Here is a 56,200-nt window from a genome sequence, read left to right on the forward strand (position 1 = left end):
AGTCCGGCAATAATGGCGAGAAGGTCACACCCGTTCCCATACCGAACACGGAAGTTAAGCTTCTCAGCGCCGATGGTAGTTGGGGCCTTGCCCCTGTGAGAGTAGGACGTTGCCGGGCAAAAAAAGACAACCTGTTTAGGGTTGTCTTTTTTTTTGCCAAAATAGCCAATACTCTTATCCAGAAGGATATTCCTCTAGAAACAGTTCCTCCGCTTTATCCTCTTAAAAAAGACAAATTGTTTCAATTACATTAAATCAAACGTTTCATCCCTGCGAGATTTGGAGAAAATCATAAAGTAGTGAATCGTTGCATCTGTGAAAAAAATTGGGTATAATTTATGTCAAATATAGTCAAAGTCAGATGGTGAATGGGGGTGGGAAGATGAGGAACATCTCCGATATTATCGAAAGGTACTTAAAACAAGTATTGGAAATGAGTGAAAAGGAGCTCGTTGAAATTAAACGAAGCGAAATTGCAGATAAATTTCAATGTGTCCCTTCACAAATTAATTATGTGATTAATACCAGATTTACGATCGAACGCGGTTACCTAGTGGAAAGTAAACGAGGTGGTGGCGGGTATATTCGAATTATGAAGGTACAGTCTCATGATTCGGTAGATCTTATTGATCAATTGATTGTCTTAGTGGATGACAGAGTAAGCCAATCCAGCGCTGAAGATGTTATCATCAGACTTGTTCAGGAAGAGATTATCACCAATCGTGAAGCAAAGATCATGTTAAGTGTTATTGACCGTTCTGTTCTTTACATTGATCTTCCATACCGTGATGAATTGAGAGCAAGAATGTTAAAAGCAATGTTAACTTCTTTAAAATATAAATAGTATGATGCTGGAGGGGTGAGAGTATGATTTGTCAGGAATGTAATCAAAGGCCTGCAGCACTTCATTTTACAAAAATATTAAATGGTGAAAAGACCGAAGTGCATCTTTGTGAAAAATGTGCCCAAGAAAAGGGTGGTGAAACGTTTATATTTAATGGTGAACCAGGTTTTTCATTTAATAACTTATTAGCTGGTCTATTAAATATTGACTCGTCTATTCATAAGCCAAGCCAAAATCCGTTTCCTCAGGAGGAGTTGCTTCAGTGCAATCGTTGCTCCATGACTTTTCAGCAATTTTTAAAAGTTGGACGCTTTGGTTGTACCCATTGCTATGAAACGTTTCAAGAGCAGTTAAAACCTGTATTAAGAAGGCTTCATGGAGGAAACTGGTCACATAGTGGGAAAATCCCAAAACGAATTGGCGGTGGGCTCCATATTCGTAAACAAATTGAGGAATTAAAAATTCAATTAAGAGATGCAATTGCTCAAGAAGAATTTGAAAATGCAGCAAATATTCGTGATGAAATACGCAGTTTAGAGAAAAAAATCTCTGACAGCCACGGGGGAGGGGAATGATATGTCGCTCGAACGTTTTTTTAATCAAGCGGTGAGCTCTTGGATGAGCGAGGAGGGACCTGACTCTGATATCGTTCTTAGCTCACGCATTCGTTTGGCGCGAAACCTGGAGGAATTTAATTTTCCAACAATCTTTTCACATGAAGAAGCAAAACAGGTTATTCAAATATTGGAGGAGACTCTTAAGAAATCAAACCCGCCTGGATTTAATCACATGAATTTTTTAAAGATGAATGAAATCCAGCCTCTTCAGAAACGGGTTTTGGTGGAGAAACATTTAATAAGTCCCCATTTAGCTGAGGATGCATCTTACGGGGCTGTTTTATTATCCGAAAATGAAGAAGTTAGTATAATGATTAATGAAGAGGATCATATACGGATTCAATGTTTATTTCCAGGCCTGCAATTGACAGAAGCATTGAAGGCAGCGAATGAAATAGATGATTGGCTTGAAAATAATCTTCAATTTGCCTTTGATGAAAAATACGGCTACTTGACTAGCTGCCCTACCAATGTAGGGACTGGTCTTCGGGCATCACTGATGATGCATTTGCCTGGGGTGGTGTTAACACAGCAAATTAACCGAATTATTCCTGCTATTAATCAATTAGGCTTTGTTGTTAGAGGAATATACGGGGAAGGAAGTGAAGCCCTGGGGAATATTTTTCAAATTTCCAATCAAATTACACTTGGGAAATCTGAAGAGGATATCTGTTTGGATTTGATGGGGGTTGCAAGCCAGCTAATCTCCCAGGAAAAGTCAGCACGAGAAGCATTACAAAAGACTTCAAACATACAATTAGAAGATAGAGTGTTTCGATCTTTAGGTATCTTAACAAACAGTAGAATTATTGAATCAAAAGAAGCTGCAAAATGCTTATCGGATGTTCGCCTTGGAATTGATTTAGGGTATATAACCCATTTATCAAAGAACATCCTAAATGAATTAATGATTTTAACCCAACCGGGTTTTCTTCAGCAATATGCTGGTGGTCCATTACGACCGTTTGAAAGGGATATACGACGTGCAGCATTGATTCGCGAAAGATTTAAGATGGAAACTGAAAAATAGGTGAGGAGTGAGAGGTATGATGTTCGGCCGTTTTACTGAAAGAGCGCAAAAGGTTCTAGCATTAGCACAGGAGGAAGCGATTCGTCTTGGGCACAATAATATTGGAACAGAGCATATTTTATTAGGATTAGTTCGCGAAGGTGAAGGAATTGCTGCAAAGGCACTTTACGGACTTGGATTAGGCTCAGATAAAATTCAAAAAGAAGTAGAGAATTTAATAGGCAAAGGACAAGAATCTTCTCAGATCATTCACTATACACCTAGAGCTAAAAAAGTTATTGAACTATCAATGGATGAAGCACGTAAATTAGGACATTCTTATGTCGGAACAGAGCACATTCTTCTTGGGTTAATCCGTGAGGGAGAAGGTGTTGCAGCAAGGGTATTAAATAACTTAGGAGTCAGTTTAAATAAAGCCCGCCAGCAAGTACTTCAATTATTGGGCAGTAATGAATCAGGTGGACATCAGGGAGGCAATTCAGCAAGTGCTAATACGCCAACACTCGATAGTCTTGCCAGAGATTTAACCGCCATTGCTCGTGAAGGCAGCTTGGACCCGGTCATTGGACGCAGTAAAGAAATTCAGCGTGTAATCGAAGTTTTGAGCCGAAGGACTAAAAATAATCCGGTATTAATTGGCGAGCCTGGTGTTGGTAAAACTGCCATTGCCGAGGGTCTTGCACAACAAATTGTTAATAATGAGGTTCCGGAGATTCTCCGAGATAAGAGGGTAATGACACTGGATATGGGTACGGTTGTTGCTGGTACCAAATACCGTGGTGAATTTGAAGATCGTTTAAAGAAGGTTATGGATGAAATTCGCCAAGCTGGCAACATCATACTATTTATTGATGAGCTTCATACATTAATTGGTGCAGGTGGTGCGGAAGGTGCCATTGACGCTTCCAACATTTTAAAACCTTCACTTGCTCGCGGAGAACTTCAATGTATCGGGGCCACAACCCTAGATGAATATCGTAAATATATAGAAAAAGATGCAGCATTAGAACGACGTTTTCAACCAATTCGTGTTGATGAGCCAACGCTTGATGAATCGATTCAAATTTTAGAAGGCTTACGAGATCGTTATGAGGCGCATCATCGCGTTTCAATTACTGATGAGGCCATTAAAGCAGCAGTAAAATTATCTGATCGATATATTTCAGACCGCTTCCTTCCTGATAAAGCTATCGATTTAATTGATGAGGCGGGTTCTAAGGTAAGACTGCGCTCTTATACAACGCCTCCAAATCTGAAAGAGTTGGAAGTGAAGCTTGAGGAAGTTCGCAAAGAAAAGGATGCATCTGTTCAAAGTCAAGAGTTTGAAAAGGCTGCATCACTAAGAGATTCTGAACAGCGTTTGCGCGAACAACTTGAGGAGACAAAGAAAAGCTGGAAGGAAAAGCAAGGGAAAGAAAACAACGAAGTGACCGTTGATGACATTGCTAGTGTCGTGTCCAGTTGGACTGGAATTCCTGTTTCTAAGCTAGCTGAAACTGAAACAGCCAGATTGCTTAATTTGGAAGAAATCCTTCATTCACGGGTTATTGGACAAGAGGAGGCTGTTAAGGCTGTGGCAAAAGCCGTTCGCCGTGCAAGAGCTGGCTTGAAAGATCCAAAGCGTCCTATCGGTTCTTTTGTCTTCTTAGGACCTACTGGTGTGGGGAAAACAGAATTAGCTCGTGCCCTGGCGGAAGCCATGTTTGGGGATGAGGATGCCATGATCCGCATCGATATGTCTGAATACATGGAGAAACATTCAACATCTCGTCTTGTTGGGTCACCTCCGGGATATGTAGGATATGAAGAAGGCGGACAGTTAACGGAAAAGGTTCGCAGAAAGCCTTATTCTGTTGTCTTACTCGATGAAATAGAGAAGGCCCATCCGGATGTATTTAATATTTTATTACAAGTTCTCGAGGATGGACGTCTAACAGACTCCAAGGGTAGAACAGTTGATTTCCGCAATACGGTGCTAATTATGACATCCAATGTCGGAGCTGAAGCATTAAAAAGAAATAAATATGTTGGCTTTAATATCCAGGATTCTACTCAAGATTATAAAGATATGAAGGGTAAAGTGATGGAAGAGCTGAAAAGGGCTTTCCGTCCTGAATTCCTGAACAGGATTGATGAAATCATTGTTTTCCATTCCCTAGAGAAGAAACATCTAGAAGAAATTGTCACCTTGTTGTCTGACCAGTTGATTAAACGTCTAAAAGAGCAGGATATCTCTATTGAATTAACACCGGCAGCGAAAGGGAAAATTTCCGAAGAGGGCTATGATCCTGAGTACGGGGCAAGACCGCTTCGCCGTGCCATTCAAAAACATATTGAAGACAGATTATCTGAAGAATTGTTAAAAGGAACTTTATTAACAGGACACCATGCTATTATTGATGTAGATAATGGAGAATTTGTTGTAAAAGCCGCAGAGCAAACAGGTGTAGCCCAATAATACCTGTCCCATTATCAATAAATACTCCAAACGAAGGAGTAACGGAGGTACACGTGAATAAATTAAAACCGTGTACCTCTTTTTTTACGATTTTAAGATTATCTAGAGTCGTAGCCAAGTAGCTATTGATGAGTTTCCATTATGAAAATTTGTCTTCATGTAAAGAAGGGGAAAGAACCTTATGGTTAAACGTAAAACTAAATTTATCTGTCAGGAATGCGGGTATGAATCGCCTAAATGGATGGGTAAATGCCCGGGTTGTGGGACATGGAATAAAATGGTGGAGGAAGTGGAAGTAACCGGTGGGAATCGCAGAGGTGCATTTGCCCATTCACAGGGAGGAGTGACACTATCAAAACCTACGCCCATCACTTCAATTGAAACCCAAAGTGAACCACGAATTCTAACAGATTTAAATGAACTTAATAGGGTACTCGGCGGCGGTGTGGTAAAGGGCTCATTAGTTTTAATTGGAGGAGATCCTGGCATTGGAAAGTCCACACTTCTGTTACAAGTATCGTCTCAGCTTGCCCAAAAGGGGAGTCAGGTTCTATATATTTCTGGAGAAGAATCACTACGTCAAACGAAGTTGAGAGCAGAACGATTGGGGATTTCCTCTGAAAATCTACTTGTCTATGCTGAAACAAATTTGGAGGAGATCAATCGTACGATAGAAGGGACAAATCCGAGTTTTGTCATTATCGATTCGATACAAACGGTCTTTCATCCAGAGGTTACATCCGCTCCCGGAAGTGTTTCACAGGTTCGTGAATGTACCGCGGAACTAATGAGAATTGGAAAAACGAAAGGGATTGCGATCTTTATTGTCGGGCATGTAACCAAGGAAGGTTCGATTGCCGGACCAAGGTTATTGGAGCATATGGTGGATACCGTGCTTTATTTTGAAGGAGAACGCCATCATACGTATCGAATTTTAAGAGCGGTAAAAAATCGCTTTGGCTCAACAAATGAAATGGGTATTTTTGAAATGAAGGAATTTGGTTTAGAGGAAGTTGAAAATCCTTCAGAAATTTTCCTCGAAGAACGATCACAGGGTGCGGCTGGATCGACTGTCGTTGCCTCTATGGAGGGGACTCGCCCTGTATTAGTTGAAATACAAGCTTTAATTTCGCCAACTAGTTTTGGAAATCCAAGAAGAATGGCGACCGGAATCGATCAGAATCGAGTGCCACTGCTAATGGCCGTTTTGGAGAAACGGGTAGGAATGTTATTGGCCAACCAAGATGCCTACTTAAAGGTGGCCGGAGGAGTGAAACTCGATGAACCGGCGATCGATTTGGCAGTTGCTGTCAGTATCGCGTCCAGCTTCAGGGACCAGCCGACAAGGCCAACGGATTGTATTATTGGCGAAGTGGGTCTGACAGGTGAAGTTAGACGGGTATCCAGAATTGAACAACGGGTACAGGAAGCAGCGAAATTGGGCTTTGAACGTGTTATCCTTCCTGCCAATAATTTAGGAGGCTGGAGCGGACCTAAAGGAATTGAGTTGATTGGAGTTTCTTCCGTGAGTGAAGCATTACAAGCCGCTTTAGGGAGGTAGAGAATGGAGCAAAAAAGGCCGGTAGAGCTATCAGTAAGTGATGTATTGCAATTTATTGCCCCGGGCACACCCATTCGTGAAGGAATAGATAATGTCTTGCGGGCCAATACGGGTGGCCTAATAGTCATTGGCTATAACGATAAGGTTAAAAGTATTGTGGATGGTGGTTTTGAAATCAACTGCACATTTACTCCGAGCAATTTATATGAACTTGCTAAGATGGATGGAGCGATTATTCTCAATGAAACAGGGAATAAAATTCTTTATGCCAATGCCCAGCTAGCTCCTGATGCTGATATTCCATCGTCAGAAACAGGAATGAGACACCGCACTGCAGAAAGAGTAGCGAAGCAAACGAAAGCCTTAGTGATTGCAATTTCGCAACGAAGGAATGTGATTACGCTATACCAAGGTAATTTTCGCTATGCCCTAAAGGATATTTCGGTCAATTTGACCAAAGCCAATCAAGCCATCCAAACTCTCGAAAAATATAAGACAGTATTAAAGACCAGTTTTGCCAACTTGAGTATCCTTGAGTTTGAGGATTCTGTTACATATACTGATTTTCTACTTGTCCTCCATCGTTTTGAAATGGTTCTAAAAATTAAAAATGAACTTCTTACCTTTTTATATGAACTGGGAACAGAAGGGCGTCTTATTCGTTTGCAAATGACAGAAATTTTAACAGAACTTGAAGAAGAAATCATGCTGATAATTAAGGATTATGCATTTGACAGGGAAATTAAACCAGCAGAAGTTTTAAAACGAATGCAGTCGCTAACGAATACTGGTATAATCGAGGATACCGTTTTATTAAAAATGATGGGCTACATGGGTTATGTCCATCTTGATGAAAATAAAAGTGCGCGTGGCTATAGAATGTTAAATAAAATACCAAGACTTCCGGGCATTATCATGGAAAATCTTATTAATCGTTTTGGGCATCTATCTAAAATTTTCTATGCCACGGTGGAAGAACTTGATGAGGTAGACGGGATTGGAGAAGTAAGGGCAAAAAAAATCAAAGAAGGATTTAAGTTAATTAAGGACAGATTATACACAGACCGGCATTTATAAAATATTTCAGTATAATAATCACTCTTGATAAAATTATGTATTTTCAAAAATTTGACAGTCTATTTTATCGGTGCTACCCTATTGGAGATAAAGATAAGAATTTATCTTAACAAAATTATTTCAAGATGATTACATTTTGGAAAAATAATCAGCAATTCAAGGTTTCAATTTCATGAATATGTTTATAATGAGTAGAGGAGGTGAAGGAATGTTAAAACGAATTGTGCAGGCATGCTTCCTCATTATAGGCGGTACGCTCGGAATTTTGCTGTTACCCGGATTATTTCGGATCGTTCATATAAATGACATTCCATTAATCAATAATTCTTATGTCACTGCTATTATAGGTGCTATTATCTTTTATCTTATTACCTTTTGGGCAGTAGATTATGTGATTAATTTCATTAAATGGGCTGAAGACTCATTAGTGAAGATTCCCGTAACCGATGTACTATTTGGAAGTGTTGGTCTTATTTTTGGATTATTGGTCGCTTTTCTAATCGGTTTTGCACTTAATGCTGTTCAAGTACCGATTCTAAATGAAGTGGCTCCTATATTACTAACGCTCCTATTTGGTTATCTCGGTTTCCAAGTGGGCTTCAAGAAACGTGATGAATTACTGGGTTTATTTAGCAGGGGTAGCAATAAAAAGAAACAGACTGAGGATGAATCTGAAAAGGATAGTAAAAAGGCATTAAAAATCCTCGATACCAGCGTGATTATTGATGGACGTGTGGCGGATATTTGCCAAACAGGCTTTTTAGAAGGGACCATTGTTATTCCGCGATTTGTCCTTGAAGAATTGCAGCATATTGCAGACTCCTCCGATGTTTTAAAGCGTAATCGCGGCCGCAGAGGCTTGGATATCCTAAATCGGATTCAAAAAGAGCTCTCAATTAAGGTAGAAATTTACGAGGGTGACTTTGAAGAAATCCAGGAAGTGGATTCTAAACTAGTGAAACTGGCGAAAATCACAAATGGGATGCTGGTAACAAATGATTTTAATTTGAATAAGGTTTGTGAATTACAGAATGTTTCTGTCCTGAATATTAATGATTTAGCCAATGCTGTTAAACCAGTGGTGTTGCCGGGTGAAGAGTTAACGGTTCAAGTGATTAAGGACGGAAAAGAATATCACCAGGGCGTTGCCTATTTAGACGATGGTACGATGATTGTGGTAGAAGAAGGCAGGGAGTTTATCGGAAAAAGAATTGAGGTATTGGTTACAAGTGTCCTTCAGACTTCTGCGGGAAGAATGATTTTTGCCAAACCCAAGTTATTAGAAAAAGCTTTATAGAGAGATCACGCTAGAGTGGGGTAATCATATGACTTATCAAGTCATTCTCCCAGCTGCCGGACAAGGGAAACGAATGGGAGCCGGGAAAAATAAACTATTGTTAGAGCTTAATGGAATTCCAGTACTGATTCATACGTTAAAGGTATTTGAAGAGGATGAACAGTGCAGCGGGGTTATTTTAGCCATACACCCGCAAGATGAAGAAGCATTTAAACAATTACTTTATCGATACAGCATTCAAAAAGTTGTTGGATTAGTGCCGGGTGGAAAAGAGCGGCAGCACAGCATTTTTAACGCATTAAAAACGGTAAAAGATGCCGAGTTGATCCTTGTTCATGACGCGGCGAGGCCATTTATCAAAAAGGAAATCATTCACCTTTTAGCAGAAAAGGCTATGGAAACAGGAGCGGCCATCATTGGAGTACCAGCAAAGGATACCATGAAGAAGGTATGGGATGGTACTGTTGTCGAAACGGTGGAGCGATCAAGCTTGTGGGCAGTTCAAACCCCGCAAGCTTTTCGTGTTTCCTTGCTAATGGAGGCTTATGAAAAAGCGGAACAGGAACAGTTTGTTGGAACAGATGACGCGAGTTTAGTCGAGAGGTTGAATCATACTGTTTCGATTGTGGAAGGCGATTACGATAATATTAAACTGACAACACCGGAAGATTTATATTTTGCCGAAGCCATTTTAAAAAAGAGAAAAAAGGAGTCTAAATAATGTTTCGAATTGGTCAAGGTTTTGATGTTCATCAATTAACAGAGGGACGGCCATTAATCATTGGCGGCATAAGTATACCTTATGAAAAAGGGTTACTTGGACATTCTGATGCGGACGTTCTTTTACACACCATTTCAGATGCTTGTTTAGGTGCAATCGGTGAAGGCGATATTGGAAAGCACTTCCCTGATACAGACCCTAATTTTAAAGGTGCCGATTCTGCAAAACTGCAGGCTCATGTATGGAAACTTGTGAAAGCAAAGGGCTATGAATTAGTGAATGCCGATTGTACGATTATTGCTCAAAGGCCAAAAATGGCTCCCTATATTGAACAAATGAGAACAAGGATTGCCGAGCTGCTCGAAGCCGATCCGGAACAAATCAATGTCAAAGCTACCACAACGGAAAAGTTGGGTTTTACCGGCAGAGGAGAAGGGATTGCTGCTCAAGCGGTAGTTTTATTAAAAAAGGTCAATGGGATCTCTTTATAAGTCATACTTCTAGTGGTAGAATATAAAGAATGAATTCAATTTTGGAGGCTTTATGGTTATGGGAAACGAAGTTCGTGTAAGGTATGCCCCGAGTCCAACAGGTCATTTACATATCGGGAATGCACGTACCGCATTATTTAATTATTTATTTGCGCGGAATCAAAATGGTAAGTTTATCATTCGAATTGAAGATACCGATCAAAAGCGGAATATTGAGGGCGGAGAAGAAAGTCAATTAAAATATCTCAAATGGCTTGGCATGGATTGGGATGAGGGTGTCGATGTCGGCGGAGAATACGGTCCGTACCGTCAATCTGAGAGAAACCACATCTATGAGACCTATTACAATCAAATGCTGGAAACTGGACGTGCTTATAAATGCTACTGTACGGAAGAGGAGCTTGAGGCTGAACGGGAGGCACAAATCGAAAGAGGAGAAACTGCCCGTTATTCTGGAAAGTGCCGCCACTTGACTGCGGAGGACCGTGATCGTTTGGAGAAAGAAGGACGCCAGCCAAGCATTCGGATTGCTATTCCCCAAGGAAAAATCTATGCTTTTAATGATATGGTAAAAGGGGAAGTATCCTTCGAATCTGATGGATTCGGTGACTGGGTTATGGTGAAAAAAGATGGAACACCGACCTATAATTTTGCAGTAGCTATCGATGATCATCTAATGGAAATTTCTCATGTTCTGCGTGGGGATGACCACATTTCTAATACACCCAAGCAGTTAATGGTATATGATGCGTTAGGTTGGGAAGCACCAATTTTTGGACATATGACCTTAATCGTCAATGAAAGCCGCAGAAAGTTGAGCAAGCGGGATGAAACGATTATTCAGTTCATTGAACAATACGAGGAATTAGGGTACCTTCCAGAGGCATTATTTAATTTTATCACCTTACTAGGCTGGTCACCTTCAGGGGAAGAGGAGCTATACTCAAAAGAGGAGTTTATCAAGTTATTTGACTCAAGCCGTCTGTCAAAATCTCCGGCATTATTTGATAAACAAAAGCTTGCCTGGATGAACAACCAGTATATGAAAAAAGTTGAACTTGATCGGGTTGTAGAGCTTGCTTTACCACATCTGATCAAAGCAGGGCACATTGATAAAAACCTATCTGAAGAAGATCAACAATGGGTGCGCAGCTTGGTTGCGCTTCTGCAGGAAAAAATGAGCTTTGGTGCAGAGATTGTTGAACTTTCCGAGTTATTCTTTAAAGATGAAGTTGCTTATGAGGAAGAAGCAAAGGAAGTGTTAGCGGGAGAGCAGGTTCCAGAGGTTTTAAAGGCTTTCTCATTAGAGCTTGATCAACTGGAAACTTTCCAAGCTGAAGGAATCAAAGCGGCTATGAAGGCAGTGCAAAAATCAACAGGCCAAAAAGGTAAAAACCTATTCATGCCGATTCGTGCCGCTGTAACAGGTCAAACACATGGACCGGATCTTCCACAAAGTATTGAACTATTAGGAAGAACCAAGGTTCAACAAAGAATTCAGCAAATTATTAGTTAACATTAGAGCAAAAATGTAATATAGTAATAAGAAAGATTATATACGAGCTAAAGCGTGGAAGAGGAAAAGTAGAAAAATGATGCTTTTTAGAGAGAACCATCACCGGCTGAAAGTGGTTTAAGCCGCTCATTTTTTGAAATGCACCTCTGAGCCTCATTTCGAAAGGTACCTAAACCCGACTAGATTTGAGCGGAACTTTCCGTTAACAAGTGAGAGTGGGATGGGAATCATGCACGATGCATGTGATCTCGTCTAATCAGAGTGGAACCACGCCAAAAGCGTCTCTGTCAATATGACAGGGGCGCTTTTTTTTTTAGGGGAGCAAACGGAGGGAGGAATTTACGATGTTTAAAAGGTTAAAAGAAGATGTAGAAGTAGTGTTTGAGCAAGACCCTGCTGCCAGAACGTATCTTGAGGTCATTTTAACGTATTCAGGTTTACATGCCATTTGGGCACATCGATTTGCCCATGCCTTGTATAAACGTAAATTCTTTTTCCTGGCAAGGGTCATTTCACAGGCAAGTCGCTTTTTTACCGGAATTGAAATCCATCCCGGAGCAAAAATCGGCAGGAGATTTTTTATCGACCATGGCATGGGTATTGTTATAGGGGAAACATGCGAAATAGGTGATAATGTTACTGTGTTTCAGGGGGTAACCTTAGGTGGAACGGGTAAAGAAAAAGGAAAGAGGCATCCTACGATTAAGGATAATGTTCTGATCTCCACCGGTGCAAAAGTGCTTGGATCGATTACGATTGGGGAAAATTCTAAGATTGGCGGAGGATCAGTCGTGTTAAAAGAGGTTCCGCCAAACTCGACGGTCGTAGGGATTCCAGGTAGAGTCGTCATTCAGGATGGTAAACGGGTGAAAGATTTAAATCACTGTGATTTGCCCGATCCGGTTGCTGATCGTTTCAAAGAACTGCAAACTGAACTTGACCGCTTAAAACGAGAACTGACAGAAATAAAAGATGAAAGGATAAAAGTCAATGACCATAAAGCTATATAATACACTAACCCGCAAAAAAGAAACCTTTATTCCTCTGGAAGAAGGGAAAGTAAAAATGTATGTTTGCGGTCCGACAGTCTATAATTATATTCACATTGGGAATGCTCGACCTGCCATTGTTTTTGATACCGTCCGCCGCTATTTTGAATACCGCGGGTATGATGTTAAATATGTTTCTAATTTCACAGACGTGGATGACAAATTAATTCGGGCTTCCATTCAACTGGGTGAGGATGTTCCAACTCTTGCGGATCGCTTTATTCACGCGTATTTTGAAGACGTAACCGCGTTAGGGTGCAAAAAAGCAGATATGCATCCTCGTGTTATGGAAAATATGGATATTATTATTGATTTTATTGCTAAACTGATTGAAAAGGGTTATGCCTATGAATCAGAGGGCGATGTTTATTTCCGCACACGCTCCTTTGATGAATATGGCAAGCTGTCACACCAATCTATTGACGAATTGCGGGTTGGAGCACGGATTGAAGTAGGCGTCAAAAAACAGGATGACTTGGATTTTGCCTTATGGAAAGCAGCCAAGGAAGGTGAGATCTATTGGGAAAGTCCTTGGGGTTTGGGAAGACCGGGCTGGCATATCGAATGCTCAGCTATGGCGAAAAAATATCTTGGTGATACGATTGATATCCATGCCGGGGGTCAGGACTTAACCTTCCCACATCATGAAAATGAAATTGCCCAATCAGAAGCATTGAACGGTAAAACGTTCGCCAACTATTGGATGCATAATGGATATATCAATATTGATAATGAAAAAATGTCTAAATCGTTGGGGAATTTTGTGTTAGTACATGACATTATTAAACAGCACAATCCCCAAGTATTGAGGTTCTTTATGCTTTCCGTTCATTACCGGAATCCAATCAATTACAGTGAGGAATTATTAGAAAGCACTAAAGCTGCTTTTGAAAGAATCACTACTGCCTATCAAAACTTGAAACATCGTCGGGAAGCAAGTGCAAATTTAACTCATGATAATGAAGAGTGGACGGGGAAAATTGTCAATCAAAGAGAGCTATTTATTGAAGCAATGGACGATGATTTTAATACAGCTAAAGCTATTTCCGTATTATTTGATCTGGCCAAATTGGCAAATTACTATTTATTAGAGAATAATACAGCAGTGGAAGTCATTGATGCTTTTATGAAGGAATTTGAGGAATTGTTCCATGTATTAGGTTTGACAATTGACCAAGAAGAAATGCTCGATGCTGAAATCGATGCCTTGATTGAAAAAAGAATTCAAGCCCGCAAGGATCGTAACTTCCAGTTATCTGACCAAATTCGGGATCAGCTGAAAGCAATGAACATTATTCTAGAGGATACTCCGCAAGGCACCCGATGGAAAAGAGGCTAATGCATGCTAGATTATGAAAATAATGTCGATGCCACCCAATTAAATAGTCTTGCGCTTGCCTATATGGGAGATGCTGTCTTTGAAGCCTATGTAAGGCGACATCTCCTATACAGCGGGCAGGTTAGGCCGAATCAGCTTCATCGGGCAGGAACTAGATACGTTTCAGCAAAAGCACAATGTCAAATTCTTTTTCAACTGATGGATGAGGGAATCTTGAGTCAAGACGAAATGGCCGTGGTCATGCGCGGAAGAAATGCCAAGTCAGGAACAGTGCCGAAGAATACTGACGTCCAAACTTATCGATATAGCACTGCGTTTGAAGCATTGATGGGGTATTTATTCTTAACTGGTAAAAAAAGTCGATTGGAAGAGCTTGTCAGCAAGTCGTTTAGTTATGTAGATGAAAGGAAGGGAGGATCAGTATGAGTCAGGAATATATAATCGGAAAGAATCCCGTTATGGAAGCAATCAAATCGGAACGGGACATTAATAAAATTTTGATTGCGGAAGGTTCACAGCGTGGGCAAATGCAGCAGCTGATTCATCTAGCAAAAGAGGCAAATGTATTGGTACAATTTGTGCCTAAGAAAAAACTTGACCAAATTACCGACCAAAATCATCAAGGAGTATTAGCATACATAGCCGCTTACCAATATGCGGAACTTGATGATTTATTTAAAGCGGCTGAACAGAAGAATGAACCCCCATTCTTTCTAATCTTGGATGAAATCGAGGATCCGCATAATTTGGGATCCATTATGAGAACAGCGGATTCTGTTGGGGCTCATGGAATTATAATTCCAAAACGCCGAGCCGTTGGATTAACGGCTACGGTGGCGAAGGCTTCAACAGGTGCCATTGAGTATATACCGGTGGTACGGGTTACCAACCTTGCACAGACGATTGATGAATTAAAAGACCGTGGTGTTTGGATTGCCGGGACAGATGCATCGGGAAAAGACGATTATCGCAGATTGGATGGAACGATTCCTTTGGGTCTAGTAATTGGCAGTGAAGGAAAAGGTATGGGTCGGTTAATTAGGGATAAATGTGATTTCCTTATTCATATACCAATGGCAGGAAAAGTTACTTCCCTAAATGCCTCGGTTGCAGCAGCATTGTTAATGTATGAGGTTTATCGGAAGCGTAATCCTTTAGAGGGATAGTTATGGATATACTGCTGGTAGATGGCTATAACATTATCGGTGCATGGCCCGAGTTAAGGGTCTTAAAGGATAAGGATTTACCTGCAGCCCGGGATCGCTTAATAGAAAAAATGGCTGAGTATCAAGCTTATTCCGGGTTCCGAGTGATTATTGTGTTTGACGCACACTACGTTAAAGGTACGGAAAAAAAATATCAAAATCATAAGGTTGAGGTCATTTTTACAAAAGAAAATGAGACGGCTGATGAGCGGATTGAAAAAATGGCTATCAGTCTTAATAATCGTATGACGCAAATTCACGTTGCCACATCTGATTTTACCGAGCAATGGACGATTTTTGGACAGGGAGCTTTAAGAATGTCTGCCCGGGAACTTTTAGTTGAAATGAACTCGATTGAAAAAGGTATTGAAAAAAAGGTAAAGAAAATTCAAGGGAAAAAACCCGCTACAAAAATTCCAATTAGCGACGAAATGGCAGAAATTTTTGAAAAATGGCGTCGTGGAGAGAAGTGAGTCCTCGACTTCAAAATATTTCTAATGTATAATATTAGTATCTATGCTTGTTCGGTGGAGGGGATCTATGTTGAGTGCGGACTTTGGCTCGGAGAGTAACGAGCATTTTTTCGTAATGGAAGACGAAGAAATAATCGATTTGGTACACCAGGGTGATAGTGAAGCATTGGATTACTTGATACACAAATATCGGAATTTTGTACGTGCTAAAGCAAGATCCTATTTTTTAATCGGAGCAGATAAAGAGGATATCGTCCAAGAAGGGATGATTGGCTTATACAAGGCCATTCGTGACTTCCGTGAGGACAAGCTTACTTCTTTTAAAGCATTTGCCGAACTTTGCATTACAAGACAAATTATCACAGCCATCAAAACGGCGACAAGACAAAAGCATATCCCGCTTAATTCTTATGTATCATTGGACAAGCCTATATACGATGAAGAGTCTGACCGGACCTTGATGGATGTCCTATCGGGCGCAAAGGTACTTGATCCTGAAGAATTAATTATTAGCCAAGAAGAATTTGACCATATTGAAGATAAGATGTCCGAATTATTAAGTGATCTCGAAAGAAAAGTTTTAGCTTTATACTTAGACGGACAGTCATATCAAGAAATCTCCGAAGAACTCAATCGCCATGTCAAATCGATTGACAATGCCCTCCAGCGCGTAAAGCGAAAGCTGGAGCGGTATTTGGAGATTCGTGAATTTTCTATCTGATTTTGAATACGCTCCCAAAAATATGTCGTTTATATGAATCTATTTCTGATAATTATTGACAATAATATAGTGCCATGTTACATTTTTAGGGATATATTATAGTAGGTGTTAAAGTTGAGTAAAAAGGTTATTCTTTCTTGTGTACATTGCGGCTCGCGAAATTATACTACGGTGAGCAAGGAAACACAAACAGATAGGTTAGAATTAAAGAAATTCTGCAAGACATGCGGAGTTCATACAACCCATAAAGAGACGAAATAAGGGATACAATTCTAGCAGTGCTATTTATGATAGTTGGGGGTTAAAGTAAATGCAACGCATAATGAAATTCTTCAGTGATATTGCCCGTGAGATGAGAAAGGTCAGTTGGCCAAAACGCAGTGAACTTACCCGTTCAACCATTACAGTAATATCCACCGTTGCTTTTTTTGCCATATTCTTTGCGGTTTTAGATTTAGGAATTTCAAAATTGATCCGTTTAATTCTTGAATAATTACTAATAGTTCATGGTATAATGGTGATGAATAGAGGAAATTTTAGCTAAAAGCCCGTGTCAACGGGTTTTTTAATTTGGCTCCAAAAGTGTATAACGCTTTAAAGGCTTAAACAAATGGACTCAGTCAGCATAAAGGTAGACAACCTATAAAAATACAGGGAGGGACGGACGATCTAGTCCTCTGAAATGGAAAAGAACTGGTACGTTGTTCATACCTATTCCGGGTATGAAAATAAAGTAAAGGCAAACTTGGAAAAACGTGTAGAATCGATGGGCATGTCCGATAAAATTTTTCGCGTTGTAGTTCCTGAAGAAGAAGAAACAGATATTAAAAACGGCAAGAAAAAAGTAGTTAAACGAAAAGTATTTCCTGGTTATGTACTAGTAGAAATCATCATGACAGATGATTCTTGGTATGTAGTGCGAAATACACCTGGAGTAACAGGATTTGTTGGCTCAGCAGGTTCAGGTTCTAAACCAACACCATTGCTTCCAGAAGAAGTAGCTGTCATTCTAAAACGCATGGGCGTTGAAGAAAGACGCATGGAAATCAACTATGAAATTGGCGAAACCGTCCGCGTAAAAGAAGGCCCATTTGCTAATTTTACCGGTTCCGTAGAAGAATTGGACAAAGACAAAGCCAAACTCAAAGTATTAGTAAACATGTTTGGCCGCGATACCCCGGTAGAACTCGATTACACACAGATTGAAAAATTATAAAGATATATCCAGCTGTTGAAGTGGATATGCCTGCGGCGAAGTTTTTGGAGCAGGAATCAGCTGAATATTTCAAAGAACAAAAAGAAAAATCATCATGTTTTGTAAAAAAACTTGAAATCAATGATAAAAAGTGTTAATATTTCATAGGTCAGTATGTCTCAAAAATTGAGACTAGACTTTGTCAAGTTCTTTGTACTTATATAAAGACTTCAGATGATGAGTGGGAGGGTAAAAACAAAAACCCTATTAACCACATCACGGACTTTAAGGAGGTGTGTCTCGTGGCTAAAAAAGTAATTAAAGTTGTTAAATTACAAATTCCTGCTGGTAAAGCTAACCCAGCGCCACCGGTTGGTCCTGCACTAGGTCAAGCGGGTGTTAATATCATGGGATTCTGTAAGGAGTTTAACGCACGTACAGCAGATCAAGCTGGATTAATTATTCCTGTTGAAATCACGGTTTTTGAAGACCGTTCATTTACATTTATTACGAAAACTCCTCCTGCTGCCGTTCTTTTAAAAGTAGCAGCTGGAATTCAGTCTGGTTCAGGCCAGCCTAACCGTAATAAAGTAGCAACAGTAAAGCGTGATAAAGTACGCGAGATTGCGGAACAAAAAATGCCTGACCTAAACGCAGCTAGTGTTGAAGCAGCAATGCGTATGGTTGAAGGTACTGCACGCAGCATGGGCATCGTTATCGAAGATTAATCCATGTGAAAAACTGGTGAAATGAGGGGTTGCGTAGTTGATTGTTCACTCGCAACCTTTTTCGTGGGAGTTGTCCAACGTTAAAACCACAATCTAGGAGGAAAAAACAATGGCTAAAAAAGGTAAAAAGTATGTAGAAGCGGCTAAGCTTGTAGACCGCACAAAAGCATACCCAATTGCAGAAGCAATTGAACTTGCAAAGAAAACAAACTATGCAAAATTTGATGCAACTCTTGAAGTTGCTTTCCGCTTAGGCGTTGACCCTAAGAAAGCTGACCAACAAATCCGTGGTGCAGTTGTACTTCCAAACGGAACTGGTAAAACTCAACGCGTATTAGTATTCGCGAAGGGTGAAAAAGTGAAGGAAGCAGAAGCAGCTGGAGCAGATTATGTAGGAGATTCTGAATACATCAACAAAATCCAACAAGGTTGGTTTGAATTTGATGTAATCGTAGCAACTCCTGATATGATGGGTGAGGTTGGTAAACTAGGTCGTGTATTAGGACCTAAAGGCCTAATGCCAAACCCTAAAACTGGTACTGTTACATTTGATGTAACTCGTGCAATCAACGAAATCAAAGCTGGTAAAGTTGAATACCGTGTAGATAAAGCTGGTAATATCCACGTTCCTATCGGTAAATCTTCTTTCGATAGCGAAAAGCTTGTTGAGAACTTTACAACTGTGTTCGATACAATGTTAAAAGTTAAACCATCTGCTGCAAAAGGTACTTACATGAAGAACGTAACTGTCACTTCAACAATGGGACCTGGAATCAAAGTAGATCCATCAACTGTTGCAGCTAAATAATACCAATTGACAACCTTTAATACATCTTATATAATGTATTTTGTTGTTTAATAATATAAACATTTGTACTGTAGACAGCAGGTGCCAATTGGCTTAATTCCCTGCCGAGGTAATGCGATAAACTAGGCTGTATGATCAGCTTAATTATTCTGCCTCCATGTCTGGTATGATATGGGGGCGTTTATTTGCCTGGTATAAATGTAGATAATCTACAGGAGGTGTAAAGATGAGCAGTGCAATCGAAGCAAAAAAACAGATCGTTGATGAAATCGCTGATAAATTAAAAGCTAGTGTATCAACTGTCGTTGTTGACTACCGTGGTCTTACAGTTGCTCAAGTAACTGAACTTCGTAAACAGCTTCGCGAAGCAGGCATTGAATTCAAGGTGTATAAAAACTCCATGGTTCGCCGTGCTGCAGAAGCCGCTGGTTTATCTGGTTTAAATGAAGCATTAACAGGTCCTAATGCGATCGCATTCAGTACTGAAGATGTAGTAGCACCAGCAAAAATCTTAAATGATTTCGCTAAAAAGAATGAGGCACTTGAACTTAAAGCAGGTGTAATCGAAGGTAATGTTGCAACAGTTGAAGAAGTGAAAGCTCTTGCTGAACTTCCATCACGCGAAGGTTTACTTTCTATGTTACTCAGCGTACTTCAAGCACCAATTCGCAATCTTGCTCTTGCAACAAAAGCTGTTGCAGATCAAAAAGAAGAACAAGGCGCGTAAGCTGATTTTGAACGTAATCTAATAAATTTAACCGAAAATTAAGGAGGAAACAAATCATGACTAAAGAACAAATCATTGAAGCAGTTAAAAATATGACTGTTTTAGAACTTAACGATCTAGTAAAAGCAATCGAAGAAGAATTCGGCGTAACTGCAGCTGCACCTGTAGCTGTTGTTGGTGGCGCAGGCGCTGCTGCTGCTGAAGAAAAAACAGAATTCGATGTAATCCTAGCTGGCGCTGGCGACCAAAAAATCAAGGTTATCAAAGTTGTTCGTGAAATCACTGGTCTTGGACTTAAAGAAGCAAAAGATCTTGTTGACAACACTCCAAAGCCTCTTAAAGAAGGCGTTTCTAAAGAAGAAGCTGAAGAAATCAAAGGTAAACTTGAAGAAGTTGGAGCTAACGTCGAAGTTAAGTAATTTTATGAATGAAAAGCTCGCTGCATAGCGGGCTTTTTTTCGCTTATCCTAACTAATAATAGGATCCCTCTAAAGAGTCTTCAATACAAGTTCCTCGGGAGGTAAGACTAATGTCCGAACACTACTATTCTCGTACCCAAAAGGTTGAAAGTGATCCAAAATATTGGGATTTCCAATTAAGGAACAGGCAATTCCGGTTTAAAACGGATAATGGGGTCTTTTCTAAAAGAGAGGTAGACTTTGGCTCACGTCTGCTAGTTGAATCCTTTATCCTACCAGAGGTTGATGGTCCAGTGCTTGATGTTGGTTGTGGCTATGGCCCGATTGGCTTATCGATTGCAAAAGAACATCCGCATAAGTTTGTACATATGATTGATGTGAATGAACGAGCGATTCAACTTTCAAAAGAAAATGCTGCCTTAAATGGAATTGATAATGTTCAAATATATGAAAGTGACCGTTTGAATAGAGTTACTGAGTTGAACTTTGCAGCTATTCTCACTAATCCACCGATTCGTGCCGGTAAGAAAATAGTCCATGATATATTTGTTCAAAGTCATGAGCATCTTGCGGAGAAAGGCGAGATCTGGGTTGTGATTCAAAAAAAGCAAGGTGCACCGTCTGCGTTGGAGAAATTAAATGAACTATTTTCTCAAGTAGAAACAGTCGAGAAGTCAAAGGGATATTTTATTTTTAGAGGAATAAAATAGTTGACTTCAAAATGCTGCTGTGGTAGCATTATAAAATGCCATCATAATATTTACCGAATTATTCCTAAAATGCTTATTTTTCAAGTATAAAAAAGGGATAATAAGGAAATGATGACAAAATAATAGTCAAAATGTGAAATTGTGGTTTTTGGACAAAAACCCTTTTTCTTTTTGTCTTTTAGAAAGGGCTATAGCTCCTTCTAAAAGGTGTAATATATTTGTCTAAATAACGCTTGATTTGAGGGGTGAATCAGTTGACAGGTCAACTAGTTCAGTATGGACGACACCGCCAACGTAGAAGTTACGCACGAATCAGTGAAGTGTTGGAATTACCAAATTTAATCGAAATCCAAACCTCTTCATATCAATGGTTTCTTGATGAGGGGCTGCGTGAAATGTTCCAGGATATTTCACCAATTGAGGACTTTACTGGTAACCTATCACTTGAATTTATTGATTACAGCCTTGGCGAACCAAAGTATTCTGTAGAAGAATCAAAGGAACGGGACGTTACATATTCTGCTCCATTGCGTGTAAAAGTACGTCTTGTTAACAAAGAAACCGGTGAAGTAAAGGACCAAGATGTTTTTATGGGTGATTTTCCCTTAATGACGGAAACCGGCACATTTGTAATTAATGGTGCAGAGCGTGTTATTGTATCACAGCTAGTACGCTCACCAAGTGTGTACTTCAGTGGAAAAACAGATAAAAACGGGAAGAAAGGCTTCACCGCTACTGTCATTCCGAACCGCGGCGCGTGGCTGGAATATGAAACAGATGCCAAAGACGTCGTATACGTCAGAATTGATCGTACTCGGAAACTGCCCGTTACGGTTCTTTTGCGTGCATTAGGATTTGGTTCCGATCAAGAAATTATTGAATTGATTGGTGATAACGAGTATCTTCGCAATACTTTGGAAAAAGACAATACGGAAGGTGTAGACAAGGCGTTGCTTGAAATTTATGAGCGTCTTCGTCCAGGTGAACCTCCAACCGTTGAAAACGCGAAGAACCTCTTGGTTTCACGTTTCTTTGATCCGAAGCGATATGACCTCGCTAATGTTGGACGCTATAAAATTAATAAAAAGCTTCATATAAAAAATCGCCTGTTTAATCAGCGACTAGCTGAAACCCTCGTTGACCCTGAGACAGGAGAAATTATCGCTGAAAAGGGAACTGTCCTGGACAGAAGAAACCTTGACAGAATTATACCTGCTCTTGAGAAAAATGTTAATTTCACAGGCTACAACCCGGTTGGCGGAGTAGTAGAAGATGAAATTATTTTACAAGGGATTAAAATTTATGCCCCTGGCGATGAAAATGAAAAAGAAATTAATGTATTGGGTAATGCTTATGTAGCTGAACCAATTAAAAATATTACACCTGCTGATATCATCGCATCCATTAGCTACTTCTTTGATTTGCTTCATGGAGTTGGCGATACCGATGATATTGATCACCTAGGAAACAGACGTCTTCGTTCTGTAGGTGAATTACTGCAAAATCAATTCCGGATTGGATTATCCCGTATGGAACGTGTGGTTCGCGAAAGAATGTCTATTCAAGATACAGCAACCATAACACCACAGCAGTTAATTAATATCCGTCCTGTTATTGCTTCCATAAAAGAATTCTTTGGAAGTTCCCAGTTATCTCAGTTCATGGATCAAACGAATCCACTAGCTGAATTAACACATAAACGTCGTTTATCTGCATTGGGACCTGGTGGTTTAACAAGAGAACGTGCCGGCATGGAAGTTCGTGACGTTCACTACTCTCACTACGGCCGGATGTGTCCGATTGAAACGCCGGAAGGTCCGAACATTGGTTTGATCAACTCGTTATCAAGCTACGCAAAGGTAAACCGTTTTGGATTTATCGAAACACCATACCGCCGCGTTGATCCGGATACCGGAAAAGTGACAAATCGAATTGATTATTTAACTGCCGATGAAGAGGATAATTATGTAGTTGCTCAGGCGAATGCACGCCTAGGTGATGACGGAGCTTTCCTAGACGAAGAAGTAATTGCCCGTTTCCGTGGTGAAAACACTGTCGTAAAACGTGACCGTGTTGATTATATGGATGTATCACCTAAGCAGGTTGTTTCCGCCGCAACTGCTTGTATCCCGTTCCTTGAAAACGATGACTCTAACCGTGCCTTGATGGGTGCGAACATGCAACGTCAAGCGGTGCCATTGCTTCAACCTGAAGCGCCGCGCGTTGGTACAGGAATGGAATATGTATCAGCAAAAGATTCTGGTGCAGCAGTAATTTGTAAGCATGAAGGGATTGTTGAGCACGTTGAAGCTAGGGAGATCTGGGTTCGTCGTGTTAAAGAAGTCGATGGTCAAGAAGTAAAAGGTGACCTAGACAAATATAGATTATTAAAGTTTGTTCGCTCTAACCAAGGGATGTGCTATAACCAACGTCCAATCGTAGCTGTTGGAAACCGTGTTACAAAAGGAGAAGTCCTTGGTGACGGTCCTTCAATGGAACTGGGAGAATTAGCGTTAGGCCGAAACGTACTTGTAGCATTCATGACTTGGGATGGTTATAACTATGAGGATGCCATCATCATGAGTGAACGCTTAGTTAAAGATGATGTATATACTTCTATTCATATTGAAGAATATGAATCCGAGTCACGTGATACAAAGCTAGGACCTGAAGAAATTACCCGTGATATTCCAAATGTCGGTGAGGATGCTCTTCGTAACTTGGATGAGCGTGGAATTATCCGTATTGGAGCGGAAGTAAAGGATGGGGACCTGCTTGTTGGTAAGGTTACACCAAAAGGGGTAACAGAGTTAACAGCTGAGGAACGTTTATTGCATGCCATCTTTGGTGAGAAAGCACGTGAAGTACGTGATACCTCACTTAGAGTTCCGCACGGCGGAGAAGGAATCATTCATGATGTTAAAGTATTTAATCGTGAAGACGGAGATGAGCTTCCTCCAGGAGTAAACCAACTTGTCCGTGTATACATCGTTCAAAAACGTAAGATCCACCAAGGTGATAAAATGGCGGGTCGTCACGGAAATAAAGGGGTTATCTCAAGAATCTTGCCTGAGGAAGATATGCCTTTCCTACCTGATGGTACTCCGGTTGATATCATGTTAAACCCATTAGGGGTTCCTTCACGGATGAACATCGGACAGGTGCTTGAACTTCATTTAGGTATGGCAGCAAGATACCTTGGCATTCACGTTGCAACGCCAGTATTTGACGGTGCGCGAGAAGAAGATGTCTGGTCAACTATTCAGGAAGCTGGCATGGCTCGCGATGCAAAAACCATTCTGTATGACGGACGTACTGGTGAGCCATTTGATAACCGTGTATCTGTCGGGGTCATGTATATGATTAAACTCGCACACATGGTTGATGATAAATTGCATGCCCGTTCGACTGGACCATACTCACTTGTTACGCAGCAGCCACTTGGCGGTAAAGCTCAATTTGGCGGACAGCGTTTTGGTGAGATGGAGGTTTGGGCGCTTGAAGCCTATGGTGCTGCATATACTTTGCAGGAAATTCTTACGGTTAAATCAGATGACGTGGTTGGCCGTGTGAAAACATATGAAGCCATTGTAAAAGGTGAAAATGTTCCGGAACCAGGTGTCCCTGAATCGTTTAAAGTATTAATCAAAGAACTTCAAAGTCTAGGTATGGATGTAAAAATTCTTTCTGGTGATGAAGAAGAAATCGAAATGCGGGATATGGAAGATGAAGAGGATCTGCAACAAGCAGATACGTTAAACATCGTTTCTGAAGCCCCAAGCTTTGAATCTGAAAAAGTAGGTTCAAAAGAGTAGTCCCAATCAATAATGCACATTCCATAAGCGGGAACAAGCTAGTCCTGTTCCCGGTGTGCATCTAACTTTTTACGTAATAAGGGTAAAACCTGGAGATTATAAGGGAGGTAGGCCCCTTGCTAGATGTTAATAATTTTGAGTATATGAAAATAGGTCTTGCTTCACCCGATAAAATTCGTTCATGGTCTTTCGGAGAAGTAAAAAAACCTGAAACCATCAACTATCGTACATTAAAGCCCGAAAAAGATGGTTTATTCTGTGAGAGAATTTTTGGTCCGACTAAGGATTGGGAATGTCATTGTGGTAAGTACAAGCGTGTACGCTATAAAGGAGTCGTTTGTGACCGATGCGGTGTTGAAGTAACACGTGCTAAGGTTCGTCGCGAACGAATGGGACATATTGAACTTGCTGCACCTGTATCACATATTTGGTACTTTAAAGGAATCCCTAGCCGTATGGGATTGGTTTTAGATATGTCTCCTCGTGCTTTAGAGGAAGTTATTTATTTTGCTTCTTATGTTGTTACTGAATCCGGTGACACAGCACTAGAGAAGAAACAACTCTTATCTGAAAAAGAATATCGTGCATACCGTGAAAAGTATGGAAATAAATTCCAGGCATCCATGGGTGCAGAAGCGATTAAAAAGCTTCTTTCTGATATCGATTTAGATAAAGAAGTTGATGCATTAAAAGAAGAATTAAAAACTGCTCAAGGACAAAGACGTACACGTGCAATTAAACGTCTTGAAGTGTTGGAAGCATTCCGTAACTCAGGAAATGAGCCTTCATGGATGATTCTTGATGTCCTTCCAGTAATCCCTCCTGAACTACGCCCAATGGTGCAATTAGATGGGGGAAGATTTGCGACATCTGATTTAAACGACCTTTACCGTCGTGTGATAAACAGAAATAACCGGTTAAAGCGTTTGTTAGATCTTGGAGCACCTAGCATTATCGTCCAAAACGAAAAGCGTATGCTTCAAGAGGCTGTTGATGCACTTATTGACAACGGACGTCGTGGCCGCCCTGTTACAGGTCCTGGTAACCGTCCATTAAAGTCGCTTTCACATATGCTGAAAGGTAAGCAAGGACGCTTCCGTCAGAACCTACTTGGTAAACGTGTTGACTACTCCGGTCGTTCCGTTATTGTCGTAGGACCAAATTTAAAAATGTTCCAATGTGGTCTTCCAAAAGAAATGGCATTAGAATTATTTAAGCCATTTGTTATGAAAGAATTAGTGGAAAAAGGCTTAGCTCATAATATCAAATCAGCAAAGCGCAAAATCGAGCGAGTATCCCCTGAGGTGTGGGATGTCCTTGAAGATGTTATCAAAGAACATCCGGTGTTATTAAACCGTGCCCCTACACTACACAGACTAGGGATTCAGGCTTTCGAGCCAACATTGGTGGAAGGAAGAGCCATTCGCCTTCACCCGCTTGTATGTACAGCATATAATGCCGACTTTGACGGTGACCAGATGGCCGTACACGTACCGCTTTCATCCGAAGCTCAGGCAGAAGCTCGTCTGTTAATGCTAGCAGCACAAAACATCTTGAACCCTAAAGATGGAAAACCAGTTGTTACTCCTTCTCAGGACATGGTATTAGGAAACTATTACTTGACCTTAGAGCGAGATGGTGCCGTTGGCGAGGGTATGATTTTCAATGATACAAATGAAGCAGTACTTGCCTATCAAAACGGCTATGTTCATTTGCATACCCGTATCGCTGTTTTTGCAGGTTCGTTAGGAAATGAAACATTTACAGAAGAGCAAAATAAGAAACTGTTAATCACAACAGTTGGTAAGCTTATTTTCAATGAAATTCTTCCTAAGTCATTCCCTTATATCAATGAGCCTACAAGAGATAACTTAGAGGTCAAAACACCTGAAAAGTATTTTGTTGAAAAAGGTGAAGACATCAAGGCAAAAATTGAGGCTATGCCGTTAATTGATCCATTCAAAAAGAAAATCCTTGGAAATATCATTGCTGAAGTATTCAAACGTTTCAAAATTACTGAAACCTCTAAAATGCTTGACCGCATGAAAGACCTAGGATTCAAATATTCAACAAAAGCCGGTATTACCGTTGGTGTTGCTGACATTGTCGTTTTGGGTGAAAAACAGCAAATTCTTCATGAGGCCCAGGGTAAGGTTGACAATGTTACAAAACAATTTAGACGTGGTTTAATCACTGAAGATGAGCGTTATGATCGTGTTATCTCCATTTGGAGCCAGGCGAAGGATGTTATTCAAGGAAAATTGATGAAGTCCTTGAATAAAACGAATCCAATCTTTATGATGAGTGACTCCGGTGCCCGTGGTAACGCATCGAACTTTACTCAGCTTGCCGGTATGCGTGGTTTGATGGCCAACCCGGCTGGACGGATCATCGAATTACCGATCAAGTCAAGTTTCCGTGAAGGATTAACAGTATTAGAGTACTTTATCTCTACACATGGTGCGCGTAAAGGTCTTGCCGATACAGCACTAAAAACTGCCGACTCAGGTTACTTAACTCGTCGTCTGGTAGATGTTGCCCAGGATGTAATTGTCCGTGAGGATGATTGCGGAACTGACCGCGGCTTCACGATCCAAGCATTAAAAGATGGCACAGAAATCATTGAGTCTCTTGAAGAACGTTTAATCGGACGTTATGCCCGTAAAAACATCAAACATCCTGAGACAAATGAGATTATCGTTAAAGAAAATGACTTAATCACAGAAGACCTAGCTGAAGTAATTGTTGGTGCTGGAATTGAAGAAGTAAAAATCCGTTCCGCATTTACATGTAACACTCGTCACGGTGTTTGTAAGAAATGCTACGGACGTAACCTTGCGACTGGCCAAGAGGTAGAAGTGGGAGAAGCAGTAGGTATTATTGCGGCTCAATCTATCGGTGAGCCAGGAACACAGTTAACCATGCGTACTTTCCATACTGGTGGTGTGGCAGGTAACGATATTACCCAAGGTTTACCGCGTATTCAGGAAATCTTTGAGGCGCGTAACCCTAAAGGGCAAGCCGTTATTTCCGAAGTTGAAGGTGTTGTTGTAAGCATTAATGAAGGCCGTGATCGCCAGCATGAAATCGTTGTTCAAGGTGAAGTGGAATCACGCACCTATAATGCGCCATATACTGCACGCCTGAAAGTTGCTGTCGGCAGTCAAGTTGAACGTGGTGAAGAACTTACAGAAGGTTCAATTGATCCTAAAGAATTGGTTAAAGTTAAGGACGTAACCTCCGTTCAAGAATACCTGTTACGGGAAGTACAAAAAGTTTACCGTATGCAAGGGGTTGAAATTGGCGATAAGCACGTCGAGGTTATGGTTCGTCAAATGCTTCGTAAAGTTCGGGTAATTGACGCAGGTGAAACTGATGTGTTGCCAGGTACATTATTAGACATTCATCAATTCACGGATGCAAACGAAAAAGCGTTACTTGAAGGAAAAATGCCTGCAACTGGTCGTCCAATATTGCTTGGAATCACGAAGGCATCACTTGAGACAGATTCATTCTTATCTGCTGCCTCATTCCAGGAGACAACCAGAGTTCTTACGGATGCTGCAATCAAAGGCAAGCGTGACGAACTACTTGGACTTAAAGAAAATGTTATCATTGGTAAGTTGGTGCCGGCCGGAACAGGAATGCAGCGATATCGCAAAGCAGAACCAGTTCTCCGAGATACAACATCCGAAGAGCCAATTACAATCGATTAACATATTACGGTACTTGCTAGATGTAGCAAGTACCGTATTTTTGAAAACAAGTTCTAAAGAAATTTTAAAAGTTTAGTTGACATCTTTTTGCTAAAATGATAATATATCAAAGGTGCTCCTATTCACCTGATACTTTGGAGGATATCCATCATGTCTTATGATAAAGTATTACAGGCTAATAACGTTATTATAGGAACGAAGAAAACAGTAAAGGCACTTAAAGAAGGTATAGTACTAGAGCTGATTGTTGCGAGTGATGCAGATCCAAAGATCATAAATCAGGCTGTAACAGATGCAGAAAGACTAAATATACCTATTCAATATGTGGACTCAATGAAAAAGTTGGGTAAAGCATGCGGAATTGAAGTGGGTGCCGCAGCTGTTGCGATTACTCGTTAAAAACTGTTTTTGTAGATGGAACTTCTGCAAAAACTTTGTTTTTGCCAAAAAATGAACCACCTGGATGTGTGGGCTTATAAATTGTGAAAGGAGGAAAAAACATGCCTACTATTAACCAATTAGTGCGCAAGCCTCGTCAAATGAAAGAGGACAAATCAAAATCACCTGCGCTTAACAAAGGTTATAATAGCTTTAAAAAGTCTCAAACTAACGTATCTTCACCACAAAAACGCGGGGTATGTACTCGTGTTGGTACAATGACTCCAAAGAAACCAAACTCAGCGTTACGTAAATATGCTCGTGTACGCTTGACAAATGGTATCGAGGTGACAGCATACATTCCTGGTATCGGCCACAACTTACAAGAGCACAGTGTTGTTCTTATCCGTGGCGGACGTGTAAAAGACTTACCAGGGGTACGTTATCACATTGTACGTGGTGCGTTAGATACTGCTGGTGTTAACAACCGTATGCAAGGTCGTTCTAAGTATGGTACTAAGAGACCAAAAGCAGCTAAAAAATAATCAAACGAAAATATAGAAGCTTCCTGAAAGGAGGAAAAATGAATGCCACGTAAAGGTCCTGTAGCAAAGAGAGACGTGTTACCAGATCCGCTTTACAATTCAAAATTAGTTACTCGTCTAATCAACAAAATGATGATTGACGGTAAAAGAGGTAAATCTCAAGAAATTCTTTACTCTGCATTCAATACGATCCGTGAACGTTCTGGAAAAGATCCAATGGAAGTATTTGAAGCAGCAATGAAAAACATCATGCCTGTTCTAGAAGTAAGAGCACGCCGCGTTGGTGGTGCAAACTACCAAGTTCCAGTTGAGGTGCGTCCTGACCGCCGTACAACTCTTGGACTTCGCTGGTTAGTTAACTATTCACGTCTTCGCGGTGAAAAAACCATGGAAGAGCGTTTAGCTAACGAAATCATGGATGCAGCTAACAATACTGGTGCATCTGTCAAGAAACGTGAAGATACACACAAAATGGCTGAAGCAAACAAAGCGTTTGCTCACTATCGTTGGTAATTTTACCTTCAATAAAAATACATTTAAACTAGGAAGGAGAAAGACCCAATGGCAAGAGAGTTCTCCTTAGAAAACACTCGTAATATTGGTATCATGGCCCACATCGATGCCGGTAAAACAACTACTACTGAGCGTGTACTTTATTACACTGGTAAAATCCACAAAATTGGTGAAACACACGAAGGTGCTTCCCAAATGGACTGGATGGAACAAGAGCAGGAGCGCGGAATTACAATCACTTCCGCCGCTACTACTGCTCAGTGGAAAGGTCACCGTGTTAATATCATTGACACTCCGGGACACGTAGACTTCACTGTTGAAGTAGAACGTTCACTTCGTGTATTGGACGGTGCTGTTGCAGTACTTGATGCCCAATCCGGTGTTGAACCACAAACTGAAACAGTGTGGCGCCAAGCAACAACTTATGGAGTACCACGTGTGGTATTCGTTAACAAAATGGATAAAATCGGTGCAGATTTCTTGTACTCTGTTAAAACAATACATGATCGTCTGCAAGCGAATGCTCATCCGATTCAGTTGCCAATCGGCGCTGAAGATCAGTTCGAAGCAATCATTGACCTTGTGGAAATGAATGCTGTATTCTACAGTAATGATCTTGGTACTGATATTGAAGTACGTGAGATTCCAGAAGAATACCGTGCTCAAGCAGATGAGTGGCGCGAAAAGTTAGTTGAAGCAGTAGCAGAGTTAGATGAAGAATTAATGGAAAAATACCTCGGTGGTGAAGAAATCACTAAAGAAGAGCTGAAATCAGCGATTCGTAAAGGTACTGTTAATGTAGAATTCTATCCTGTTATTTGTGGATCTGCCTTCAAAAATAAAGGTGTTCAGTTGATGCTAGATGCTGTTATTGACTATCTTCCATCACCATTAGATGTACCTGCTATTAAAGGTCATGATGTGGATGATGAGGAGGTAATCGTTGAACGTCATTCTAGCGACGAAGAACCATTCGCTGCTCTTGCGTTCAAGGTTATGACTGATCCTTATGTTGGTAAGTTAACGTTCTTCCGCGTATACTCTGGTACATTAGAGTCCGGATCGTATGTTCAAAACTCAACTAAAGGTAAACGTGAGCGTGTAGGACGTATCCTGCAAATGCATGCAAACAGCCGTCAGGAAATCTCCAAGGTTTATGCTGGTGACATTGCTGCAGCTGTAGGTTTAAAAGATACAACTACTGGTGATACTCTGTGTGATGACAAGAATCTAGTTATTCTCGAGTCTATGCAATTTCCTGAGCCAGTAATTCAACTTTCTGTTGAACCTAAATCAAAAGCAGACCAAGATAAAATGACAACAGCTCTACAAAAACTTCAAGAAGAAGATCCAACATTCCGTGCACATACTGACCAGGAAACTGGACAAGTAATCATTGCAGGTATGGGTGAACTTCACCTTGATATCCTAGTAGACCGTATGCGTCGTGAATTTAAGGTTGAAGCAAATGTAGGTGCTCCTCAGGTTGCTTACCGTGAAACATTCCGTGCTTCTGCACAAGTTGAAGGTAAGTTCGCACGTCAATCTGGTGGTCGTGGACAATATGGACATGTTTGGATTGAATTCGCACCAAACGATGAAGGCAAAGGTTTTGAATTCGTTAACGGCATTGTTGGTGGTGTAGTTCCTCGTGAATACATCCCTGCAGTTCAAGCGGGTCTTGAAGATGCACTTAACCGTGGAGTTCTTGCTGGATATCCATTAGTTGATATTAAAGCTAGATTATTTGACGGATCTTACCATGATGTTGACTCCTCTGAAATGGCGTTTAAGATTGCCGCTTCAATGGCACTTAAAAATGCTGCTTCAAAGTGTAGTCCTGTAATCCTTGAGCCAATGATGAGGGTTGAAGTTGTAATCCCTGAAGAGTATCTGGGAGATATCATGGGACAAATTACAGCTCGTCGTGGACGCGTGGAAGGTATGGAAGCACGCGGAAACGCGCAAGTTGTACGTGCAATGGTTCCACTTTCAGAAATGTTTGGTTATGCTACAGCGCTTCGTTCAAGTACTCAAGGACGTGGAGTATTCTCCATGCACTTCGATCACTACGAAGAAGTACCAAAATCAGTTTCTGAAGAAATCATCAAAAAAAATAAAGGTGAATAATTGATTTTCACCTTTATTTAAAGTATAACTACTTATGTAATAATGGAGGCTGAGAAATAGGATAACCTATTTCTGGCTTCCACTTAAAATATACTTAACCTATAATCCAAAGGAGGATTTTTTAAAATGGGAAAAGCTAAATTTGACCGTTCTAAGCCACACGTTAACATTGGTACAATCGGACACGTTGACCATGGTAAAACAACTTTAACAGCTGCAATCACTTCTGTTCTTGCTAAGCAAGGTAAAGCAGAAGCTCGTGCATATGATCAAATCGACGGTGCTCCAGAAGAAAGAGAACGTGGAATCACAATCTCTACTGCACACGTTGAGTATGAAACTGATACTCGTCACTATGCACACGTTGACTGCCCAGGACACGCTGACTATGTTAAAAACATGATCACTGGTGCTGCTCAAATGGACGGCGGTATTCTTGTAGTATCTGCTGCTGACGGCCCAATGCCACAAACTCGTGAGCACATCCTTCTTTCTCGTCAGGTAGGCGTACCTTACCTTGTTGTATTCATGAACAAGTGTGACATGGTTGACGACGAAGAATTATTAGAATTAGTAGAAATGGAAGTTCGTGACCTTCTTTCTGAATATGAATTCCCTGGCGATGATATCCCAGTTATCAAAGGTTCTGCTCTTAAAGCATTAGAAGGCGATGCTGCATGGGAAGAAAAAATCATCGAACTTATGGATGCTGTTGATAGCTATATCCCAACTCCAACTCGTGACACTGACAAGCCATTCATGATGCCGGTTGAGGACGTATTCTCAATCACTGGCCGTGGTACTGTTGCTACTGGACGTGTTGAGCGTGGTGTAGTTAAAGTTGGTGACGTAGTAGAAATCGTTGGTTTCACTGAAGAGCCAAAATCTACAACTGTAACTGGTGTAGAAATGTTCCGTAAGCTTCTTGACTTCGCTGAAGCTGGAGACAACATTGGTGCCCTTCTTCGTGGTGTAGCTCGTGAAGAAATCGAACGTGGTCAAGTATTGGCTAAGCCAAAGTCAATCACTCCACACACTAAATTTAAAGCACAAGTTTACGTATTATCAAAAGAAGAAGGTGGACGTCATACTCCATTCTTCTCAAACTATCGTCCACAATTCTATTTCCGTACTTCTGATATTACTGGAATTTGTAATCTTCCAGAAGGTACTGAAATGGTTATGCCTGGCGACCACATCGAAATGTCTGTTGAGCTTATCGCTCCAGTTGCGATCGAAGAAGGAACTAAGTTCTCAATTCGTGAAGGTGGCCGTACAGTAGGTTCAGGTTCAATCACAACAATCGCTGAATAATTTAACATTCAAAAGCAGATGGGTGTAAATCCATCTGCTTTTTTTAATGTTTAAAAACATGTTTCTTCTATTATAAAATACTTGTTTTATTTTTCTGGTAATTTCGTGAATGGGTAAGGATATTATTGGTGATTAGTTTGTAGTTGAAAAAGCTGAAGTGAGCCGATATAATAGTAAAAGTGTGCAAGACATAAAGTTTAAAATAAAATACAATAAAATGTTGCGTTTGCTTTATGTTTTATGTATAATAGACAATGTTGGTCTTTGACTGCGATGAGGTGGGAGGTTGCTGACACACCCGGCCGCTTTGCCATGGCGCTGTGTTAGGGAAATTCTCACTGAGAAATGTCTATTTTTAAAATAGGCGAATAAAGGAGGGAAAATAATGGCAAAACAAAAAATTCGTATCCGCTTAAAAGCTTATGATCACAGAATTCTTGATCAATCTGCAGAAAAAATCGTTGAAACAGCAAAACGTTCAGGTGCTGCTGTGTCAGGTCCGATTCCGCTTCCGACTGAAAAATCTATTTACACGATCTTACGTGCGGTTCATAAGTACAAAGATTCTCGTGAGCAATTTGAAATGCGGACACATAAGCGTCTAATCGACATTGTAAACCCAACTCCACAAACAGTTGATGCGTTAATGAGATTAGATTTACCATCCGGTGTAGATATCGAAATTAAATTATAATCAAACCATACATGAACAGTAAATTAGGAGGTGTGACTTAAATGACCAAAGGAATCTTAGGTAGAAAGATTGGTATGACTCAAGTATTTGCAGAAAACGGAAACTTAATTCCGGTAACTGTTGTTGAGATAGCTCCAAACGTTGTTCTTCAAAAGAAATCTGTAGAAACTGACGGATATGTTTCAACACAACTTGGTTTTGAAGATAAACGCGAAAAGTTAGCTAACAAACCTGAAAAAGGACACGTTAGCAAGGCAAATACTGCTCCTAAGCGCTTCATTCGCGAATTCCGCGGAGATGACTTAGCAGGCTATGAAGTTGGTCAAGAAGTCAAAGTTGATATTTTCGCTACAGGCGATTTTGTAGATGTAACAGGAATTTCTAAAGGTAAAGGTTTCCAAGGCTCTATCAAGCGCCACGGACAATCTCGTGGACCAATGGCTCACGGTTCTCGTTATCATCGTCGCCCTGGTTCAATGGGACCTGTTGCTCCAAACCGTGTTTTCAAAGGTAAATTATTACCAGGACGCATGGGTGGAGATCAAGTAACAGTTCAAAACTTGGAAATCGTTAAGGTTGATACAGAACGCAACTTGCTTCTAATCAAAGGTAACGTACCAGGAGCGAAAAAAGCTTTATTAAAAATTAAAAGTGCGGTTAAAGCATAATCACTTCAAGAGAAAGGAGGAACAATAGAATGCCTAAAGTAGCATTATTAAACCAAACTGGTTCTCAAGTTGGAGAAATCGAACTTAACGAAACTGTATTTGGAATTGAGCCTAACCAAAGCGTATTATTCGAAGCGATTGTTATGCAAAGAGCTTCTTTACGTCAAGGATCTCATAAAGTAAAAAATCGTTCTGAAGTGCGCGGTGGTGGTCGTAAGCCATGGCGTCAAAAAGGAACTGGTCGTGCACGTCAAGGTTCCATTCGCTCTCCACAATGGCGCGGAGGTGGTATCGTATTTGGTCCACAACCACGCAGCTACAGCTACAAATTACCTAAGAAGGTTCGTCGTTTAGCGATCAAATCAGCACTTTCTTCTAAAGTGTTAGAGGAAAGCATCTTAGTACTAGATAGCTTAGCGTTTGAAGCTCCAAAAACAAAAGAATTCAAAGCTGTTTTAAATGGTCTTTCTGTTGAGAAAAAAGCACTAATTGTTACAGCTGACCTAGATGAAAATGTTGCACTTTCTGCACGTAATATTCCTGGTGTAACAGTCGTAACTGCTGATGGAATCAACGTTTTAGATGTTGTAAATCATGATAAATTAATCATAACTAAAGCAGCGGTTGAAAAAGTAGAGGAGGTGCTTGCATAATGGATGCACGCGATATCATTAAGCGCCCCGTTATCACTGAACGTTCTACTGACCTAATGGCTGAGAAAAAATATACGTTTGAAGTTGATGTGAAAGCTAACAAAACTCAAGTTAAAGATGCAATCGAAGAAATCTTCGGCGTTGATGTTGAGAAAGTTAATATCATGAACTATAAAGGTAAATTCAAGCGCATGGGTAAATTCGGTGGTTACACAAATAAACGCCGTAAGGCAATCGTAAAATTAACAGCTGACAGCAAAGAAATTGAAATCTTTGAAGGCTAGAATTTTAACAAGAAGAGGAGGGAAATAAAATGGCGATTAAAAAGTACAAACCTACCTCCAATGGTCGTCGTGGAATGACAGTTTCTGATTTCGCTGAAATCACAACTAGCACTCCGGAAAAATCTCTTTTAGCTCCATTAAAGAGCAAAGGCGGCCGTAATAACCAAGGTAAGTTAACTGTTCGTCATCAAGGTGGCGGCCATAAGCGTCAATATCGTTTAATCGATTTTAAACGTAACAAAGATGGCATTCCAGGACGCGTTGCCACAATCGAGTACGATCCAAACCGTTCTGCAAATATTGCATTAATCAATTATGTTGATGGAGAAAAGCGTTATATCTTAGCTCCTAAAAACTTAGAAGTCGGTATGGAAGTAATGTCTGGTCCTGAAGCAGATATTAAAGTGGGTAATGCCCTTCCATTAGTAAATATCCCTGTTGGTACAGTAGTACACAACATCGAATTAAAACCAGGTAAAGGTGGACAATTAGTACGTTCTGCAGGAACTTCTGCACAAGTACTAGGTAAAGAAGGTAAATACGTTCTTGTTCGTTTAACTTCTGGTGAAGTTCGTATGATTCTTTCTGAGTGCCGTGCTTCCATTGGTCAAGTTGGTAATGAGCAACACGAACTTATCAACATCGGTAAAGCTGGTCGCTCTCGCTGGTTAGGCAAACGCCCAACAGTACGTGGTTCTGTAATGAACCCTAACGATCACCCACACGGTGGTGGTGAAGGTCGTGCTCCTATCGGACGTAAGTCTCCTATGACTCCATGGGGCAAACCAACACTTGGATACAAAACTCGTAAGAAGAAAAACAAATCAGATAAACTTATTGTTCGTCGAGCTAAAAAATAACGTGATTGAACTACGGTTCACAAATAGAACCGTAGACCAATTACGAAGGGAGGTTCATTCATGGGTCGCAGCTTAAAAAAAGGACCATTCGTTGATGATCATTTAATGGTAAAGATCGAAAAGTTAAATGAAACTGAAAAGAAGCAAGTTGTTAAAACTTGGTCTCGCCGTTCTACGATCTTCCCACAATTTATTGGCCATACGATCGCCGTTTATGATGGCCGTAAACATGTGCCTGTATATGTTACTGAAGACATGGTAGGTCACAAGCTTGGAGAATTCGCTCCAACTCGTACTTACAAAGGTCATGCTAGTGATGACAAGAAAACAAGACGTTAAGAGAGGAGGGCATCCTAATGCAAGCTAAAGCTGTTGCAAGAACAGTTCGTATTGCTCCTCGTAAAGTACGTTTAGTCGTTGATTTAATTCGAGGAAAGCAAGTTGGTGAAGCAGTAGCCATTTTAAATTTAACTCCAAAGGCCGCTTCTCCAGTAGTTGAAAAAGTATTAAAATCTGCTATGGCAAACGCTGAGCACAACTACGAAATGGACGTAAACAATCTTGTTGTTGCTCAAGCATTCGTTGATGAAGGACCAACCTTAAAACGTTTCCGTCCTCGTGCAATGGGCCGTGCAAGCCAAATCAACAAGCGCACAAGCCATATTACAATCGTTTTATCAGAGAAGAAGGAGGGGTAATCTGTGGGTCAAAAAGTTAATCCGGTCGGTTTGCGTATTGGAATCATCCGCGATTGGGAATCTAAATGGTACGCAGGCAAAGACTTTGCTGATCTTTTACACGAAGATATTAAAGTTCGTGAATATATCACGAAGCGTTTAAAAGATGCTTCTGTTTCTAAAGTAGAAATCGAACGTGCTGCAAACCGTGTGAACGTAACGATCCATACAGCTAAGCCTGGTATGGTTATCGGTAAAGGCGGTACTGAAGTTGAAGCACTTCGTAAAGCATTAAACCAATTAACTGGCAAACGAGTTCATATCAATATCCTTGAAATCAAAAAAGCTGATGTTGATGCAAAACTTGTTGCAGAAAATATTGCTCGTCAATTAGAAAACCGCGTTTCATTCCGTCGTGCACAAAAGCAAGCTATCCAACGTGCTATGCGTGCTGGTGCTAAAGGAATCAAGACAATGGTATCCGGTCGTCTTGGCGGTGCTGATATCGCTCGTTCTGAGCACTACAGCGAAGGAACAGTTCCACTTCATACACTTCGCGCTGACATCGACTATGCTACAGCTGAAGCTGACACTACTTATGGTAAGCTTGGTGTAAAAGTATGGATCTATCGTGGAGAGGTCCTTCCTACTAAGAAGAAAACTGAGGAAGGAGGCAAATAATATGTTATTGCCTAAACGCGTAAAATTCCGTCGTCAACATCGTGGTAAAATGCGTGGTAATGCAAAAGGCGGTACTGAAGTAACTTTCGGTGAATTCGGTCTTCAAGCATTAGAAGCTTCTTGGATCACAAACCGTCAAATTGAAGCAGCCCGTATTGCTATGACTCGTTATATGAAACGTGGCGGTAAAGTTTGGATCAAAATTTTCCCTCATAAGCCATATACTGCAAAGCCTCTAGAAGTTCGGATGGGTTCCGGTAAAGGTGCTCCTGAAGGATGGGTAGCAGTTGTGAAACCTGGGAAAATTATGTTTGAAATTGCTGGCGTTTCTGAGGAAATCGCTCGTGAAGCTCTTCGTCTTGCATCACACAAACTTCCAGTTAAATGTAAGTTTGTAAAACGTGAAGAAATTGGTGGTGAATCAAATGAAAGCTAATGATATTCGTGACCTTACCACTGCAGAAATTGAACAAAAAGTAAAATCTCTTAAAGAAGAGCTTTTCAACCTTCGCTTTCAATTGGCGACAGGACAACTTGAAAACACAGCTCGTATTCGTGAAGTACGTAAAGCGATTGCTCGCATGAAAACTGTTGTTCGTGAAAGAGAAATCAGCGTTAACAAGTGATCAATGAGAGGAGGTTCACGTAAATGAGTGAACGTAACCAACGCAAAGTTTACACTGGTCGCGTTGTTTCTGACAAAATGGATAAAACAATCACCGTTCTTGTAGAAACATACAAAAAGCACCCGCTTTATGGTAAACGCGTTAAGTACTCTAAAAAGTTTAAAGCTCATGATGAGCAAAATACAGCAAAAGCTGGCGATATCGTACGTATTATGGAAACTCGTCCGCTTTCAGCTACAAAGCGCTTCCGTTTAGTTGAAGTAGTAGAAAAAGCTGTTATTATTTAATTGTTCGGATACCGCAACATTTCCGAAGGGAGGTTAAACACATGATTCAACAAGAATCACGTTTAAAAGTTGCTGACAACTCTGGTGCGCGTGAAGTACTAACAATTAAAGTTCTTGGTGGTTCTGGCCGCAAGACTGCAAATATCGGCGATATTATTGTTTGTACGGTGAAACAAGCAACACCAGGTGGCGTTGTTAAAAAAGGTGACGTAGTAAAAGCAGTTGTTGTTCGTACTAAGAGTGGTGTTCGTCGTCAAGACGGTTCATATATTCGTTTCGATGAGAATGCATGTGTCATTATTAAAGAAGATAAGAGTCCTCGTGGAACTCGTATCTTTGGACCAGTTGCTCGCGAACTTCGCGATAACAACTTTATGAAAATCGTTTCTCTAGCTCCAGAAGTACTATAATGAAATTTAATTGCCTTTAAGGAGGTGCTTACGGATGCATGTTAAAAAAGGTGATAAGGTCAGAGTGATCTCTGGTAAGGATAAAGGCAAAACAGGTGTGATCCTAGCTGCTTATCCTAAAGAAAGCCGTGTACTTGTTGAGGGTGTTAACATTGTTAAAAAACACTCTAAACCTTCTCAGGTTAACCCACAAGGCGGCATTATCAACTTTGAGGCTCCAATTCATGTATCAAATGTTATGCCTATCGACCCTAAAACTGGAAACCCAACACGTGTAGGTCATACAGTGGTTGATGGCAAAAAAGTACGCGTAGCAAAATCCGGTGAAGTTTTAGATAAATAGTTTATAAAAGAAGGGAGGTACACTAAATGAACCGCCTAAAAGAAAAGTATTCAAAGGAAATTTCTCCTGCTCTTATGAGCAAGTTTAACTATAAATCAGTTATGCAAGTACCAAAAGTTGAAAAAATCGTTATCAACATGGGTGTTGGTGACGCTGTTCAAAACGCGAAAGCACTTGATAACGCAGTTGAAGAATTAACGATCATCACTGGTCAAAAGCCAGTCGTTACTCGTGCTAAAAAATCCATCGCTGGTTTCCGTCTGCGTGAAGGTATGCCGATTGGTGCAAAAGTTACTCTTCGTGGTGAACGCATGTACCAATTCCTAGATAAACTGGTTTCAGTTTCTCTTCCTCGTGTACGTGACTTCCGTGGAGTATCTAAAAAAGCCTTCGATGGTCGCGGTAACTATACATTAGGTATTAAAGAACAGTTAATCTTCCCTGAAATTGATTACGATAAAGTAAGCAAAGTTCGTGGTATGGATATCGTTATCGTAACAACTGCAAATACTGATGAAGAGTCTCGTGAACTTTTAACTCAACTTGGAATGCCATTCCAAAAGTAATCGCTAAATAAGGGAGGCGAAAACGTGGCTAAAAAGTCAATGATTGTGAAACAAAAACGCACACCTAAATTCAAAGTGCAAGAGTACACACGCTGCGAACGTTGTGGTCGTCCACACTCTGTATACCGTAAATTTAAGTTATGCCGTATTTGTTTCCGTGAATTAGCATACAAAGGACAAATTCCTGGTGTTAAAAAAGCTAGCTGGTAAAACCCAAGTCTGGGAAGGAGGTAAAAATAATGGTCATGACAGATCCAATTGCTGATATGCTTACTCGCATTCGTAATGCGAACATGGTACGTCACGAGAAATTAGAAGTGCCTGCTTCTAATATCAAAAAAGAAATTGCTGAAATTTTAAAGCGCGAAGGTTTCGTACGTGACGTTGAATATATCGATGACAACAAACAAGGTATTATCCGTATCTTCTTGAAGTACGGTACAAATAACGAACGTGTTATAACTGGATTAAAGCGCATAAGCAAGCCTGGACTTCGAGTTTACGCTAAATCTAATGAGGTACCTAAGGTACTTAATGGTCTTGGTGTAGCACTAGTATCAACTTCACAAGGTGTTGTAACGGACAAAGAAGCTCGTTCAAAACAAATTGGTGGAGAAGTACTAGCATACGTTTGGTAATCGAGTTTTCGAATGAATGGAGGTGCACTAAATGTCTCGCGTAGGTAAAAAACCTATTGAAATCCCAACAGGGGTTACAATTACTTTAAATAACAACACAGTTACTGTTAAAGGACCAAAAGGCGAGTTAACTCGTTCTTTTAATCCTGACATCAATATCGCTATTGAAGAGAATGTTGTAACAATTACTCGTCCATCTGATGCGAAGGAACACCGCGCATTGCACGGAACAACTCGTGCGATCCTTTCCAATATGGTTGAAGGTGTTTCCAAAGGTTTTGAGAAGAGATTAGAGTTAATCGGGGTTGGATACCGTGCTCAAAAGCAAGGTAGCAAACTTGTATTAAACGTTGGATATTCTCATCCAGTAGAAATTACACCTGAAGCTGGTCTTGAAATCGAAGTACCTGCAAATACAAAAATCACTATTAAAGGTACAGATAAAGAACGTGTAGGTGCATTAGCGGCTAATATTCGCCAAGTTCGTCCTCCAGAGCCTTACAAAGGCAAAGGGATTCGCTACGAAGGTGAATTTGTACGTCGTAAAGAAGGTAAAACAGGTAAGTAATGCCGCATAGGTAAACGAAAGGAGTGACGTAAATGATTACGAAGCAAGATAAAAACGCTACTCGCCGTAAAAGACATGCTCGTGTTCGTGCGAAACTTAGCGGTACTTCTGCTCGTCCACGTCTTAACGTGTTTCGTTCAAATAAGCATATTTATGCACAGTTAATCGATGACATAGCAGGTGTTACTTTAGCAAGTGCTTCTACACTTGATAAAGAATTTAACCTTGAGTCTTCAAGCAACGTTGAAGCAGCACAAAAGGTCGGAGAATTAGTTGCTAAACGTGCGGTAGAAAAAGGTATCTCTGCAGTTGTTTTTGACCGTGGAGGATACTTATACCATGGACGTATTCAAGCACTAGCTGATGCTGCTCGCGAAAACGGCTTACAATTTTAATAGACAAAGGAGGGACACAAAAAGATGCGTCGTATTGATCCAAACAAGCTTGAACTAGAAGAACGCGTAGTTACGGTTAACCGTGTTGCAAAGGTTGTTAAAGGTGGACGTCGTTTCCGTTTCTCCGCTCTTGTAGTAGTTGGAGATAAAAACGGTCATGTCGGATTCGGTACTGGTAAAGCTCAAGAGGTACCAGATGCTATTCGTAAAGCAATCGAAGATGCAAAGAAAAACTTAATCGAAGTGCCAATGGTTGGAACAACTGTTCCTCACCAAGTAATTGGACGTTTTGGCGCTGGCGAAATTCTTCTAAAGCCTGCTTCTGAAGGTACTGGAGTTATCGCTGGTGGTCCGGTTCGTGCGGTTCTTGAATTAGCTGGAGTTGGTGATATTCTTTCAAAATCACTTGGAACTAATACTCCAATTAACATGGTTCGCGCAACAATGGAAGGTTTAAAACAATTAAAACGTGCTGAGGACGTAGCAAAATTACGTGGTAAATCAGTAGAAGAACTGTTAGGATAAGGAGGGAAATCAAATGGCGAACACACTTTTAATTACCCTCACTCGCAGCGTAATTGGTCGCCCTGAGGACCAACGCGAAACAGTTAAAGCGCTAGGTTTACGTAAAATGAATCAAACAGTTGAGCATCAGGATAACGCTGCTATTCGCGGTATGATTAATAAAGTTGCTCACCTTGTATCAGTTAAAGAACAATAATTAATTGTTTTCTTTTATAAGGAGGTGCCAATATGAAACTTCATGAGTTAAAACCTGCCGAGGGTTCTCGTAAAGAGCGTAAACGTTTAGGCCGTGGTATCGGATCCGGTCAAGGGAAAACTGCGGGTAAAGGTCATAAAGGACAAAATGCCCGTTCCGGCGGCGGTGTTCGTATCGGTTTCGAGGGTGGTCAAACACCTTTATTCCGTCGTTTACCTAAACGCGGATTTACAAACGTTAACCGTAAAGAATACGCTGTTGTGAACCTTGATACGTTAAACCGCTTTGAAGACGGTACTGAAGTTACTCCAGAACTTCTTATCGAAACAGGTGTTGTAAGTAACGAAAGAGCAGGGATTAAGATTCTTGCAAAAGGGAACGTTGAGAAAAAACTTACTGTTAAAGCTCATAAATTCTCCTCTGCTGCTAAGGAAGCAATCGAAGCTGCCGGCGGAACTACTGAGGTGATCTAATGTTCCAAACTATCTCCAATTTTATGCGCGTGGGTGATATAAGACGCAAGATTATATTCACCCTTTTAATGTTAGTTGTATTTCGTATTGGAACGTTTATTCCAGTTCCAAATATAAATGCAGATGTTCTTGCAGCACAAGATAAACTAAGTGTTTTCGGTGTTTTGAATACATTTGGCGGTGGAGCATTGAAGAAATTCTCCATATTTGCTATGGGAATCATGCCTTATATCACGGCATCGATTATTATCCAACTTCTGCAAATGGATGTTGTTCCAAAGTTTACGGAATGGTCTAAGCAAGGAGAGGCTGGACGACGTAAACTTGCCCAATTCACTCGATATTTCACTGTAGTACTTGGCTTTATTCAGGCGTTAGGTATGTCCTATGGTTTTAATAACCTTGCCCAAGGACAATTAATTGAAAACCCTGGAATTACTACGTATCTTTTAATTGCTGTCGTATTAACTGCTGGTACATCTTTTTTAATGTGGCTAGGTGAGCAGATTACTTCAAAAGGCGTTGGAAATGGTATTTCCATTATCATTTTTGCGGGTATTGCTGCGGGAATTCCTACTACTATAAATCAGATCTATGTCCAACAGTTCGAAAATGCTGGTGAGCAATTATTCTTACGTATTGTAACTGTTGTATTAATTGCGCTTGCTGTCATCGCTATTGTCGTTGGCGTAATTTTCATCCAACAGGCTACTCGTAAAATTCCTATTCAATATGCTAAACGTATGGTTGCCGGACGCAACCCGGTTGGTGGTCAATCCACTCATATGCCGTTAAAGGTTAATGCAGCTGGTGTTATTCCTGTTATCTTCGCTGTTTCATTTATTGTAACACCGAGGACCATTGCATCATTTTTTCCAACAAATGATGTAACGATTTGGATTACGAAAGTATTTGATTACTCTCATCCAATTGGGATGACGTTGTATGCAGCATTAATTATTGCTTTTACCTATTTTTATGCGTTTATTCAAGTTAATCCTGAACAAGCAGCTGAAAACCTACAGAAGCAAAGCGGTTATATTCCTGGAATTCGTCCTGGTAAAAGCACACAAGAATATTTAACGCGCGTATTATACCGTTTAACCTTTGTTGGTGCCATTTTCTTATCAATTATCGCGGTATTGCCAGTAATTTTTATTAAAATTGCAAACTTACCACAAAGTGCGCAGATTGGTGGAACTAGCTTGCTAATTGTTGTCGGTGTTGCACTGGAAACTTACAAGCAGCTTGAAGCACAATTGGTTAAACGTCATTATAAAGGATTTATTAAATAATTGGTTTTGGGGACTAGATCCCTAAAACCTTATTTAAGGCACGAGGGGGAACACGTGTGAATTTAGTATTAATGGGGCTACCCGGTGCTGGAAAAGGTACCCAGGCTGAAAAAATCGTCGATAAATACGGCATCCCTCATATTTCAACAGGTGATATGTTCCGTGCAGCTATGAAAGAGGGAACGGAATTAGGGTTAAAAGCTAAATCATTCATGGATAAAGGTGAACTTGTTCCTGATGAAGTAACAATTGGCATTGTTCGTGAACGGTTAAGCAAAGATGACTGTCAAAAGGGCTTCCTTTTAGATGGATTCCCTAGAACAGTACCTCAAGCAGAAGCATTGGAAAATCTACTGGTTGATTTAAACAAAAAGATTGATTATGTCATTAATATTAATGTGGATAAAAGTATTTTAATGGAGCGTTTGACCGGTCGTCGAATCTGCAAGAATTGTGGATCTACTTATCATCTTGTATTTAACCCTCCTGCAAAAGAAGGCGTATGCGATCGTTGTGGCGGTGAGCTTTATCAACGTGCAGATGATAATGCAGAAACAGTTCAAAATAGACTTGATGTAAATATCAAACAACAAGAGCCATTATTAACTTTCTACGAGACAAAAGGATATTTACGTAATATCGATGGTCAGCAGGATATTAAAAAGGTATTAGCTGATATTGAAGAATTACTTGGGGGCCTTCATTAATGACAAATGGCATCACCCCCAGGGGAAACCTGGCGAGCGGCTCTCGAACATCTCAATTATGATCTAAAAGCATGTGGAAGCAAATGGCTTTTCTATTGTATGCAAGTATGTAGGACGTAGTGTTGGGCAAGACTTACAGTGTGAGAATAATTGTACTAACTATTTCTAATCTATAATTTTTACAAATTTTTAAGGACAAAACCTTAATAAGTATGTTAAAATTATAAGGTTGCATAAAGACGTACATTGAAAGACCCGCTTTGCATGACAGTTTTCCATAAACGCTAATAAATCAATTTCGGAGAAGGGAGACGAGACCAATGGCCAAAGATGATGTAATTGAAATTGAAGGTAAAGTAATTGAAACTTTGCCAAATGCAATGTTTAAGGTAGAATTAGAAAATGGTCATACTGTGCTGGCTCATGTATCTGGTAAGATTCGTATGCACTTCATTCGAATTCTTCCAGGAGATAAAGTGACTGTTGAGCTTTCTCCATATGACTTAACACGCGGAAGAATCACTTACCGTTTTAAATAATTGCTTGCACTCCGTACTATTAAGGAGGTTAGGATAATGAAAGTAAGACCATCTGTTAAACCGATCTGCGAAAAGTGCAAAGTTATCCGTAGACGCGGAAAAGTCATGGTTATCTGTGAAAACCCTAAGCATAAACAAAAACAAGGATAAACTCGAGGGAGGTGTGCATTTTAAATGGCACGTATTGCTGGTGTAGATGTTCCACGCGAAAAGCGTGTAGTAATCTCTTTAACTTACATTTTTGGTATTGGCAAAAAAACAGCACAAAAGATCTTAGCAGAAGCCGGTGTTTCTGAAGATACTCGTGTGCGTGATTTAACAGAAGAAGAATTAAATAAAATCCGTGACATCATCGACAAGTTAAAAGTTGAAGGTGACCTTCGCCGTGAAGTTTCTTTAAACATCAAACGTTTAATGGAAATCGGCTGCTACCGCGGATTACGCCACCGTCGTGGTTTACCTGTTCGTGGACAAAATACGAAAAACAACGCTCGTACTCGCAAAGGTCCTCGTAAGACTGTAGCGAACAAGAAGAAGTAATCGGCAAAGGAGGTTAATTTAAATGGCACGTAAAACGAATACACGTAAACGTCGTGTTAAAAAGAATATTGAAGCTGGTATTGCTCATATCCGTTCAACTTTTAACAATACGATTGTAACTATCACTGATGTTCATGGTAATGCAATTTCTTGGTCTAGTGCAGGTGCGCTTGGATTTAAAGGTTCTCGTAAATCTACTCCATTCGCCGCACAAATGGCTGCTGAAACAGCTGCTAAAACATCTATGGAACATGGTATGAAAACTTTAGAAGTAACAGTTAAAGGACCTGGTGCCGGACGTGAGGCTGCCATCCGTGCTCTTCAAGCCGCTGGTTTAGAAGTAACTGCTATTAAAGATGTAACACCTGTTCCTCATAACGGATGCCGTCCGCCAAAACGTCGTCGCGTATAATTTTTCTGTATAGAATTTGTATCATTTGTCTATAATGGGATATGATATAAATTTTTGACCATAACAGAAAGATCATTCCAGTTGTTGTGCACAAAACGGGAAAGTATACATGGGGGAATTTCGATTAGTAAACTAATCGAGGTTTCGACGTTTTGAAGGAGGGTTATTTGATGATCGAAATAGAAAAACCAAAAATCGAAACGGTTGAGATTAACGATGATGCCAAGTACGGTAAGTTCGTCGTAGAGCCGCTTGAGCGTGGATATGGTACCACTTTGGGTAACTCCTTACGTCGTATCCTATTATCTTCACTCCCAGGTGCCGCTGTTACTTCGATTCAGGTAGATGGGGTACTTCATGAGTTCTCAACAATTGAAGGCGTCGTAGAGGATGTAACATCCATTATTCTTAACATCAAAAAGATTGCACTAAAAATCTATTCTGATGAAGAAAAAACATTAGAAATTGATGTTCAAGGTGAAGGTCCTATCACTGCCGGTAATATTACCCACGATAGTGATGTCGAGATCTTAAATCCAGATCTTCATATTGCAACATTGGCGGCAAATGGACATCTTCGTATGCGTTTAACTGCAAGACGTGGTCGCGGTTATACACCTGCTGATCAAAATAAGCGTGAAGATCAACCAATTGGTGTTATTCCAATTGATTCAATTTATACGCCGGTTTCTCGTGTATCTTATCAGGTAGAAAACACTCGTGTTGGTCAGTTGACTAACTATGATAAGCTGACACTCGATGTTTGGACAGATGGTAGCACTGGGCCAAAAGAGGCGATTGCCCTTGGTTCTAAAATTTTAACTGAGCATTTGAACATCTTTGTCGGTTTAACTGATGAAGCTCAAAATGCCGAAATCATGATTGAAAAAGAAGAAGATCAAAAAGAAAAAGTCCTTGAGATGACTATTGAGGAACTTGACCTTTCTGTTCGTTCTTATAACTGTCTAAAACGTGCCGGAATTAACACTGTTCAGGAATTAGCAAATAAGACTGAAGAAGATATGATGAAAGTACGTAACTTGGGCCGTAAATCACTTGAAGAAGTGAAGGCAAAACTAGAAGAGCTTGGATTGGGCTTACGTAAAGACGATTAATAATAAGCTAATACAATCCTTTTAATGACTTCAAAAAGGAGGGAACCCTTCATGGCATACAGAAAGTTAGGACGTACAAGTGCACAGCGTAAAGCTATGCTTCGCGATTTAACAACTGATTTAATTATCAACGAGCGCATTGAAACAACAGAAACTCGCGCGAAAGAACTTCGTGTTGCTGTTGAAAAAATGATCACTTTAGGAAAACGCGGTGACCTTCATGCTCGTCGCCAAGCAGCTGCTTATGTTCGTAATGAAGTTGCAAATGCAGAAAATGGCCAAGATGCACTTCAAAAACTTTTCACTGATATCGCTACTCGTTACCAAGAGCGTCAAGGTGGATACACTCGTATTATGAAACTTGGACCTCGCCGCGGCGATGGTGCACCAATGGTTATCATCGAGTTAGTTTAATATCTTTAACAGACAACAAGGGTACTGGACAGTTTGAGTAACAAAACTTGTTCTCTGCCCTTTTTCTGTTTACAATTACTTTCATATAAAACGAACCAAGCCAAAAACGAGCGTTATGATGAGCATGACTCTTTTTCAAAGAGCTTAAGGAGAGTTTTTATAGCTTTCCCGGAAAGAAATGCTTTATAAGGATATTTCTTTTTCATGTCTCGTCTAGCTCATGCACCCCCTCCCGATTTCTTTACAGAGATCCCTAATATTGCAGTGATTACGTGCTGCCTGGGGACGGGGTGCGGGCTTTTTTTGTATCTAAATGTTTTTGCAGAGCAGAGATGAGAAGAGAAGAGATCAGCAAGGTGTCTTCTGCTTTTGGAGAGAGGAGTAACGCTGTGATGAAAAAGCCAATTGTTTCCCTAGATAGGGTTTCTTTTCAATATGATACACAAGAACGCTATGCCCTACATCAGGTATCTTTTGATATACATGAAGGGGAGTGGCTTGCCATAGTCGGTCATAATGGTTCAGGAAAATCAACAATGGCAAAGTTGCTGAATGGCCTACAGTTTCCTAAAGAGGGGGAAATTACAGTTTGTGGCATCAAGCTGGATGAGAACTCGATTTGGGATATTCGTAGAAAAATTGGTATGGTATTTCAAAACCCTGATAACCAGTTTGTTGGGACGACCGTTCAAGATGATGTGGCTTTTGGTTTAGAAAACTTTGGGGTTCCAAGAGAAGAAATGGTCCAAAGAGTTGAGGATTCATTAAAAAGAGTTAAAATGGATCAATTTCTATATCAAGAGCCCCATCATCTATCCGGCGGTCAAAAGCAACGAGTTGCGATTGCAGGTGTTCTGGCTTTAAGGCCTGAAATTATTATATTAGATGAGGCAACCTCAATGCTTGACCCTCGAGGCAGAGAAGAAGTGTTGGAAACAGTGAGGCTTTTAAAAGAAGAAAAGTTATTAACTGTTATTTCCATTACACATGACTTAGACGAAGCTGCAAAAGCTGATCGAATTATCGTTATGAATCAAGGTGAAGTCTATCGTGAAGGTACTCCGGAAGATATTTTTGTGATGGATGAGGAACTGGTTCAACTAGGGTTAGATATACCGTTCTCTGTAAAAATGAGCAAAGCATTTAGACAACATGGCATACATGTATCAAAGCATTATCTTTCCGAGGAAGAGTTGGTGACAGAGCTATGGACATCTCACTCTCGCATGTAGAATACCGCTATCAAGCCAATACTCCATTTGAAAGATTGGCGATTCAAGATGTATCGATTGATATACCCTCTGGAACATATCTTGCTTTAATCGGTCATACCGGATCTGGAAAGTCCACTGTATTGCAGCACTTAAATGCCCTTCTTGTACCAACGTCTGGCTCAGTTAAAATTGGTGATCAAGAAATCAAGGCGCGTCAAAAAAATAAAAACCTAAAACCAATCCGTCAACGTGTGGGGATTGTATTTCAGTTTCCCGAACATCAATTGTTTGAGGAGACAGTGGAAAAGGATATTATTTTTGGACCAATGAATTTCGGGGTTTCCGAAGCGCAAGCAAAGCAAAGAGCCCGGGTAGCTTTAAAACAAGTGGGTCTTGGTGAAGAGATCTTAGAAAAATCACCATTTGATCTATCGGGTGGGCAAATGCGTCGGGTTGCGATCGCAGGCGTTTTAGCAATGGAACCAGATATTATAGTGTTAGACGAACCAACAGCAGGATTGGATCCACGAGGCCGAAAAGAAATTATGGATATGTTTTACGCGCTCCATAAGGAAAGACAGCTTTCGACGATTCTCGTTACCCACAGTATGGAGGATGCTGCCAGGTATGCAGATCAAATAGTCATTATGCAGCAAGGTAAAGTTGTCAATAAAGGAACACCTGAAGAAATTTTCACCAATCCTACAGAATTAGTGAAGATGGGTCTGGATGTTCCTGAAGTGGTAAGGTTTCAGCTGAAGCTTGAAGAAAAGCTCGGTAGGCAACTAGGGAAAATTTATCTATCCATTGATGAACTATCTACGGCAGTAGCAGAGTTTTTAGCCGGAGGTGTCCGATCATGATGGAAAAAATGATCTTTGGACGATATGTTCCAGCGGATTCACTGATCCATAAAATGGACCCCCGTTCAAAGTTATTAGTCATATTTTTATTTGTTTGCATTATTTTTTTGGCCAATAATTTTATTACCTATGCACTTATTGGAATTTATACATTTTTAATGCTTGCCTTATCAAAAATTCCTGCCCGTTTTTTATTTGGAGGACTAAAGCCTGTCTTATGGTTGGTGATCTTTACTTTCGTATTGCAGTTGTTTTTTACGAAGGAAGGACATTTAGTCTATCATTGGGGAGTTATTCATATCTACGATGAAGGTATTAGGATGGGAATTCTAATATCATTAAGGTTTTTATTCTTGATTCTAATGACCTCTTTATTGACGCTAACCACTACGCCAATTGAGATTACTGATGGCATGGAAACTCTATTGCAACCGTTAAAAAAGGTGCGGTTTCCTGTTCATGAAATGGCACTCATGATGTCGATTTCCTTACGTTTCATCCCAACCCTTATGGAGGAAACCGATAAGATCATGAAGGCACAAATCGCCAGAGGTGTCGAATTTGCCAGTGGGCCGGTCAAGGAACGAATTAAAGCTGTTATTCCTTTATTGATACCGCTGTTTGTCAGCTCGTTTAAGCGGGCTGAAGAACTGGCAATTGCCATGGAAGCAAGGGGGTATCGCGGCGGTGAGGGACGTACTAAATACCGCCAGCTGAGCTGGAAAGCAGCAGATACCTTCCAATTGGTGATATTAGCGGGCTTAACGATCCTTTTGGTTTTATTTCGGACTTAATGAGGGGTAATCATGCAGAGATACAAGGCAATCATTGCATATGACGGGACCGGGTTTAACGGATATCAAGTTCAGCCAAAGGGACGGACTGTCCAGGGGGTCCTTGAGTCGGTTTTAACAAAAATGCATAAAGGGATTGAAGTGAAAGTTTCAGCCTCAGGGAGAACGGATGCAGGAGTCCATGCAAAGGGACAAGTCATTCATTTTGATTCCCCACTTTCAATTCCTGAAGAGAAATGGGTGATTGCTTTAAATTCCCTGCTTCCGGAAGAAATCTCTATTCTCTCTGTTGAAAGGGTTCTGGATTCTTTCCATGCCCGATTTGCAGCAATGGGGAAGGAATATCGCTATCAGCTGAATTTATCTTCAGAGCGTGACCCGTTTCTTCGGAATTGGGCCTATCAATATCCTTATCGTCTGAAAGTCGAAGATATGGAAAAAGCAAGCCGGTATTTTCTGGGTACCCATGATTTTACTAGCTTTTGTTCCGCAAAATCAGAGGTTGAAGATAAAATCCGTACTATTGAGTCCATTGAGTTTATACAGGATAAGAAACTTTTGACGCTCCGATTTGTCGGAAATGGCTTTTTGTACAATATGGTTCGAATTCTAGTGGGAACATTATTAGAAGTAGGCGCTGGCGATCGTAGGCCGGAGGAAATCCTGGAAATCTTAGAAAAAAAGGATCGAGGTTACGCAGGCAAGACTGCCCCAGCCCATGGATTGTACCTTTGGAAAGTTTATTATTAAAACAACCTAACCTGGTGTAACATTTTTCTTGACAATTATGGCAGGAGTATTTATTATATTATATGTGTGTGTTTTTAATCCCACGATAAAGCCCCGGAAAGTCTTAATCGTGATTGAAAATATATGATTGTAAAAAAATGAAACGCACAAATGCAGATCGGTTTATTCCCCGGAACAGGATAAACAGGATTTCGCCCATTACCGTGCGAAAAAAATATCTTTACAGATTTAATTAGGAGGTAAACTCATGCGTACAACGTTTATGGCAAATGCCAACAATATCGAGCGTAAATGGTACGTAGTTGATGCAGAAGGCAAAACTCTTGGACGTCTTGCTTCTGAAGTTGCATCAATCCTACGTGGTAAACATAAGCCAACTTACACACCACATGTGGACACTGGTGACCATGTGATCATTCTTAATGCTTCTAAGATCCAATTAACTGGTAACAAATTAAATGACAAAATCTACTACCGTCACAGCTTACACCCAGGTGGTTTAAAGCAAAGAACGGCTCTTGAAATGCGTACTAACTATGCTGAGAAAATGATTGAGCTTGCTATTAAAGGCATGCTTCCAAAGAATTCTCTTGGACGTCAAATGTTCAAAAAGTTACACGTATACGCTGGTGCAGAGCATGCGCACCAAGCACAAAAACCTGAAGTTTACGAACTTCGCGGTTAATTAAGAGGGAGGAAATTAACTTGGCACAAGTTCAATATATTGGTACTGGCCGCCGTAAGAGCTCTGTCGCACGTGTGCGCTTAGTTCCAGGCACAGGCAAAATTGTCATTAATGGTCGTGACATCGAAGAATATATCCCATTTGAAGCTTTACGTGTTGTTGTAAGACAACCATTAGTAGCTACTGAAACTGTAGGCAGCTACGATGTTCTTGTAAACGTAAGCGGCGGTGGTTACACTGGTCAAGCTGGCGCAATCCGCCACGGTATTGCTCGCGCATTACTTCAAGTTGACCCTGAATACCGTCCAACATTAAAGCGCGCTGGTTTATTAACTCGCGATGCACGTATGAAAGAACGTAAGAAATACGGTCTTAAAGGTGCTCGTCGTGCGCCTCAGTTCTCAAAGCGTTAATTTTTTGCGAACTCACAAAGACTCTCAGTCATATTTGGCTGGGGGTCTTTTTTATGTTTGAAAAGAGCTTTTGACCACATTTTGACCGCGGAATATTTTTTGACCACGATTGACCACCAATTATAGCTCAATGAACTTGTGAAACTTTGCGGCTGTTTGCTCTTCTAAGGTGTTGGTAACATAAATTGTTATTGGATGAAGAATGTGTATTTTTGATTAATCTGTCCAATATATCATTTGGAGAAGGTAATCGAGGAGGAACGGGATTGAGACGGGTACCCTAGCTGTTAATGGGATTAACCCAACTGACCGGACTGGATCCGGAATGTTCAATTTTTTAAGCACAGGATGATAAGTATACGCATATTCTTTATAAAAAATGAGAGTGTTTTTATGTAGTAAGATCAACAGGTAAATGTTCAACAAATCGATATAACAAATTCGGATGAATTATATAAATAAACGATTTTCATAAAAGGGATCTAGTGAGCTCTATTGAGGTCAAAAATGGTGGGTGATATGAAGGCCATTTCTTACAGTACTAATAAAGCAGGTTAATTAAGGACCTGGCGTAATAAAAAAAATAACTTAGGATTTAGGAAGGAGATTTAAATGAATAAGAGTACCAATAGTTCTATTTATATCTTATCAGGTCCATATGGAGTTGGTAAATCTACCCTCACAAAGGTACTTGCTGCGGATATGGAAAAAGTCTCAGTAATTGAAGGGGATATAATTAAAAACATGCTCCTAGGAAAAGAGATACCACCGTTGGAAAAAAAGCAATTAATGTGGAAAAATATCCTTTCCTTAACGCAGAATTCTATTGAAAATAATATTAATGTAATAATCGATTATGCAAATTTTGGAGAATCATTGCAGTGGTTCTACCAACAAATTTTTGAATTAAATGTAAAAATTTATTATGTTATATTAAGGGCAAACAGGGATACACTTATTAATCGATTAAATAAAAGAGGAGACGATTATTTAATAGAAGGTTCCTTATATCTACTAGACCAATTTGAAAAAGAATTAGCAAACAAAAACCATCTCTATGACACCACGAATAAACAGCCAGTTGAAATTATTAATGATTTAAAAAGTATTATGGAACAATTTGTCCTTAACTTTGCTTAACAAAAAATTAAAATGGTTTGAATGATGATAAAAGTTAACGCGTTTCAGAAAAAAGGGATGACAATGCTTGTGCTTTCTTAGTTTCCCATGTCATAGATTTAGAAGGAACGTCAAATGCTTCATTTTTAAAATATCTATGTCAGAAATTTTATTAGACCAGTATTAACTTTTTTATAACTACGTTTTGACCAAAATTCAATTCCTCTACGACCTTTATAACTTCCACTCTATCCGCTCTTTTTACCCATCTGTTACTGTAAAAGGTTTTTCATAGTAATTTAGATAAACCTCTCCTCTAATTCTTTAACACTGTCTTCTGTTTCATATAAAAAAGAAGAATGTATTTGACTTAATTTCAAGATTAAACTTCACCTGTAATTTTTAATCACATTAATAAAGTTCTTTAAAAGAGATGTTTTTTCCATTTCCTTTCAACATGTATTTATACCTGAACAATTTTAAGGTCCGTACATATGTTATTAAAGTAATTAAAAGGAGGGAAGACATGAAAGTTGTAATTTTAGCTGGAGGATTTGGAACAAGAATCAGTGAAGAAACGCACTTAATACCCAAACCTATGATAGAGATTGGTGATAAACCGATCCTATGGCACATTATGAAGTTGTACTCTAGTTATGGTTTTAACGAATTCATTATCTGTTTAGGGTATAAAAGTCATGTTATAAAAGAGTACTTTTCAAACTATACTCTCAATCATTCAGACGTAACCTTTGATTTTCAAAATGCAAATAGCTGTACTATTCATCAGAATTATACTGAACCATGGAAGGTGACTTTAGTTTATACAGGTTTAAACACATTGACAGGTGGTAGGATCAAGAGAGTCCAAAATTATATTGGTAATAACCCTTTTATGCTGACTTATGGAGATGGAGTTGGCGATATTGATATAAAAGAATTAGTTAAGTTTCATCGATCTCATGGAAAATTGGCTACAGTAACAGCCACACAGCCGAAGGGAAGGTTTGGAGCTTTGTCTTTGTCTTCGGATCAAAGAGTAGACAACTTTCAAGAAAAGCTAAAAGGTGATGGCGGTTGGATAAATGCTGGATTTTTTGTTTTGCAGCCAGAAGTATTTCAGTATTTAAACAATGGTGATCAAACAACATTTGAAAAAGAACCACTAGAGAAACTTGCTGAAGATGGCCAATTAATGGCATTTAAACATACTGGTTTTTGGCAGCCTATGGACACGTTAAAAGATAAGAAGTATTTACAAGAGATTTGGGATTCGAATAAAGCCCCTTGGAAAATATGGAATTAATAAAAATGGAGCTGTATACAATTGAAAAATGGAAAACGTACGATCTATCAGACAGACCTTCAATATATCTTCAGTAGTCTTACACAGTCCGAAAAAGAAAAATTGAAGGATGCGTCAATTTTGGTGACGGGCTGTGCTGGATTTTTAGGTTATTATTTAGTGTCTTTTTTATCTGAGTATTCGGATGAATTGGGTGTTAGAAAGATAATTGGAATTGACAATTTTAAACTAGGAAAGCCTAAATGGATTACAGATATAAACAAATCAAATCCTAAGATTGAATTATATACTTTTGATATTACTGAGTTTTCACTATTTGACACAACTAAAATTGCCGAAGTTGACTTTATTATCCACATGGCTTCTATTGCTTCACCGACCTATTATAGAAAATTCCCCTTGGAAACCGTTGATGCAAATGTTTGGGGATTAAGAGCATTGCTTGATTTTTATAAGGATAAAGACATTAAAGGATTTTTATTCTTCTCAAGCAGCGAAATTTATGGTGACCCTTATCCAGAGTATATCCCGACTTCCGAGGATTATCGAGGAAATGTGGCAATGATAGGACCACGTGCATGCTATGACGAGGCAAAAAGGTTTGGAGAAACGCTTTGCTATTTATATGCTGAAAAATTTAACATGCCAATTTCGATTGTCAGACCATTTAATAATTACGGACCTGGAATGAGATTGAATGATAAGCGGGTACCGGCCGATTTTGCAAAAGCAGTTATGGAAAATCAAAAAATAATCATGCATTCTGACGGAAATCCAACTCGAACATTTTGTTATGTGACAGATGCTATCACTGGTTATTTAAAGGCTCTCCTATATGAACCCTTTGACTACTTTAATATAGGAATTGATAAGCCCGAAATTTCAATTAAAGAATTGGCCCGCATTTATAAGGATGCAGGATCAGCTATTTTTAATTTCAATCAATCGATAGAATTTAAGGAATCGGAGGAAAAAAGTTATTTAACACATAATCCTTTAAGAAGATGCCCTAACATTGCAAAGGCCAGAAAACTTTTATTTTTTTCTCCTTCCATTTCAGTCGTAGAAGGTGTGAATCGCTTTCTAACCTTTT

At 40.0% G+C, this 56,200-nt stretch carries 69 protein-coding genes, 1 rRNA gene and 2 other annotated features (1 of these 72 cut by a window edge); all 70 genes read left to right on the forward strand.

Annotation, left to right across the window (positions count from 1 at the left end):
• Positions 1-2: 2 nt before the first annotated feature.
• Positions 3-118, forward strand: a 5S ribosomal RNA gene (gene rrf, locus ACI3K6_RS21810).
• Positions 119-382: 264 nt separating this feature from the next.
• Positions 383-844, forward strand: coding sequence for a CtsR family transcriptional regulator (locus tag ACI3K6_RS21815; RefSeq protein ID WP_335478906.1), 462 nt, complete (start codon positions 383-385; stop codon positions 842-844).
• A gap of 23 nt (positions 845-867) precedes the next feature.
• Complete coding sequence (locus tag ACI3K6_RS21820; RefSeq protein ID WP_435556500.1) at positions 868-1,419, forward strand: UvrB/UvrC motif-containing protein; 552 nt, start codon at positions 868-870, stop codon at positions 1,417-1,419.
• A gap of 1 nt (position 1,420) precedes the next feature.
• Positions 1,421-2,491 carry a protein arginine kinase gene (locus ACI3K6_RS21825; RefSeq protein WP_435556501.1) on the forward strand — a complete coding sequence of 357 codons (1,071 nt, stop codon included), beginning with the start codon at positions 1,421-1,423 and terminating at the stop codon, positions 2,489-2,491.
• A 16-nt stretch (positions 2,492-2,507) separates the two neighbouring features.
• The gene (gene clpC, locus ACI3K6_RS21830) at positions 2,508-4,949 is read left to right on the forward strand and encodes an ATP-dependent protease ATP-binding subunit ClpC (protein ID WP_435556502.1); all 2,442 of its coding nucleotides are present in this window, start codon (positions 2,508-2,510) and stop codon (positions 4,947-4,949) included.
• 181 nt (positions 4,950-5,130) lie between these two features.
• Positions 5,131-6,510: a DNA repair protein RadA gene (radA, locus tag ACI3K6_RS21835; protein ID WP_435556503.1), complete on the forward strand. Its 1,380-nt coding sequence runs from the start codon at positions 5,131-5,133 to the stop codon at positions 6,508-6,510.
• A 3-nt stretch (positions 6,511-6,513) separates the two neighbouring features.
• Positions 6,514-7,587: a DNA integrity scanning diadenylate cyclase DisA gene (gene disA / locus ACI3K6_RS21840; protein WP_435556504.1), complete on the forward strand. Its 1,074-nt coding sequence runs from the start codon at positions 6,514-6,516 to the stop codon at positions 7,585-7,587.
• 208 nt (positions 7,588-7,795) lie between these two features.
• On the forward strand, positions 7,796-8,884 hold the full coding sequence (locus tag ACI3K6_RS21845; RefSeq protein ID WP_335478894.1) for a PIN/TRAM domain-containing protein: 1,089 nt from the start codon (positions 7,796-7,798) through the stop codon (positions 8,882-8,884).
• Positions 8,885-8,912: 28 nt separating this feature from the next.
• A complete protein-coding gene (gene ispD, locus ACI3K6_RS21850; protein WP_335478892.1) occupies positions 8,913-9,605 on the forward strand; it encodes a 2-C-methyl-D-erythritol 4-phosphate cytidylyltransferase in 693 nt (230 codons plus the stop codon).
• On the forward strand, positions 9,605-10,096 hold the full coding sequence (gene ispF, locus ACI3K6_RS21855; RefSeq protein WP_335478890.1) for a 2-C-methyl-D-erythritol 2,4-cyclodiphosphate synthase: 492 nt from the start codon (positions 9,605-9,607) through the stop codon (positions 10,094-10,096). Before ispD ends, ispF begins: the two co-directional genes overlap by 1 nt.
• A gap of 58 nt (positions 10,097-10,154) precedes the next feature.
• A complete protein-coding gene (gene gltX / locus ACI3K6_RS21860; RefSeq protein WP_435556505.1) occupies positions 10,155-11,612 on the forward strand; it encodes a glutamate--tRNA ligase in 1,458 nt (485 codons plus the stop codon).
• A gap of 46 nt (positions 11,613-11,658) precedes the next feature.
• Positions 11,659-11,901 (forward strand) — a binding site (T-box leader).
• Between the two features lie 55 nt (positions 11,902-11,956).
• Positions 11,957-12,622: a serine O-acetyltransferase gene (gene cysE / locus ACI3K6_RS21865; protein ID WP_335478885.1), complete on the forward strand. Its 666-nt coding sequence runs from the start codon at positions 11,957-11,959 to the stop codon at positions 12,620-12,622.
• The gene (cysS, locus tag ACI3K6_RS21870) at positions 12,603-14,000 is read left to right on the forward strand and encodes a cysteine--tRNA ligase (RefSeq protein ID WP_435556506.1); all 1,398 of its coding nucleotides are present in this window, start codon (positions 12,603-12,605) and stop codon (positions 13,998-14,000) included. The genes cysE and cysS overlap by 20 nt, the downstream gene beginning before the upstream one ends.
• Before the next feature lie 3 nt (positions 14,001-14,003).
• Positions 14,004-14,426 carry a Mini-ribonuclease 3 gene (locus tag ACI3K6_RS21875; RefSeq protein WP_335478880.1) on the forward strand — a complete coding sequence of 141 codons (423 nt, stop codon included), beginning with the start codon at positions 14,004-14,006 and terminating at the stop codon, positions 14,424-14,426.
• Entirely contained in the window at positions 14,423-15,166 is a 744-nt protein-coding gene (gene rlmB / locus ACI3K6_RS21880; protein ID WP_335478878.1) for a 23S rRNA (guanosine(2251)-2'-O)-methyltransferase RlmB, read from the forward strand. Before ACI3K6_RS21875 ends, rlmB begins: the two co-directional genes overlap by 4 nt.
• Before the next feature lie 2 nt (positions 15,167-15,168).
• Entirely contained in the window at positions 15,169-15,678 is a 510-nt protein-coding gene (locus ACI3K6_RS21885; protein WP_335478876.1) for an NYN domain-containing protein, read from the forward strand.
• A gap of 67 nt (positions 15,679-15,745) precedes the next feature.
• Positions 15,746-16,399: an RNA polymerase sporulation sigma factor SigH gene (sigH, locus tag ACI3K6_RS21890; RefSeq protein ID WP_435556507.1), complete on the forward strand. Its 654-nt coding sequence runs from the start codon at positions 15,746-15,748 to the stop codon at positions 16,397-16,399.
• A 105-nt stretch (positions 16,400-16,504) separates the two neighbouring features.
• Positions 16,505-16,660: a 50S ribosomal protein L33 gene (rpmG, locus tag ACI3K6_RS21895; protein ID WP_435556508.1), complete on the forward strand. Its 156-nt coding sequence runs from the start codon at positions 16,505-16,507 to the stop codon at positions 16,658-16,660.
• A gap of 49 nt (positions 16,661-16,709) precedes the next feature.
• Positions 16,710-16,892, forward strand: coding sequence for a preprotein translocase subunit SecE (secE, locus tag ACI3K6_RS21900; RefSeq protein WP_335478870.1), 183 nt, complete (start codon positions 16,710-16,712; stop codon positions 16,890-16,892).
• Between the two features lie 189 nt (positions 16,893-17,081).
• On the forward strand, positions 17,082-17,615 hold the full coding sequence (nusG, locus tag ACI3K6_RS21905; RefSeq protein ID WP_435556509.1) for a transcription termination/antitermination protein NusG: 534 nt from the start codon (positions 17,082-17,084) through the stop codon (positions 17,613-17,615).
• Between the two features lie 281 nt (positions 17,616-17,896).
• The gene (rplK, locus tag ACI3K6_RS21910) at positions 17,897-18,322 is read left to right on the forward strand and encodes a 50S ribosomal protein L11 (RefSeq protein ID WP_042453928.1); all 426 of its coding nucleotides are present in this window, start codon (positions 17,897-17,899) and stop codon (positions 18,320-18,322) included.
• 109 nt (positions 18,323-18,431) lie between these two features.
• On the forward strand, positions 18,432-19,130 hold the full coding sequence (gene rplA / locus ACI3K6_RS21915) for a 50S ribosomal protein L1 (protein WP_335478864.1): 699 nt from the start codon (positions 18,432-18,434) through the stop codon (positions 19,128-19,130).
• 50 nt (positions 19,131-19,180) lie between these two features.
• Positions 19,181-19,323: a sequence feature (ribosomal protein L10 leader region), on the forward strand.
• Positions 19,324-19,356: 33 nt separating this feature from the next.
• Positions 19,357-19,857 carry a 50S ribosomal protein L10 gene (gene rplJ / locus ACI3K6_RS21920; protein ID WP_435556510.1) on the forward strand — a complete coding sequence of 167 codons (501 nt, stop codon included), beginning with the start codon at positions 19,357-19,359 and terminating at the stop codon, positions 19,855-19,857.
• A gap of 56 nt (positions 19,858-19,913) precedes the next feature.
• Complete coding sequence (gene rplL / locus ACI3K6_RS21925) at positions 19,914-20,276, forward strand: 50S ribosomal protein L7/L12 (protein ID WP_335478860.1); 363 nt, start codon at positions 19,914-19,916, stop codon at positions 20,274-20,276.
• Between the two features lie 110 nt (positions 20,277-20,386).
• Positions 20,387-20,986, forward strand: coding sequence for a class I SAM-dependent methyltransferase (locus ACI3K6_RS21930; RefSeq protein WP_335478858.1), 600 nt, complete (start codon positions 20,387-20,389; stop codon positions 20,984-20,986).
• A gap of 254 nt (positions 20,987-21,240) precedes the next feature.
• Positions 21,241-24,801 (forward strand): DNA-directed RNA polymerase subunit beta, encoded by a 3,561-nt coding sequence (gene rpoB, locus ACI3K6_RS21935; RefSeq protein ID WP_435556511.1) that lies wholly within the window; start codon positions 21,241-21,243, stop codon positions 24,799-24,801.
• Between the two features lie 116 nt (positions 24,802-24,917).
• Positions 24,918-28,517 carry a DNA-directed RNA polymerase subunit beta' gene (gene rpoC, locus ACI3K6_RS21940; RefSeq protein WP_435556512.1) on the forward strand — a complete coding sequence of 1,200 codons (3,600 nt, stop codon included), beginning with the start codon at positions 24,918-24,920 and terminating at the stop codon, positions 28,515-28,517.
• A gap of 150 nt (positions 28,518-28,667) precedes the next feature.
• Positions 28,668-28,916: a 50S ribosomal protein L7ae-like protein gene (locus ACI3K6_RS21945; RefSeq protein WP_335478851.1), complete on the forward strand. Its 249-nt coding sequence runs from the start codon at positions 28,668-28,670 to the stop codon at positions 28,914-28,916.
• Positions 28,917-29,017: 101 nt separating this feature from the next.
• Positions 29,018-29,440, forward strand: coding sequence for a 30S ribosomal protein S12 (gene rpsL, locus ACI3K6_RS21950; RefSeq protein WP_335478849.1), 423 nt, complete (start codon positions 29,018-29,020; stop codon positions 29,438-29,440).
• A 42-nt stretch (positions 29,441-29,482) separates the two neighbouring features.
• Positions 29,483-29,953: a 30S ribosomal protein S7 gene (rpsG, locus tag ACI3K6_RS21955; RefSeq protein ID WP_066321259.1), complete on the forward strand. Its 471-nt coding sequence runs from the start codon at positions 29,483-29,485 to the stop codon at positions 29,951-29,953.
• 48 nt (positions 29,954-30,001) lie between these two features.
• The gene (fusA, locus tag ACI3K6_RS21960) at positions 30,002-32,083 is read left to right on the forward strand and encodes an elongation factor G (RefSeq protein ID WP_335478847.1); all 2,082 of its coding nucleotides are present in this window, start codon (positions 30,002-30,004) and stop codon (positions 32,081-32,083) included.
• Positions 32,084-32,209: 126 nt separating this feature from the next.
• A complete protein-coding gene (gene tuf, locus ACI3K6_RS21965) occupies positions 32,210-33,397 on the forward strand; it encodes an elongation factor Tu (protein WP_435556513.1) in 1,188 nt (395 codons plus the stop codon).
• A 385-nt stretch (positions 33,398-33,782) separates the two neighbouring features.
• Positions 33,783-34,091, forward strand: a complete 309-nt coding sequence (rpsJ, locus tag ACI3K6_RS21970; protein WP_034676072.1) for a 30S ribosomal protein S10 — start codon at positions 33,783-33,785, stop codon at positions 34,089-34,091.
• A gap of 41 nt (positions 34,092-34,132) precedes the next feature.
• Entirely contained in the window at positions 34,133-34,759 is a 627-nt protein-coding gene (gene rplC, locus ACI3K6_RS21975) for a 50S ribosomal protein L3 (RefSeq protein ID WP_435556514.1), read from the forward strand.
• A gap of 29 nt (positions 34,760-34,788) precedes the next feature.
• Entirely contained in the window at positions 34,789-35,412 is a 624-nt protein-coding gene (rplD, locus tag ACI3K6_RS21980; RefSeq protein WP_335478841.1) for a 50S ribosomal protein L4, read from the forward strand.
• Positions 35,412-35,696, forward strand: coding sequence for a 50S ribosomal protein L23 (gene rplW / locus ACI3K6_RS21985; protein WP_435556515.1), 285 nt, complete (start codon positions 35,412-35,414; stop codon positions 35,694-35,696). Before rplD ends, rplW begins: the two co-directional genes overlap by 1 nt.
• Positions 35,697-35,725: 29 nt before the next feature.
• Complete coding sequence (rplB, locus tag ACI3K6_RS21990; protein WP_335478839.1) at positions 35,726-36,556, forward strand: 50S ribosomal protein L2; 831 nt, start codon at positions 35,726-35,728, stop codon at positions 36,554-36,556.
• A 60-nt stretch (positions 36,557-36,616) separates the two neighbouring features.
• Complete coding sequence (rpsS, locus tag ACI3K6_RS21995) at positions 36,617-36,895, forward strand: 30S ribosomal protein S19 (RefSeq protein ID WP_335478837.1); 279 nt, start codon at positions 36,617-36,619, stop codon at positions 36,893-36,895.
• 17 nt (positions 36,896-36,912) lie between these two features.
• Positions 36,913-37,254, forward strand: coding sequence for a 50S ribosomal protein L22 (gene rplV / locus ACI3K6_RS22000; protein ID WP_026574092.1), 342 nt, complete (start codon positions 36,913-36,915; stop codon positions 37,252-37,254).
• 3 nt (positions 37,255-37,257) lie between these two features.
• Positions 37,258-37,914 (forward strand): 30S ribosomal protein S3, encoded by a 657-nt coding sequence (gene rpsC, locus ACI3K6_RS22005; RefSeq protein WP_335478835.1) that lies wholly within the window; start codon positions 37,258-37,260, stop codon positions 37,912-37,914.
• Position 37,915: 1 nt separating this feature from the next.
• Complete coding sequence (gene rplP, locus ACI3K6_RS22010; RefSeq protein ID WP_335478833.1) at positions 37,916-38,350, forward strand: 50S ribosomal protein L16; 435 nt, start codon at positions 37,916-37,918, stop codon at positions 38,348-38,350.
• Positions 38,340-38,540, forward strand: coding sequence for a 50S ribosomal protein L29 (gene rpmC / locus ACI3K6_RS22015; protein WP_335478831.1), 201 nt, complete (start codon positions 38,340-38,342; stop codon positions 38,538-38,540). The genes rplP and rpmC overlap by 11 nt, the downstream gene beginning before the upstream one ends.
• Before the next feature lie 23 nt (positions 38,541-38,563).
• The gene (gene rpsQ, locus ACI3K6_RS22020; RefSeq protein WP_335478829.1) at positions 38,564-38,827 is read left to right on the forward strand and encodes a 30S ribosomal protein S17; all 264 of its coding nucleotides are present in this window, start codon (positions 38,564-38,566) and stop codon (positions 38,825-38,827) included.
• A gap of 41 nt (positions 38,828-38,868) precedes the next feature.
• Positions 38,869-39,237, forward strand: a complete 369-nt coding sequence (rplN, locus tag ACI3K6_RS22025; protein WP_335478827.1) for a 50S ribosomal protein L14 — start codon at positions 38,869-38,871, stop codon at positions 39,235-39,237.
• Between the two features lie 34 nt (positions 39,238-39,271).
• Entirely contained in the window at positions 39,272-39,580 is a 309-nt protein-coding gene (rplX, locus tag ACI3K6_RS22030; protein WP_435556517.1) for a 50S ribosomal protein L24, read from the forward strand.
• 26 nt (positions 39,581-39,606) lie between these two features.
• Positions 39,607-40,146, forward strand: a complete 540-nt coding sequence (gene rplE, locus ACI3K6_RS22035) for a 50S ribosomal protein L5 (protein WP_335478822.1) — start codon at positions 39,607-39,609, stop codon at positions 40,144-40,146.
• 24 nt (positions 40,147-40,170) lie between these two features.
• Positions 40,171-40,356 (forward strand): 30S ribosomal protein S14, encoded by a 186-nt coding sequence (gene rpsN / locus ACI3K6_RS22040; protein ID WP_066366377.1) that lies wholly within the window; start codon positions 40,171-40,173, stop codon positions 40,354-40,356.
• 29 nt (positions 40,357-40,385) lie between these two features.
• The gene (gene rpsH / locus ACI3K6_RS22045; RefSeq protein WP_335478815.1) at positions 40,386-40,784 is read left to right on the forward strand and encodes a 30S ribosomal protein S8; all 399 of its coding nucleotides are present in this window, start codon (positions 40,386-40,388) and stop codon (positions 40,782-40,784) included.
• Positions 40,785-40,815: 31 nt separating this feature from the next.
• Positions 40,816-41,352, forward strand: a complete 537-nt coding sequence (gene rplF, locus ACI3K6_RS22050) for a 50S ribosomal protein L6 (RefSeq protein ID WP_335478813.1) — start codon at positions 40,816-40,818, stop codon at positions 41,350-41,352.
• A gap of 32 nt (positions 41,353-41,384) precedes the next feature.
• Complete coding sequence (gene rplR, locus ACI3K6_RS22055; protein ID WP_335478811.1) at positions 41,385-41,747, forward strand: 50S ribosomal protein L18; 363 nt, start codon at positions 41,385-41,387, stop codon at positions 41,745-41,747.
• 24 nt (positions 41,748-41,771) lie between these two features.
• Positions 41,772-42,272 carry a 30S ribosomal protein S5 gene (gene rpsE, locus ACI3K6_RS22060; RefSeq protein ID WP_335478809.1) on the forward strand — a complete coding sequence of 167 codons (501 nt, stop codon included), beginning with the start codon at positions 41,772-41,774 and terminating at the stop codon, positions 42,270-42,272.
• A 13-nt stretch (positions 42,273-42,285) separates the two neighbouring features.
• Positions 42,286-42,468: a 50S ribosomal protein L30 gene (gene rpmD / locus ACI3K6_RS22065; RefSeq protein ID WP_335478807.1), complete on the forward strand. Its 183-nt coding sequence runs from the start codon at positions 42,286-42,288 to the stop codon at positions 42,466-42,468.
• A gap of 32 nt (positions 42,469-42,500) precedes the next feature.
• Entirely contained in the window at positions 42,501-42,941 is a 441-nt protein-coding gene (gene rplO, locus ACI3K6_RS22070) for a 50S ribosomal protein L15 (RefSeq protein WP_335478805.1), read from the forward strand.
• A complete protein-coding gene (gene secY, locus ACI3K6_RS22075; protein WP_335478803.1) occupies positions 42,941-44,236 on the forward strand; it encodes a preprotein translocase subunit SecY in 1,296 nt (431 codons plus the stop codon). Before rplO ends, secY begins: the two co-directional genes overlap by 1 nt.
• A 56-nt stretch (positions 44,237-44,292) precedes the next feature.
• Positions 44,293-44,943 (forward strand): adenylate kinase, encoded by a 651-nt coding sequence (locus tag ACI3K6_RS22080; RefSeq protein ID WP_335478801.1) that lies wholly within the window; start codon positions 44,293-44,295, stop codon positions 44,941-44,943.
• Positions 44,944-45,263: 320 nt separating this feature from the next.
• A complete protein-coding gene (gene infA / locus ACI3K6_RS22085) occupies positions 45,264-45,482 on the forward strand; it encodes a translation initiation factor IF-1 (RefSeq protein WP_007085268.1) in 219 nt (72 codons plus the stop codon).
• A gap of 36 nt (positions 45,483-45,518) precedes the next feature.
• Positions 45,519-45,632, forward strand: a complete 114-nt coding sequence (gene rpmJ / locus ACI3K6_RS22090; RefSeq protein ID WP_000868344.1) for a 50S ribosomal protein L36 — start codon at positions 45,519-45,521, stop codon at positions 45,630-45,632.
• A 24-nt stretch (positions 45,633-45,656) separates the two neighbouring features.
• Positions 45,657-46,022, forward strand: a complete 366-nt coding sequence (gene rpsM / locus ACI3K6_RS22095) for a 30S ribosomal protein S13 (protein ID WP_335478799.1) — start codon at positions 45,657-45,659, stop codon at positions 46,020-46,022.
• A 22-nt stretch (positions 46,023-46,044) separates the two neighbouring features.
• A complete protein-coding gene (gene rpsK, locus ACI3K6_RS22100; RefSeq protein ID WP_191275926.1) occupies positions 46,045-46,434 on the forward strand; it encodes a 30S ribosomal protein S11 in 390 nt (129 codons plus the stop codon).
• 170 nt (positions 46,435-46,604) lie between these two features.
• Positions 46,605-47,549, forward strand: coding sequence for a DNA-directed RNA polymerase subunit alpha (locus ACI3K6_RS22105; protein ID WP_335478910.1), 945 nt, complete (start codon positions 46,605-46,607; stop codon positions 47,547-47,549).
• Positions 47,550-47,600: 51 nt separating this feature from the next.
• Positions 47,601-47,963 carry a 50S ribosomal protein L17 gene (rplQ, locus tag ACI3K6_RS22110; protein WP_335478796.1) on the forward strand — a complete coding sequence of 121 codons (363 nt, stop codon included), beginning with the start codon at positions 47,601-47,603 and terminating at the stop codon, positions 47,961-47,963.
• A gap of 392 nt (positions 47,964-48,355) precedes the next feature.
• The gene (locus tag ACI3K6_RS22115) at positions 48,356-49,195 is read left to right on the forward strand and encodes an energy-coupling factor ABC transporter ATP-binding protein (RefSeq protein WP_435556519.1); all 840 of its coding nucleotides are present in this window, start codon (positions 48,356-48,358) and stop codon (positions 49,193-49,195) included.
• Positions 49,171-50,040 carry an energy-coupling factor ABC transporter ATP-binding protein gene (locus tag ACI3K6_RS22120; protein ID WP_435556520.1) on the forward strand — a complete coding sequence of 290 codons (870 nt, stop codon included), beginning with the start codon at positions 49,171-49,173 and terminating at the stop codon, positions 50,038-50,040. The genes ACI3K6_RS22115 and ACI3K6_RS22120 overlap by 25 nt, the downstream gene beginning before the upstream one ends.
• Positions 50,037-50,834 (forward strand): energy-coupling factor transporter transmembrane component T family protein, encoded by a 798-nt coding sequence (locus ACI3K6_RS22125; protein WP_435556521.1) that lies wholly within the window; start codon positions 50,037-50,039, stop codon positions 50,832-50,834. Before ACI3K6_RS22120 ends, ACI3K6_RS22125 begins: the two co-directional genes overlap by 4 nt.
• A gap of 12 nt (positions 50,835-50,846) precedes the next feature.
• A complete protein-coding gene (gene truA, locus ACI3K6_RS22130; protein ID WP_435556522.1) occupies positions 50,847-51,584 on the forward strand; it encodes a tRNA pseudouridine(38-40) synthase TruA in 738 nt (245 codons plus the stop codon).
• 247 nt (positions 51,585-51,831) lie between these two features.
• Positions 51,832-52,269 carry a 50S ribosomal protein L13 gene (gene rplM, locus ACI3K6_RS22135; protein WP_335478785.1) on the forward strand — a complete coding sequence of 146 codons (438 nt, stop codon included), beginning with the start codon at positions 51,832-51,834 and terminating at the stop codon, positions 52,267-52,269.
• 20 nt (positions 52,270-52,289) lie between these two features.
• Positions 52,290-52,682, forward strand: coding sequence for a 30S ribosomal protein S9 (gene rpsI, locus ACI3K6_RS22140; protein WP_335478783.1), 393 nt, complete (start codon positions 52,290-52,292; stop codon positions 52,680-52,682).
• 612 nt (positions 52,683-53,294) lie between these two features.
• Entirely contained in the window at positions 53,295-53,822 is a 528-nt protein-coding gene (locus ACI3K6_RS22145; protein WP_435556523.1) for a P-loop nucleotide/nucleoside kinase family protein, read from the forward strand.
• Between the two features lie 505 nt (positions 53,823-54,327).
• Positions 54,328-55,107: a glucose-1-phosphate cytidylyltransferase gene (gene rfbF, locus ACI3K6_RS22150; RefSeq protein ID WP_435556524.1), complete on the forward strand. Its 780-nt coding sequence runs from the start codon at positions 54,328-54,330 to the stop codon at positions 55,105-55,107.
• Between the two features lie 21 nt (positions 55,108-55,128).
• On the forward strand, positions 55,129-56,200 hold the 5' portion of the coding sequence (locus tag ACI3K6_RS22155) for an NAD-dependent epimerase/dehydratase family protein (RefSeq protein ID WP_435556525.1). 26 nt of this gene lie beyond the right edge of the window; the window shows 1,072 of its 1,098 coding nt (coding positions 1-1,072); its start codon is at positions 55,129-55,131; its stop codon lies off the right edge, out of view.

Origin of the sequence: Neobacillus solisequens (genome assembly GCF_051233465.1) — a bacterium.
Classification (GTDB): Bacteria; Bacillota; Bacilli; order Bacillales; family Cytobacillaceae; genus Neobacillus.

Bases quoted from the DNA above. Each gene is read 5' to 3' on its own strand.
- ACI3K6_RS21815 (WP_335478906.1), top strand. From the start codon at position 383: ATGAGGAACATCTCCGATATTATCGAAAGGTACTTAAAACAAGTATTG.
- ACI3K6_RS21820 (WP_435556500.1), top strand. From the start codon at position 868: ATGATTTGTCAGGAATGTAATCAAAGGCCTGCAGCACTTCATTTTACA.
- ACI3K6_RS21825 (WP_435556501.1), top strand. From the start codon at position 1,421: ATGTCGCTCGAACGTTTTTTTAATCAAGCGGTGAGCTCTTGGATGAGC.
- clpC (WP_435556502.1), top strand. From the start codon at position 2,508: ATGATGTTCGGCCGTTTTACTGAAAGAGCGCAAAAGGTTCTAGCATTA.
- radA (WP_435556503.1), top strand. From the start codon at position 5,131: ATGGTTAAACGTAAAACTAAATTTATCTGTCAGGAATGCGGGTATGAA.
- disA (WP_435556504.1), top strand. From the start codon at position 6,514: ATGGAGCAAAAAAGGCCGGTAGAGCTATCAGTAAGTGATGTATTGCAA.
- ACI3K6_RS21845 (WP_335478894.1), top strand. From the start codon at position 7,796: ATGTTAAAACGAATTGTGCAGGCATGCTTCCTCATTATAGGCGGTACG.
- ispD (WP_335478892.1), top strand. From the start codon at position 8,913: ATGACTTATCAAGTCATTCTCCCAGCTGCCGGACAAGGGAAACGAATG.
- ispF (WP_335478890.1), top strand. From the start codon at position 9,605: ATGTTTCGAATTGGTCAAGGTTTTGATGTTCATCAATTAACAGAGGGA.
- gltX (WP_435556505.1), top strand. From the start codon at position 10,155: ATGGGAAACGAAGTTCGTGTAAGGTATGCCCCGAGTCCAACAGGTCAT.
- cysE (WP_335478885.1), top strand. From the start codon at position 11,957: ATGTTTAAAAGGTTAAAAGAAGATGTAGAAGTAGTGTTTGAGCAAGAC.
- cysS (WP_435556506.1), top strand. From the start codon at position 12,603: ATGACCATAAAGCTATATAATACACTAACCCGCAAAAAAGAAACCTTT.
- ACI3K6_RS21875 (WP_335478880.1), top strand. From the start codon at position 14,004: ATGCTAGATTATGAAAATAATGTCGATGCCACCCAATTAAATAGTCTT.
- rlmB (WP_335478878.1), top strand. From the start codon at position 14,423: ATGAGTCAGGAATATATAATCGGAAAGAATCCCGTTATGGAAGCAATC.
- ACI3K6_RS21885 (WP_335478876.1), top strand. From the start codon at position 15,169: ATGGATATACTGCTGGTAGATGGCTATAACATTATCGGTGCATGGCCC.
- sigH (WP_435556507.1), top strand. From the start codon at position 15,746: ATGTTGAGTGCGGACTTTGGCTCGGAGAGTAACGAGCATTTTTTCGTA.
- secE (WP_335478870.1), top strand. From the start codon at position 16,710: ATGCAACGCATAATGAAATTCTTCAGTGATATTGCCCGTGAGATGAGA.
- nusG (WP_435556509.1), top strand. From the start codon at position 17,082: ATGGAAAAGAACTGGTACGTTGTTCATACCTATTCCGGGTATGAAAAT.
- rplA (WP_335478864.1), top strand. From the start codon at position 18,432: ATGGCTAAAAAAGGTAAAAAGTATGTAGAAGCGGCTAAGCTTGTAGAC.
- rplJ (WP_435556510.1), top strand. From the start codon at position 19,357: ATGAGCAGTGCAATCGAAGCAAAAAAACAGATCGTTGATGAAATCGCT.
- rplL (WP_335478860.1), top strand. From the start codon at position 19,914: ATGACTAAAGAACAAATCATTGAAGCAGTTAAAAATATGACTGTTTTA.
- ACI3K6_RS21930 (WP_335478858.1), top strand. From the start codon at position 20,387: ATGTCCGAACACTACTATTCTCGTACCCAAAAGGTTGAAAGTGATCCA.
- ACI3K6_RS21945 (WP_335478851.1), top strand. From the start codon at position 28,668: ATGTCTTATGATAAAGTATTACAGGCTAATAACGTTATTATAGGAACG.
- rpsL (WP_335478849.1), top strand. From the start codon at position 29,018: ATGCCTACTATTAACCAATTAGTGCGCAAGCCTCGTCAAATGAAAGAG.
- rpsG (WP_066321259.1), top strand. From the start codon at position 29,483: ATGCCACGTAAAGGTCCTGTAGCAAAGAGAGACGTGTTACCAGATCCG.
- fusA (WP_335478847.1), top strand. From the start codon at position 30,002: ATGGCAAGAGAGTTCTCCTTAGAAAACACTCGTAATATTGGTATCATG.
- tuf (WP_435556513.1), top strand. From the start codon at position 32,210: ATGGGAAAAGCTAAATTTGACCGTTCTAAGCCACACGTTAACATTGGT.
- rpsJ (WP_034676072.1), top strand. From the start codon at position 33,783: ATGGCAAAACAAAAAATTCGTATCCGCTTAAAAGCTTATGATCACAGA.
- rplC (WP_435556514.1), top strand. From the start codon at position 34,133: ATGACCAAAGGAATCTTAGGTAGAAAGATTGGTATGACTCAAGTATTT.
- rplD (WP_335478841.1), top strand. From the start codon at position 34,789: ATGCCTAAAGTAGCATTATTAAACCAAACTGGTTCTCAAGTTGGAGAA.
- rplW (WP_435556515.1), top strand. From the start codon at position 35,412: ATGGATGCACGCGATATCATTAAGCGCCCCGTTATCACTGAACGTTCT.
- rplB (WP_335478839.1), top strand. From the start codon at position 35,726: ATGGCGATTAAAAAGTACAAACCTACCTCCAATGGTCGTCGTGGAATG.
- rpsS (WP_335478837.1), top strand. From the start codon at position 36,617: ATGGGTCGCAGCTTAAAAAAAGGACCATTCGTTGATGATCATTTAATG.
- rplV (WP_026574092.1), top strand. From the start codon at position 36,913: ATGCAAGCTAAAGCTGTTGCAAGAACAGTTCGTATTGCTCCTCGTAAA.
- rplP (WP_335478833.1), top strand. From the start codon at position 37,916: ATGTTATTGCCTAAACGCGTAAAATTCCGTCGTCAACATCGTGGTAAA.
- rpmC (WP_335478831.1), top strand. From the start codon at position 38,340: ATGAAAGCTAATGATATTCGTGACCTTACCACTGCAGAAATTGAACAA.
- rpsQ (WP_335478829.1), top strand. From the start codon at position 38,564: ATGAGTGAACGTAACCAACGCAAAGTTTACACTGGTCGCGTTGTTTCT.
- rplN (WP_335478827.1), top strand. From the start codon at position 38,869: ATGATTCAACAAGAATCACGTTTAAAAGTTGCTGACAACTCTGGTGCG.
- rplX (WP_435556517.1), top strand. From the start codon at position 39,272: ATGCATGTTAAAAAAGGTGATAAGGTCAGAGTGATCTCTGGTAAGGAT.
- rplE (WP_335478822.1), top strand. From the start codon at position 39,607: ATGAACCGCCTAAAAGAAAAGTATTCAAAGGAAATTTCTCCTGCTCTT.
- rpsH (WP_335478815.1), top strand. From the start codon at position 40,386: ATGGTCATGACAGATCCAATTGCTGATATGCTTACTCGCATTCGTAAT.
- rplF (WP_335478813.1), top strand. From the start codon at position 40,816: ATGTCTCGCGTAGGTAAAAAACCTATTGAAATCCCAACAGGGGTTACA.
- rplR (WP_335478811.1), top strand. From the start codon at position 41,385: ATGATTACGAAGCAAGATAAAAACGCTACTCGCCGTAAAAGACATGCT.
- rpsE (WP_335478809.1), top strand. From the start codon at position 41,772: ATGCGTCGTATTGATCCAAACAAGCTTGAACTAGAAGAACGCGTAGTT.
- rpmD (WP_335478807.1), top strand. From the start codon at position 42,286: ATGGCGAACACACTTTTAATTACCCTCACTCGCAGCGTAATTGGTCGC.
- rplO (WP_335478805.1), top strand. From the start codon at position 42,501: ATGAAACTTCATGAGTTAAAACCTGCCGAGGGTTCTCGTAAAGAGCGT.
- secY (WP_335478803.1), top strand. From the start codon at position 42,941: ATGTTCCAAACTATCTCCAATTTTATGCGCGTGGGTGATATAAGACGC.
- infA (WP_007085268.1), top strand. From the start codon at position 45,264: ATGGCCAAAGATGATGTAATTGAAATTGAAGGTAAAGTAATTGAAACT.
- rpmJ (WP_000868344.1), top strand. From the start codon at position 45,519: ATGAAAGTAAGACCATCTGTTAAACCGATCTGCGAAAAGTGCAAAGTT.
- rpsM (WP_335478799.1), top strand. From the start codon at position 45,657: ATGGCACGTATTGCTGGTGTAGATGTTCCACGCGAAAAGCGTGTAGTA.
- rpsK (WP_191275926.1), top strand. From the start codon at position 46,045: ATGGCACGTAAAACGAATACACGTAAACGTCGTGTTAAAAAGAATATT.
- ACI3K6_RS22105 (WP_335478910.1), top strand. From the start codon at position 46,605: ATGATCGAAATAGAAAAACCAAAAATCGAAACGGTTGAGATTAACGAT.
- rplQ (WP_335478796.1), top strand. From the start codon at position 47,601: ATGGCATACAGAAAGTTAGGACGTACAAGTGCACAGCGTAAAGCTATG.
- ACI3K6_RS22115 (WP_435556519.1), top strand. From the start codon at position 48,356: ATGAAAAAGCCAATTGTTTCCCTAGATAGGGTTTCTTTTCAATATGAT.
- ACI3K6_RS22120 (WP_435556520.1), top strand. From the start codon at position 49,171: ATGGACATCTCACTCTCGCATGTAGAATACCGCTATCAAGCCAATACT.
- ACI3K6_RS22125 (WP_435556521.1), top strand. From the start codon at position 50,037: ATGATGGAAAAAATGATCTTTGGACGATATGTTCCAGCGGATTCACTG.
- truA (WP_435556522.1), top strand. From the start codon at position 50,847: ATGCAGAGATACAAGGCAATCATTGCATATGACGGGACCGGGTTTAAC.
- rplM (WP_335478785.1), top strand. From the start codon at position 51,832: ATGCGTACAACGTTTATGGCAAATGCCAACAATATCGAGCGTAAATGG.
- ACI3K6_RS22145 (WP_435556523.1), top strand. From the start codon at position 53,295: ATGAATAAGAGTACCAATAGTTCTATTTATATCTTATCAGGTCCATAT.
- rfbF (WP_435556524.1), top strand. From the start codon at position 54,328: ATGAAAGTTGTAATTTTAGCTGGAGGATTTGGAACAAGAATCAGTGAA.